General features: G+C 62.7%; 40 protein-coding genes (1 of these 40 cut by a window edge). 22 read left to right on the forward strand and 18 right to left on the reverse strand.

Going from position 1 to position 48,030, the window contains the following annotated elements; translation table 11 throughout:
• The 10 genes from NGJ21_RS23630 to NGJ21_RS23675 all read right to left on the reverse strand — a co-directional run.
• On the reverse strand, nucleotides 1–25 hold the 5' end (the start) of the coding sequence (locus NGJ21_RS23630; protein ID WP_046786344.1) for a LacI family DNA-binding transcriptional regulator. It extends 998 nt beyond the left edge of the window; only the first 25 of its 1,023 coding nucleotides appear in the window; it begins with the start codon at nucleotides 23–25; its stop codon lies off the left edge, out of view.
• A gap of 250 nt (nucleotides 26–275) precedes the next feature.
• Complete coding sequence (locus NGJ21_RS23635) at nucleotides 276–1,523, reverse strand: cytochrome c (RefSeq protein WP_204917904.1); 1,248 nt, start codon at nucleotides 1,521–1,523, stop codon at nucleotides 276–278.
• 11 nt (nucleotides 1,524–1,534) lie between these two features.
• A complete protein-coding gene (locus tag NGJ21_RS23640; protein ID WP_204917902.1) occupies nucleotides 1,535–3,319 on the reverse strand; it encodes a GMC family oxidoreductase in 1,785 nt (594 codons plus the stop codon).
• A 3-nt stretch (nucleotides 3,320–3,322) separates the two neighbouring features.
• Nucleotides 3,323–4,060, reverse strand: coding sequence for a gluconate 2-dehydrogenase subunit 3 family protein (locus tag NGJ21_RS23645; RefSeq protein ID WP_237858366.1), 738 nt, complete (start codon nucleotides 4,058–4,060; stop codon nucleotides 3,323–3,325).
• A 228-nt stretch (nucleotides 4,061–4,288) separates the two neighbouring features.
• Nucleotides 4,289–5,572: an OprD family porin gene (locus tag NGJ21_RS23650; protein WP_251962759.1), complete on the reverse strand. Its 1,284-nt coding sequence runs from the start codon at nucleotides 5,570–5,572 to the stop codon at nucleotides 4,289–4,291.
• Nucleotides 5,573–5,624: 52 nt separating this feature from the next.
• Nucleotides 5,625–6,941 (reverse strand): MFS transporter, encoded by a 1,317-nt coding sequence (locus tag NGJ21_RS23655; protein WP_251962760.1) that lies wholly within the window; start codon nucleotides 6,939–6,941, stop codon nucleotides 5,625–5,627.
• Nucleotides 6,942–7,006: 65 nt separating this feature from the next.
• Complete coding sequence (locus NGJ21_RS23660) at nucleotides 7,007–7,531, reverse strand: gamma carbonic anhydrase family protein (protein ID WP_046786350.1); 525 nt, start codon at nucleotides 7,529–7,531, stop codon at nucleotides 7,007–7,009.
• A 2-nt stretch (nucleotides 7,532–7,533) separates the two neighbouring features.
• The gene (locus NGJ21_RS23665; protein ID WP_161871606.1) at nucleotides 7,534–8,727 is read right to left on the reverse strand and encodes a CaiB/BaiF CoA transferase family protein; all 1,194 of its coding nucleotides are present in this window, start codon (nucleotides 8,725–8,727) and stop codon (nucleotides 7,534–7,536) included.
• A gap of 11 nt (nucleotides 8,728–8,738) precedes the next feature.
• A complete protein-coding gene (locus tag NGJ21_RS23670) occupies nucleotides 8,739–9,647 on the reverse strand; it encodes a hydroxymethylglutaryl-CoA lyase (protein ID WP_115274955.1) in 909 nt (302 codons plus the stop codon).
• Between the two features lie 101 nt (nucleotides 9,648–9,748).
• Nucleotides 9,749–10,660, reverse strand: a complete 912-nt coding sequence (locus tag NGJ21_RS23675; RefSeq protein ID WP_115274956.1) for a LysR family transcriptional regulator — start codon at nucleotides 10,658–10,660, stop codon at nucleotides 9,749–9,751.
• Nucleotides 10,661–10,856: 196 nt separating this feature from the next.
• Here NGJ21_RS23675 and NGJ21_RS23680 point away from each other — a divergent pair, with 196 nt between their 5' ends.
• Nucleotides 10,857–11,708 carry a LysR family transcriptional regulator gene (locus NGJ21_RS23680; protein ID WP_115274957.1) on the forward strand — a complete coding sequence of 284 codons (852 nt, stop codon included), beginning with the start codon at nucleotides 10,857–10,859 and terminating at the stop codon, nucleotides 11,706–11,708.
• A gap of 96 nt (nucleotides 11,709–11,804) precedes the next feature.
• Entirely contained in the window at nucleotides 11,805–12,800 is a 996-nt protein-coding gene (locus NGJ21_RS23685) for an aldo/keto reductase (protein ID WP_046786354.1), read from the forward strand.
• A 69-nt stretch (nucleotides 12,801–12,869) separates the two neighbouring features.
• Here the strand turns inward: NGJ21_RS23685 and NGJ21_RS23690 are convergent, their stop codons facing one another.
• The 7 genes from NGJ21_RS23690 to NGJ21_RS23720 all read right to left on the reverse strand — a co-directional run bounded on the left by NGJ21_RS23690 (nucleotide 12,870) and on the right by NGJ21_RS23720 (nucleotide 22,053).
• Nucleotides 12,870–13,928, reverse strand: a complete 1,059-nt coding sequence (locus tag NGJ21_RS23690; RefSeq protein ID WP_251962761.1) for a lipocalin-like domain-containing protein — start codon at nucleotides 13,926–13,928, stop codon at nucleotides 12,870–12,872.
• Nucleotides 13,918–16,377 (reverse strand): ABC transporter permease, encoded by a 2,460-nt coding sequence (locus tag NGJ21_RS23695; RefSeq protein ID WP_251962762.1) that lies wholly within the window; start codon nucleotides 16,375–16,377, stop codon nucleotides 13,918–13,920. Before NGJ21_RS23695 ends, NGJ21_RS23690 begins: the two co-directional genes overlap by 11 nt.
• Complete coding sequence (locus tag NGJ21_RS23700; RefSeq protein WP_251962763.1) at nucleotides 16,377–17,033, reverse strand: ABC transporter ATP-binding protein; 657 nt, start codon at nucleotides 17,031–17,033, stop codon at nucleotides 16,377–16,379. The genes NGJ21_RS23695 and NGJ21_RS23700 overlap by 1 nt, the downstream gene beginning before the upstream one ends.
• A gap of 182 nt (nucleotides 17,034–17,215) precedes the next feature.
• Nucleotides 17,216–17,989, reverse strand: coding sequence for an IclR family transcriptional regulator (locus tag NGJ21_RS23705; RefSeq protein WP_251962764.1), 774 nt, complete (start codon nucleotides 17,987–17,989; stop codon nucleotides 17,216–17,218).
• A 69-nt stretch (nucleotides 17,990–18,058) separates the two neighbouring features.
• Nucleotides 18,059–19,516: an amidase gene (locus NGJ21_RS23710; RefSeq protein ID WP_251962765.1), complete on the reverse strand. Its 1,458-nt coding sequence runs from the start codon at nucleotides 19,514–19,516 to the stop codon at nucleotides 18,059–18,061.
• Nucleotides 19,513–20,823 (reverse strand): citrate-proton symporter, encoded by a 1,311-nt coding sequence (locus NGJ21_RS23715; protein WP_119688973.1) that lies wholly within the window; start codon nucleotides 20,821–20,823, stop codon nucleotides 19,513–19,515. The genes NGJ21_RS23710 and NGJ21_RS23715 overlap by 4 nt, the downstream gene beginning before the upstream one ends.
• Before the next feature lie 60 nt (nucleotides 20,824–20,883).
• Nucleotides 20,884–22,053 carry a M20 aminoacylase family protein gene (locus NGJ21_RS23720; RefSeq protein ID WP_237858353.1) on the reverse strand — a complete coding sequence of 390 codons (1,170 nt, stop codon included), beginning with the start codon at nucleotides 22,051–22,053 and terminating at the stop codon, nucleotides 20,884–20,886.
• Nucleotides 22,054–22,534: 481 nt separating this feature from the next.
• On the opposite strand from NGJ21_RS23720, the gene NGJ21_RS23725 reads away from it, so the two are divergent.
• On the forward strand, nucleotides 22,535–22,777 hold the full coding sequence (locus NGJ21_RS23725) for a hypothetical protein (protein ID WP_115274965.1): 243 nt from the start codon (nucleotides 22,535–22,537) through the stop codon (nucleotides 22,775–22,777).
• A gap of 164 nt (nucleotides 22,778–22,941) precedes the next feature.
• The gene (locus NGJ21_RS23730; protein ID WP_237858348.1) at nucleotides 22,942–23,211 is read left to right on the forward strand and encodes a DUF3077 domain-containing protein; all 270 of its coding nucleotides are present in this window, start codon (nucleotides 22,942–22,944) and stop codon (nucleotides 23,209–23,211) included.
• A gap of 226 nt (nucleotides 23,212–23,437) precedes the next feature.
• On the opposite strand, the gene NGJ21_RS23735 is transcribed toward NGJ21_RS23730, so the two are convergent.
• Nucleotides 23,438–23,788 carry a hypothetical protein gene (locus NGJ21_RS23735; protein ID WP_204917883.1) on the reverse strand — a complete coding sequence of 117 codons (351 nt, stop codon included), beginning with the start codon at nucleotides 23,786–23,788 and terminating at the stop codon, nucleotides 23,438–23,440.
• 1,008 nt (nucleotides 23,789–24,796) lie between these two features.
• On the opposite strand from NGJ21_RS23735, the gene NGJ21_RS23740 reads away from it, so the two are divergent.
• The 18 genes from NGJ21_RS23740 (at nucleotide 24,797) to NGJ21_RS23825 (ending at nucleotide 47,932) form a co-directional block, all read left to right on the forward strand.
• A complete protein-coding gene (locus NGJ21_RS23740; protein WP_012314371.1) occupies nucleotides 24,797–25,546 on the forward strand; it encodes a hypothetical protein in 750 nt (249 codons plus the stop codon).
• A 62-nt stretch (nucleotides 25,547–25,608) separates the two neighbouring features.
• Nucleotides 25,609–26,142 carry a type VI secretion system contractile sheath small subunit gene (gene tssB, locus NGJ21_RS23745; protein WP_251962766.1) on the forward strand — a complete coding sequence of 178 codons (534 nt, stop codon included), beginning with the start codon at nucleotides 25,609–25,611 and terminating at the stop codon, nucleotides 26,140–26,142.
• Between the two features lie 14 nt (nucleotides 26,143–26,156).
• The gene (gene tssC, locus NGJ21_RS23750; RefSeq protein WP_251962767.1) at nucleotides 26,157–27,659 is read left to right on the forward strand and encodes a type VI secretion system contractile sheath large subunit; all 1,503 of its coding nucleotides are present in this window, start codon (nucleotides 26,157–26,159) and stop codon (nucleotides 27,657–27,659) included.
• 31 nt (nucleotides 27,660–27,690) lie between these two features.
• Entirely contained in the window at nucleotides 27,691–28,173 is a 483-nt protein-coding gene (tssE, locus tag NGJ21_RS23755) for a type VI secretion system baseplate subunit TssE (protein ID WP_251962768.1), read from the forward strand.
• Nucleotides 28,173–30,005, forward strand: coding sequence for a type VI secretion system baseplate subunit TssF (tssF, locus tag NGJ21_RS23760; RefSeq protein ID WP_251962769.1), 1,833 nt, complete (start codon nucleotides 28,173–28,175; stop codon nucleotides 30,003–30,005). The genes tssE and tssF overlap by 1 nt, the downstream gene beginning before the upstream one ends.
• Entirely contained in the window at nucleotides 29,969–31,039 is a 1,071-nt protein-coding gene (gene tssG, locus NGJ21_RS23765) for a type VI secretion system baseplate subunit TssG (RefSeq protein WP_251962770.1), read from the forward strand. The genes tssF and tssG overlap by 37 nt, the downstream gene beginning before the upstream one ends.
• Nucleotides 31,036–33,633, forward strand: coding sequence for a type VI secretion system ATPase TssH (tssH, locus tag NGJ21_RS23770; protein WP_251962771.1), 2,598 nt, complete (start codon nucleotides 31,036–31,038; stop codon nucleotides 33,631–33,633). The genes tssG and tssH overlap by 4 nt, the downstream gene beginning before the upstream one ends.
• An 84-nt stretch (nucleotides 33,634–33,717) precedes the next feature.
• Nucleotides 33,718–34,443 carry a type VI secretion system lipoprotein TssJ gene (gene tssJ / locus NGJ21_RS23775; RefSeq protein WP_251962772.1) on the forward strand — a complete coding sequence of 242 codons (726 nt, stop codon included), beginning with the start codon at nucleotides 33,718–33,720 and terminating at the stop codon, nucleotides 34,441–34,443.
• Nucleotides 34,436–35,779, forward strand: coding sequence for a type VI secretion system baseplate subunit TssK (gene tssK / locus NGJ21_RS23780; RefSeq protein ID WP_251962773.1), 1,344 nt, complete (start codon nucleotides 34,436–34,438; stop codon nucleotides 35,777–35,779). Before tssJ ends, tssK begins: the two co-directional genes overlap by 8 nt.
• Nucleotides 35,776–36,489 carry a type IVB secretion system protein IcmH/DotU gene (gene icmH, locus NGJ21_RS23785; RefSeq protein WP_251962774.1) on the forward strand — a complete coding sequence of 238 codons (714 nt, stop codon included), beginning with the start codon at nucleotides 35,776–35,778 and terminating at the stop codon, nucleotides 36,487–36,489. Before tssK ends, icmH begins: the two co-directional genes overlap by 4 nt.
• A 20-nt stretch (nucleotides 36,490–36,509) precedes the next feature.
• Nucleotides 36,510–40,421, forward strand: coding sequence for a type VI secretion protein IcmF/TssM N-terminal domain-containing protein (locus tag NGJ21_RS23790; RefSeq protein WP_251962775.1), 3,912 nt, complete (start codon nucleotides 36,510–36,512; stop codon nucleotides 40,419–40,421).
• Nucleotides 40,421–41,341 (forward strand): type VI secretion system-associated protein TagF, encoded by a 921-nt coding sequence (gene tagF / locus NGJ21_RS23795; protein ID WP_251962776.1) that lies wholly within the window; start codon nucleotides 40,421–40,423, stop codon nucleotides 41,339–41,341. Before NGJ21_RS23790 ends, tagF begins: the two co-directional genes overlap by 1 nt.
• Nucleotides 41,341–43,833, forward strand: a complete 2,493-nt coding sequence (tssM, locus tag NGJ21_RS23800) for a type VI secretion system membrane subunit TssM (protein WP_251962777.1) — start codon at nucleotides 41,341–41,343, stop codon at nucleotides 43,831–43,833. Before tagF ends, tssM begins: the two co-directional genes overlap by 1 nt.
• A gap of 107 nt (nucleotides 43,834–43,940) precedes the next feature.
• Nucleotides 43,941–44,459, forward strand: coding sequence for an Hcp family type VI secretion system effector (locus tag NGJ21_RS23805; protein WP_251962778.1), 519 nt, complete (start codon nucleotides 43,941–43,943; stop codon nucleotides 44,457–44,459).
• A gap of 98 nt (nucleotides 44,460–44,557) precedes the next feature.
• On the forward strand, nucleotides 44,558–45,649 hold the full coding sequence (tssA, locus tag NGJ21_RS23810; RefSeq protein WP_251962779.1) for a type VI secretion system protein TssA: 1,092 nt from the start codon (nucleotides 44,558–44,560) through the stop codon (nucleotides 45,647–45,649).
• Between the two features lie 35 nt (nucleotides 45,650–45,684).
• Nucleotides 45,685–45,939, forward strand: a complete 255-nt coding sequence (locus NGJ21_RS23815) for a PAAR domain-containing protein (RefSeq protein ID WP_251962780.1) — start codon at nucleotides 45,685–45,687, stop codon at nucleotides 45,937–45,939.
• 11 nt (nucleotides 45,940–45,950) lie between these two features.
• Nucleotides 45,951–47,072, forward strand: coding sequence for a hypothetical protein (locus tag NGJ21_RS23820; RefSeq protein WP_251962781.1), 1,122 nt, complete (start codon nucleotides 45,951–45,953; stop codon nucleotides 47,070–47,072).
• Nucleotides 47,069–47,932 (forward strand): hypothetical protein, encoded by an 864-nt coding sequence (locus NGJ21_RS23825; RefSeq protein WP_251962782.1) that lies wholly within the window; start codon nucleotides 47,069–47,071, stop codon nucleotides 47,930–47,932. Before NGJ21_RS23820 ends, NGJ21_RS23825 begins: the two co-directional genes overlap by 4 nt.
• Nucleotides 47,933–48,030 lie beyond the last annotated feature (98 nt).

Consider the following 48,030-nt stretch of genomic DNA (forward strand, 5'->3'; position numbering starts at 1 on the left):
GGGAATGGGCAGGCAAGTCGGTCATTTCGGTCCCTTGTGATTATTGTCGGTGACGGTGACTGAAACCGGTTTCAATACATCAAAACCGCGCGGTTTCGTCACCTACCGTTCGTCGGGATTCTACCTTTTCCGGCGCACTGCCCCACCGAATTTCTACAGCCGACGCCAATCCTGTAGGAGCCGGCTTGCCGGCGATCACCGGCAAAGCCGGTGCCCTAGACCGCAGCGCCTGCATCGCCGGCAAGCCCCTCAAGGTATGACGCCGGGCGCCGGCCTTAGCGGATGGCTTTCACATCACTGGCCGAAACAGCACTGCCTTGGTTACCCCAACTGGTCCGGATGAAATTCACCACCTCAGCCACTTCCTGGTCGCTCAAGCGCCAGCCGAACGCTGGCATGGTGAGGTTCGACGGCGCCGTATGCGTCGCCGGCACCGTGCCGCCATCCAGCACCACATGGATCAACGAGGTGGCATCGGCCGTCTGCACCACCGGGTTGCCGGCAAGCGCCGGGAACACGCGGGTATACCCCTGGCCGTCGGTACGATGGCAGGCAGCGCAGTTGTCGATGTACACCGCCGCACCCGGCTTGCTGTCATCACCGTTCCACAAAGCCTGTGCCACGTGCTTGTCGTACACATGCGGCTGGTCGTGCGGGTCGCTTGCCGGTAGCGTCTTGAGGTAGCGGGCAATGGCCGTCAGGTCGGTATCGCTCAAGTGCTGCATGCTGTGTTCGACCACATCGCTCATGCCGCCGAACACGGCACTGCGGTCACTGCGCCCGGTTTTCAGGAACTGCACCAGCTGCTCTTCGCTCCAGCTGCCCAGGCCGTCCTTGTGGTCACCGCGCAGGTTCTTGGCGATCCAGCCTTCCAACGGCGCACTGCCGGCCAGGAACTGCTTGCCATCCGCGGGGCTCAGGGCCTCTTCCTGCATGGTCAGGGCGCGCGGGGTATGGCACGCGCCACAATGGCCCAAACCCTCCACCAGGTAGGCGCCGCGGCTGACCACCGGGTCGGCACCGGCCGGCGCTTGCCAGGCTTTCACCTCTGGTGCGAACACGCCACGCCAGATCGCCAGCGGCCAACGCATGCTCAGGGGCCAAGGGATGTCGGTGGCCTTGTTAGGCTGCGCCACCGGTTGCACGCCTTGCATGAAGTAGGCGTACAAGGCGCGCATGTCCTCGTCCTTGACCCGCGCATAGGACGGGTACGGCATGGCCGGGTACAGCGTGCTGCCGTCCTTGGCCACACCTTTGCGCACGGCCAGGTCGAAGTCTTCGAAACTGTACTGGCCGATGCCGGTGGCATCCGGGGTGATGTTGGTGGAGTACACGGTGCCGATGGGGGTTTCCATCGGCAGCCCACCGGCAAAGGGCTTGCCGCCCTTGGCGGTATGGCAGGCCACGCAGTCACCGGCACGGGCCAGGTACTCGCCCTTCTTCACCAGCGCATCGGTAGCCTCATCAGCCTGGGCAGCCAGGCCCGTGCCCAGCAGCAGGGTCGCGATCAACAGTTTTTTCATGCCATCGCTCCTCAAGCCTGAACCAGCGGGCCGGGGTTTTTCAGGTACTGCTCCCGGATGGCCCGCGCCGACCAGTAGGTCAGCGCAGCCACCAGGCCGGTGGGGTTGTAACCCAGGCCCTGGGGGAACGCCGATGCGCCCGGGACGAACACGTTGTGCACGTCCCAGCTTTGCAGGTAGCGGTTCAAGGCACTGGTTTTGGGGTCGGAGCCCATGATCGCGCCGCCGTTGAGGTGGGTGGTCTGGTAGCTGGCGGTGTTGAAGTGCTCCTGGACCTTCTTGCCTAGCACAGCGATGGCCTTGGGGTTCATCGCCTGGGCGATCTTGCTCAGCTTGTCGACCATGAACTGGTTCATCTTGATGTCGTTTTCCTGCCAGTCGAAGGTCATGCGCAGCAGCGGCTGGCCGTAGGCATCCCGGTAGGTCGGGTCGAGGTCCAGGTAGTTGCCGCGGTACGACTGGTGCGCGCCGTGGGCGTCCATCGACAGCTGGTGGGTGTAGTAATCGGCCGTGGCCTTCTTCCAGGCACTGCCCCAGGCGGGCGTGCCGGGCGGGTTGGCAATACCGGCAATCGGCCGGCTGCCAGCCTGGTTGACCCACATCGGCGAGCCGCCGACGAAACCGTGCGGCCCATGGTCGAAGTTGTCGGCGTTGAAGTCGTCGATCGCCACCCCGTTGCCGCCGGCGCCGATGAAGTTGTTGGTGTAGGTGTCCTTGTCGAAGAACGCTTTCACCGTGCCCATGTTCTGGTAGGCGAAGTTGCGCCCCACAACCCCTTCGTTCTTGATCGGGTCATAGGGTTTGCCGATGCCCGACAGCAGCATCAGGCGCACGTTGTTGAACTGGAACGCGGCAAGGATGACGATGTCTGCCGGCTGCTCCACTTCCCGCCCCTGGGCATCGATGTAGGTCACCCCGGTAGCCTTGCGCTTGCTGTCGTCCAGGTTCACCCGCAGCACATGGGCATTGGCCCGCAGCTCGAAATGGGGTACCTGGCGCAGCGCCGGCAGGATGTTCACGTTGGGCGACGCCTTGGAGTACATGTAGCACACGTACCCGCTGCAGAAGCCACAGAAGTTGCACGGCCCCATCTGCGCCCCATAGGGGTTGGTGTAAGGCCCCGATGTGTTGGCCGAAGGCAGGTTGTAGGGCTTGTAGCCCAGGCTGGCGGTTGCCTTCTGGAACAGCTGCGCCGACACCACGTTCTTCTGCGACACCAGCGGGAAGGGGTTGGAGCGGTCCGGTGCATAAGGGTTGCCACCCTTCCCTTCGCCGACCACCTTGCCGTTCACGGTCCAGGCCTGGCCCGAGGTGCCGAAGACCTTCTCGGCGAAGTCGAAGCAGGGTTCTAGCTCCTCGTAGCTCACGCCAAAGTCCTGGATCGTCATGTGTTCAGGGATGAAGCGTTTGCCGTAGCGCTCTTCGTAGTGGCTGCGCATGCGCAGCTCCATCGGGTCTACACGAAAATGCACGCCGGACCAGTGCAGGCCTGCGCCGCCCACGCCCTTGCCGGGCAGGAAGGCACCGAGCTGGCGGTTGGGCAGCGCGACATCGTTGACGCTGTGGCGGATGGTGACGGTTTCTTTGGAGACATCCACGAACAGCTTCTTGCGCACGCTGTAGGTCAGCTCATCGATGACCTGCGGGTAGCTGCCCTCGGGGTAGGTGTCCTGCATCGGCCCGCGCTCCAGCGCGACCACCTGCAACCCGGCCTCGGTCAGCTCCTTGGCCATGATGGCGCCCGCCCAGCCGAAACCGACGATCACCGCATCGACCTTCTTCATTGCATTGGCCATGCCTTACGCCCTCTCGCCACGAATCGATACTGCCGGAAACGGGTAAGGCTCGTTGCGCTCGACCCAGTCCATGAAGTCTGCACGGGCGCCGGGGAAGCCGATTTGCGTCCAGCCGACCATACCCTTGTTGCCACCGTGAATCGGGTCGCAGAAGAACCCCTCGCGGGTGTTCTGCACCAGCAGGCTGAAAAACACCTTGGCAGGCAGCTGTTCGAAAACGATCTCACCGGCTTCGATCTTGCCGAGAACCTTGTCTCGGGTAGCGCTATCTTGCTCGGCAAAGGTTTTACCGCTGGCGTTTTTGCACCATGCATCCGCAGCGGCGATGCCCAGGCGGTAGATCTGCTGGGGGCTCAGTTGCAGCTGGTAGCCAAGCTCTGGCGCAGCGTCGGCCTTGAACGGGCCCTGCATGTACCACTGGGCACCTGTGGCATAGGGGGTGTTCATCTGGCGATCGATAAACTCGGCGGCGCCTGCTTCGAGCGCGCCGGGGCCCAGCTCGTCAGCGGGGATGATGCGCGACACCGCCGCCTGCACGAAGGCCCATTCTTCGGCGGTGAAGAAAGTCGGCTGGTAATGGCCAGCGGGCGGTGTAGCGGGCACCTTGGGTTCGCGGGCCGGCTGGGCCAGCAGCTGGCCGGCGCCAAGGCCTGTGCTGGTAGCCACGGTGACCACGGGAATAAGGGTCAACGTTTTGCGCAGGAAGTCCCGGCGCGGGTTGTCGGGGGCATGCTCAGGCATTGCAAGTCCTCATCAGCATTGGGGCGGCCTTGGGTTGCGCCGTCTGGGTTTAGATCAGGGAGAGGCCCTGAGAAAGCCGCGTAATCTAGCTGGTTCGGAAACATTTTGAAACCGGTTTCATAGAGGGCGTTAGGCCCTCCCAACGCCGTTAACTTGATGACATGCGCCCAGAACGGCCCCTTCCAACACACCCGATATCAACCTAAGAGCACATTTGTACTCCAACGCTCAAAACTCGACCGTGTACCCCACGATCACCCGATTTTCATCCGCCGCATCGGCAAAATTGGAGCGCATGGTCGCATTGCGCCAACGCAGCGACAGGTTCCTGAACACCCCCGACTGCACGACATAGCTGATGTCGGTGGTCCGCTCCCACTCCTCACCTTCGCCACCTCGCGCGGCCAGCGCCCGGCCTTTGCTGCTGGCAATCCGCTGTGGGTCGACCTGGTCACCCTTGACGTAGCGCACATTGAACGTCAGCCCCGGGATGCCCAATGCTGCAAAGTTGTAGTCGTAACGCAGCATCCATGCCCGCTCGTTGGCCAAGGCAAACGTGCTCACCTGCTGCTCGCTGAACAGGTAGGTATCGGTCCCGCCAACATACGCATAGGCGGTATTTCCACTGGCCTTCTGGTAACCACCGCTGAAGGTATGCCCGTGCAGGCCATAGCCGATGTTGGTGCTCAAGGTCCGGTTATCCACCTCGCCCAGCAACGCCCTGCCCTGGTCGTGCGCGTTGAACCAGCGCCATTCGGTGAATGCCTCCCCCGGCCCAAGGCCGGCCCTGTACTTGAACCCCGCAAATTCCCGCTGGAACAGGTCTTCAAGCTGACTGGTATGCACGCTGAGGGTCAGGCTCTTCGCCGGCTGATAATCGACACCCGCGTAGTACAGGCGGTCGCTGGTCACCGTTGCCGAATAGGCGCCCTGTTGCGCCATGGCGGTCAGGCTTTCAAAGTCGGTGGAGTCGCGCAGCTTGGTGGCATCGACCTGCAGCAAGGTAAAGGTGAAACGGTCCAAGTCCTTGCTGACCAACTGCGTACCCTTGAACCACTGCGGGAACAACCGGCTGTAGTTCGACACCAGCAATGGTAACTGGGGGCTCAAACCACCCAGCTGCAGGTGGGTCTGCGAAAGCTTCGCCTTGACGGTGGCAACTGCCTTGCCATAGCCATCCACCGCGCGCCTGTCGCTGCCGCGGGGCAACAGCCCGCTGCCGCTGCGGTCCGGGGACGAATCGAGCTTGACGCCGAGCATCCCTGCCGCGTCCAGGCCAAACCCGACGACACCTTCGGTGTAGCCCGATTGCCACTTGAGCAAAGAGCCCTGGGCCCACTCACCGCGCCTGGACTGGCTGGCAGCAGCACCGTGAAAGTCACGATCAAAGTAAAAATTGCGCAGCTCCAGGCTGCCTTTGCCGTCAGCGACAAAGGCAGCCTGGGCCGATTGCCACGCACAGCACAACACCGCGAGCATCAGTGATGCCCGCCGTGAGACGGAAGTGTTCATGGGTTATGCCTTGTTATTGTTCTTGTTGTTCAGCGTCAAGGGCGAGCCAGGTTCAGACCTTGGGGTTTCTGACGTAGCGCATCACCACCAGGCAGGCAAGCAGGATGAGCGGTGCAATCGAGAGCATGCCCATGTACGTGCTGCCTGTGATGTCGTTGATCTGCCCCACCATCACCGGTGCCACGATGCCGCTGAGCTGGCCCACGGAGTTGATTGCTGCAGTGCCGGTTGCAATCGCCAACCCGGAGAAGGTCGACTGCGGGATAGTCCAGAAGATCGGAATGGCAATGAACGTACCCGCTGTCGCCATTACCAGCGCCGCCATCATCGCCCACGACGAGCCCGAGAACAGGCACGCGAGCAAGTAACCAACGGCTGCGGCCAGCAGGCAGTACACCAGGTAGCGCTTGCGCTCGCCGGTGCGGTCCGAGCGCCGGGTGAGCAGCACCATGCCGACGCACGCCACCGCATAAGGCAGCGCAGACAACACACCGACCCACAGCATGTCCTGTACCCCTGAAGACTTGATCAGGTGCGGCATCCAGAAATTCAGGCCATAGGACGCGCTTTTGATCACGTAGTAGATGAACGCCATGATCGCCACTTCTCGGGTCAGCAGCACCCGCCACAGCGAACCCAGCACCGGTTTGTCCGCGCGTTTGTCCTGGGCAAGGTTTTCCTGCAACAGGGCTTTCTCTTCAAGGGTCAGCCACTTGGCCGACGCAATGTCGCGATCGAGCTTGCACAGCACCAGCACGCCCAGCACCACGCACGGCAGGCCCGACATCAGAAACAGCCAATGCCAGCCGGCAAGGCCCAGCACACCGTCCATGGTCCCTAGCAAAAAGCCCGCCGCAGGGCCGCCAACCGCGCCAGCCAAGGGCACGGCCAGGAACCACAGCCCGTTCATCTTCGCCAGGTGCTTGCGGGGGAACCAGCAGGCCAGATAGAACAGGATGGCCGGCCCGAAACCGGCCTCCATCACACCGATCAGAAAACGCAGGAAGTACAGGGTGTAATGGGTATAGGCAAATACCAGAGCCGCAGTGGCCAGCCCCCAGGACACCATGATCCGGCAGATCCACGCCGGCGCGCCGTAGCGCTTCAGGCCCAGGCTGCTCGGCACCTCGAACAGCACGTAGCCAATGAAGAACATGCTCGCGGCCAGCCCGTAGGCTGTGTCGCTCAGGCCAAGCTCGGCCTGCATCTGGGTCTTGGCGAAGCTGATGTTGATGCGGTCGAAATAGGAGAACAGGAAGCAGATGATGGCCAGTGGCATGATGCGCCAGGCAACCCGCCGGTACAGCAGCAGTTCATTGATGTGACGCTCATTGCGCTCACGCGCCAGAACACCGGTGAAGGCAACCATGGTGGATCTCCGTTCTTGTAATTATTGGAGAGCGGCGGCGCCCTTCAGGGCGCCACTGAAGGGGGTTAGCCGATACGCACGAGCTTTTCCTTGCAGGCTTGGCCTTTGCGCACGTAGTCGGCTGCATTGGCGTGCATGTGCGCGATGGCCTCAGGCGATAACTCACGCACCACTTTGGCAGGTGCACCGAGGATCAGTGAATTGTCGGGGAAGACCTTGCCTTCGGTGACGATGGCACCCGCCCCCACCAGGCAATTGCGGCCGATGACCGCGCCGTTGAGTACCACCGCCTGTATACCGATCAGTGCACCATCGCCAATCGTGCAGCCATGCAGCATCGCCTGGTGGCCGATGGTCACGCCACTGCCCACGGTCAGGGCGAAACCAGGGTCGGCATGCAGCACCGCGCCCTCCTGCACATTGCTGTGCTGGCCAATGTGGATCGGTTCATTGTCGCCGCGCAGCACCGCTTGCGGCCACACACTAACGCCTTGCGCCAGCGTGACATCGCCGATCACCGTAGCTTGCTCGGCAACGAAGGTTTCCGGGTGCAGGTTCGGGACAAGCGTGTCGTATCGGTAGATGGCCATTTTCAGCGCTCCTGCTCGTCAGTCTTGAGCACGCCTGCGGCGCACAGCTCGGCAATGTGCGCATCGCTGTAACCAAGCTCGCGCATGACTTTCTGGGTGTGCTCGCCAATACGCGGGATCGGCCGGCGCGGTTGCAGGCGCTGGCCATCGAGCGCCAGCGGCAGCAGTGGCATCGGCGTGCTGCTGCCGTCCTCCAGGGTGAGGTCAGCCATGCCCCCGCTTTGCATCAGGTGGGGGTCATCGAACAGCTCCTCCGGGCGACGGATCGGCGCGAACGGGATGCCATTGGCCTCAAGCTCGACCGCCAGTTGCTGCGCATCGAGTGTGGCGAACACCTCGGCCAGGTGCGCCAGCAAACGCGGCCGCTGCAACACCCGGTCGTTGTTGCTGGCCAGGGTGGGGTCGTCGCGCAATGCCGCCTGGCCAAGCACGGTGCACAGCGCCTGCCACTGGCCCTCCCCTGTGGCGGCGACAAACATCTGCTCGCCCCCGGCAAAGGTGAACACATCATAAATGGCCCAGGCACTGATACGGTTTGGCATTGGCGCTGCCGCCTCCCCCGTGACCACAAACTGCTGCATGTGCTGGGCGGCCAGCAGCACGCAGTTCTCGTACAGTGCGCTCTGTACCTCGCGGCCAACGCCGGTGCTGTTGCGCTCGTTGAGCGCGGCCAGCACACCGATGGCGCCGAACATGCCGCCCATGATGTCGTTCACCGAACTGCCCGCACGCAGCGGCCGCCCCACCGGCCCGGTCATGTAGGCCAGGCCCGCCATCATCTGCACCACTTCATCCAGAGCCAGCCGATTGTCGTAAGGGCCGCTGAGAAAGCCCTTGTGCGAGGCGTAGATCAGCCGCCGGTTGCGCTCGCGCAGAGCGGCGTAGTCAAAGCCGAGCGTATGCATGCGCCCTGGCTTGAAGTTCTCGATGAACACATCGGCCGTGTCGATCAGCGCCAGCACGGCATCCCGGCCCTGGGGCGTTTCCACATCCACGGCGATGCATTGCTTGTTGCGGTTGAAGGTGCGGAAAAACCCGGCGCCTGCGCCGAGCAAGCGCCGTGTGCCATCGCCACGGGTAGGCTCGATCTTGATCACTTCAGCGCCAAGATCACCGAGGATCATGCCGCAGGTGGGGCCCATGACCATGTGCGAAATCTCAACGACACGAATGCCGTCCAAGGGGAGTCTGGACATGCGGGTAGCCCTTAGTAGTTGAGCGGCAGGCCGGCGCGGGCGAGCGCGCCGTACAGGGGTTCATCGGGCAAGGCATCACGCAGCACCTGGCGTGAGTCGATCAATGCCTGCAGGTCGATGCCGGTGTCGTAGCCCATGCTTTGCAGCATGAACACCAGGTCTTCGGTCACGGTATTGCCGGAGGCACCTGGCGCGAACGGGCAACCGCCAAGCCCGGCCAGCGAGGCGTCCAGCTCGCGGATACCTTGCTGCACGGCGACCAGGCTGTTGGCCAGCGCCAGGCCACGGGTGTCGTGGAAGTGCGCGGCGCGCAGGCGCTCCCCGGCAATGGCCCGCACCGCCTGGATCACCTTGGCTACCTGCCCGGGGTTGGCGTAGCCGGTGGTGTCGGCCAGCGAAACCAGGTCGCAACCCGCCTCGATCACCTGGCGTGTCAATGCGCACAGGTCACCCAGCGGCACATCACCCTGACGGGTGCAGCCGAAGGCCACTGACATGCCGGCGATCATCTGCACGTCATGCCGGCCCATCTCGCTGCGCAACTGGCACATGCGCCCCAGCTCCTCAACCATTTCCTGCGGCGTGCGGCGTACGTTGGCCATGCTGTGGGCGTTGCTTACCGACACTGGGGCGACGACGCGTTGCGCACCAGACTCCAGTGCATCCTGGGCACCGCGCAGGTTAGGGGCCAGTACCGTAACCAGCAGGCCTGGGTAGGTCAGTGCGTGGGCGACCACCTGTTTGGCGTCGGCCATCTGCGGCAACAGCCTGGCCGGCACGAACGAGGCAACTTCCATGTGGCGCACGCCAGCGGCATACGCGCTGTCGATCCAGCGCAGCTTGGCGGCGGTCGGCATGACCGTCTGCAGGCTCTGCAGGCCATCACGCAGGCCGACTTCATTGATTGTTATTGTTGTCATCAGGGGGCTCTCTGTCTGAAGCGTGTGGCCAGACTAAGAGCCGCATGGCGGGCAGAAAAGACGTCTTTCACGGGCTGATCCATCGTCAGCCGCGATGGATATCAGGGCATAACCTGCCAGGCCGGCGCGCGCAGCAGCAAGTGGTCCAGCAGGCGCCGCGCCGACAGCGACAGCGCGTGCCGGTCACGCATGCAGATGACGAACTCACCCAACGCCCAGTCATCGGTCAGCGGGATCACCCGCAAGTCGAACAGTGGCGCATAACGCGCCACCGCCTCCTGCGGGAACACCGCCAGGCCCAGGCCGAACTGCAGCAGCCGGTAGGCCGCATCGAACGACGACACGTACGAGCGAAAACGCAGTTCCTTGCCAACTGCCTCGGCGCTCTTGCACATGAAACTGTTCAACGTGGCGAACGCCGACAGCCCGAGGTGCTCGTAGCCAAGCGTTTCGGCAAAGGTAATGCTGGTGCGCGCTGCCAGCGGGTGGCTGGCACCGACCACCACCGCCAGGTGGTCTTGCCGATAAGGCACGAACTCAAGGCCGCCGACTGCGGTGGGCTTCCTGCAGATACCTAGGTCGGCATTGCCCTCCGCCACGCCACGGACCACATCGGGGCTGAAGCGCTCTTCGATATCGGCCTGGATCAACGGGTTTTCCAGCATGAAGGCCGACAGTTCCTCGGGCAGAAACTCCATGATCGACGAGACATTGGCCAGCACCCGCACATGCCCCCGTGCGCCCTCGGCGTATTCGCTCAGCTCACTGTCGAGGCGCTCCATGGCCCGGGTCAGGCCGCGGGCATGGCGCAACAGGGCAAGCCCTGCCGGGGTGGGTTCGACCCCGCGCTTGCTGCGCTTGAACAGCGTGGTGCCAAAGCGCGCTTCGATGTCCGAGATACGTTTGCTGACAGCCGAAGGCGCCATGAACGCCCGCTCACCGGCGCGGGCGATGGTGCCCTCTTCGCAGACCACGATGAACAGGTGCAAGGACAGGTGGTCGAGGGGCTGCATGGCGGTATCCGGGTAAGGAGAGGCAGCCATCCTAGCATCAGTTATTTGTGTTGCCCCATCGCCGGCAAGCCGGCCCTGGCAGCGATGGCGGTGCTTTTGAAATTGACGCGAAACGTGTGTGCCGGCGTTGGGGCCGGTTCAGGTCGTGGGAATCGCCAGGAGGCTTTATCATGGCCCTCCACCACAGAGGCCCGCCATGTTCGATTGGGAAGACCTGCGCCATTTCTGCGCCTTCATCAGCACCGGCTCCCTGTCGGCCGCAGCCAAGCAGCTGGGCGTCGACCACGCCACCGTGGCCCGGCGCATCGCCGCATTGGAAGCTGCGCTCAACCTCAAGCTGGTCGACCGCCGCCCCAGGGCTTACGTGCTGACCGAGCAAGGCCGCCGGGTGGGCGATTACGCCGAGCAGATGACCCAGGCCTCCTTCGCCCTGGAACACTTCGCCAGCGCAGGCCAGCAGCAGGTTGAAGGCCAGGTGGTACTGGCCGCCCCGCCCGCCTTGCTCGGCAGCCTCATTGCGCGGCGCCTGGCCACGCTGTGCAACCGCTACCCGCAGCTGCACCTGAAACTGGTCGGCAGCAAGTCGCGCGCCTCGCTGGCACGCCGCGAGGCCGATATCAGCGTGGCCCTGGCCAGGCCCAGCGAGCCCACCCTGGTGGCCAGCCTGCTGGGTTACCTGGATTACCGCCTGTACGCCGCCCCCGGCTACCTGCGCAGCACCAGCACGCCGCGCTATATCGGCTACGACCAGTCCCAGGCCAAGTCGGCGCAGCAACAGTGGCTGCTCGCCCAGACCCACCACCAGCCCTTTGTAGTGCAAAGCAACGATTTGCGCATCCAGGCCCAGGCCGCTGCCGGCGGCATCGGCATTGCCTGCCTGCCGGCATTCATGGCCCAGGAGCATGGCCTGCAGGCCATCGGGGACGAAACACAGACCATGAGCATCGAACTATGGCTGGCCGTGCATGAAGACGTGCGCAACACACCGCGCATCAAGGCTGTAACCGATTTTTTGCAGCAACAGGTCAAGCCACTGCTGCGCTTGTGAATTTCTGCAGAGCTCGCCTGCACCGATACGGGATTTCCGCACGCCCACAGCCCCGCTAAGCTTCCCCCATCGCAAACGACCACCGAGGAGAAGCAGATGCAGTACGTCAAGTTGGGCAACACCGGCCTGGATGTTTCGAAACTGTGCCTGGGCTGCATGACCTTCGGCGAGCCGGGCGCCGGCACCCACCCCTGGACCCTCGGCGAAGCCGACAGCCGCCCGATCATCCGCCACGCCGTGGAGCAAGGCATCAACTTCTTCGACACCGCCAACAGCTACTCGGCCGGCACCTCGGAGCTGATCCTGGGCAAGCTGCTGAAGGCGTTCACCCGCCGCGAAGAAACCGTGATCGCCACCAAGGTGTTCTTCCCGGCCAACATGTGGGAAGGCAGCACCCGGCCCAACGAGCAGGGCCTGTCACGCAAGGCGATCATGGCCAACATCGACGCCAGCCTCACCCGGCTTGGGACCGACTATGTCGACCTGTACCAGATCCACCGCTGGGACTACCACACCCCGATCGAGGAGACCATGGAGGCGCTGCACGATGTGGTCAAAGCCGGCAAGGCGCGCTACATCGGCGCATCCTCGATGTATGCCTGGCAGTTCGCCAAAGCCCAGCAGGTGGCGGCCAGCAACGGCTGGAGCCGCTTCGTGTCGATGCAGAACTACCTCAACCTGATCTACCGCGAGGAAGAGCGCGAAATGATCCCGCTGTGCCTGGACCAGGGCGTGGGCCTGATGCCCTGGAGCCCGATGGCCCGCGGCCGGCTGACCCGCCCGCATGGCCAGCAGACTGAACGTACCCGTACCGACATTTCCGGCCAGTCGTTCTATGAAAAAACCGAAGTGGAAGACGGCCGGGTGATCGATGTGGTCGAACAGATAGCCCGCGAGCGTGGCGTGCCCATGGCCCAGGTGGCGCTGGCCTGGGTACTGGGCAAGCAAGGGGTTTCGGCGCCGATCGTGGGCGCGTCGAAGGTGGCGCAGCTCGATGATGCGATTGGCGCGTTGCAGTTCGAGCTCAGCGCCGAAGAAGTGGAGCGCCTGCAAGCGCCCTACGTGCCGCATGCAGTGACGGGCTTCAAGTAGGCCTGCCCGGGCCTCACCAGCGGCAAACCGATGCCCGCACAGGTACTGCACCCAGGCAGGTGCAGTACCTCAATAGCCCGTCATTTCCAGATACCCACGCCCCTCCTTACCCACACGCACCGGGCCTTCCCAGTAAGGGAAGCGCGTGCCCATCCAGGCCTTGGGCTCCAGCGCATCCACCTCTACATCCACCTGTATCGCTGGCACCTTGACCCGCCAACGGGTGGGCACCTTTTTGCCATTGTCCTGCCGCGTCCAGTCCAGCGGTGTCAGCTCGATCTGCCCGCCCTGCAGCGCACGCGCCTGCCCTTGGGCATCGACCCAGGTGCCCGCGCGGTAAGGCGGCCCCTGATCCTCGCGCACCTGGAACAGCATCAGCTTGGCGCCCGTGCCCAGGTGCAGCGAAAACCAGTCCCAGCCACTTTGCCCGGCGGCCAGCGGCTGGCTGCTCCATTCCCGGTCAAGCCAGGCCTGCCCTGTGACGGCGACCCGCTGCCCCTCTCGCTCGACCTCGCCACTGACCTTGTAGAACGGCTGGCTGTAGTAGTACGACGCCTGGCCCTTGCCGGATTTTTCGCTGTAACCCTGCACACCGTGCAGCAGCAGCGGCTGATCACTGGTGAGGGCAAGGTCATAACCAAACCCTTGGCCCCTGGCCCGCATCTGCAGGCGGTCGACTCCGGGTTTGCCCTGCAGCGACCAGTCGTTGATCCACGCCCGGAACGGTTGTGCCTCGACGCCCGCCTGGCCAACCCCACCGCGCGCGAGCGTTTCACTGACCTGGTGGCCGCCCGGGCCGGTCAGCGCGGCGTGGCCCATCCACAGGTTGGGGCTGTTCCAGTTCCAGGTCTCAGGCCCAGGCCGCAAGGCCGAGCGGAACAACGTCCATTGCACACCCCAGTCACGGCCCTGGGCATCGCGCAGGTTGGCGGTGACGTACCACCATTCGATACGAAAGCCCCCATGCGCGCCATGGTCCCGTGGGAATACCAGCGCATGCCCCGGTATCACCTGCCTGAACGCCGCCGCATCGTCGCCCAGGCCCGCATAACTCTTGGGTTCTGGTGCAGGCGGGTCGCACCCTGCCAGCAGCAGGCAGGCCATCAATAGCAAGGTTTCAGCTTTCATCGGCAAATTGCCTCAACAGCGCGCCTGGCTGGCTGCGTGCCAGTTGCCACAACGGCCAGGCACTGGCCAGCAGGCTGGTCAACAGGCCCAGCACGGCCAGTTGCACCAGTTGCCCGGTAAATACATGCCAAGGTAGACGCCAGCCGAACGCCTGCACATTCACCACCGCCACCAGGCACCAGGCCAGCAGCAGGCCCAAGGGGATCGCCAGCAGCACGGTGAAGCAGCTGAGCATCAACGTTTGCCCCAGGCTCAGCCAGGCCAGCCAGCGCCGTGGTACACCCAAGGCCCACAACGGCGCCAACTGCCCCAGGCGGCGCTGGCTCAAGGTCAGCTGGCTGATGAACAACGCCACGCCGGCAACCCCCAGGGTCAGGCTGTTCAATGCCGCCGTGACCGCAAAGGTGCGGCTGAACACCTCGCTGGACCAGGCTTTGAGGCGGGCCTGCTCCACCACCTGATTGTCATCCAGGGCATAGCGCCGTTGCAGTTCATCCTTCAGCGCAGCCACCCGTTCAGGCGGCACTAGCAGGCTGAAACCCGCGAGGCTGGCCGCTGGTGCATGGCTACCCAACCAACCGGCGTTGACCAGCACATGGCCCTTGGGGTTGCCATAGTCGGCATAAACGCCCACCACGGTCATGGCCTGGGGCGGCTCGCCAGGCAACTGCAGCGTCTGCCCTACAGCCAGGCCAAGGCGCCGGGCAAGTTGCTCGCTGAGCATTGCACCACGGCCGGCGGCCAGCGCCTGCCAGGCGCCCGGTGCCTGCTGCAGCAGTGGCCAGTGCTGGCGGTAGAACGGGTGATCATCCACCCCCTGTACCTGCACCGGCCACTGCTGCAGGCGCCAGTCCACCCGCCAGCTGGGCAGCACCGCGCTGACGGTACGGTCTGCCAGCAAGCGCGCGTAGATCTGCTGCGCCTGCGCGCTGTCGCGGGGCGTGACGTACACATCGGCGGCCAGGCGCTGGTCCAGCCAGCCGATGAAGGTGCGGCGAAAGCCTTCGGTCATGCCGCCAACCCCGACACTGGCGGCCAAGGCCAGCAACAGCGCCATCAACGCCAGGCTCAAGGCCGGTAGTTGCTGGCGGCTGTCGGCAACGAACCACTGCGCCAGCGGGCGCTGGCACACCCGCGCCAGGCCGCCGAGCAAGAGCGCCAGCAACCCCGGCAACACCAGCGCCGCCGCCAGCAGCAAAGCCGCCAGCATGCCGAATGCACTGGGCAGCCCATTGCCCAGGTAGCCGCAGCCCGCCGCCACCATCAGCAGCACGCCGCCGGCGACACCCTGGCGCCGCAACCACGGCACTTGCGCCAGGCGCCAGGCTTGCGGCTGCGCCAAGGCCAGCAATGGCAGGCGCGCGGCACGCAGCAGGCTGTCGAGCCCCGCCAGCAACGCGCCCAACAGGCTGACGGCAATGCCTGCCAGCCACCAGGTGGCCGGCAAGTGCAACTCCCCCGCCACCTGGGCGCCATAAAGCCCGCGCAGGCTGGAGGCGAAATCAGGCAGCATCAGTGCGGCCAGCAGGTAACCTGCAGCCACGCCTGCCACGCCGCCCAGCACGGCAAACAACCCCAGCTCCAGGGCAAGGGCTGCCAGCAGCACCTGCAAGCTCACGCCGCAAGCGCGCAAGGTGCGGATCAACCCGCGCCGCTGTTCCAGCGCCAGGCCAATGGCCGCATGGGCAATGAACAGCCCCACCACGAAGGCCAGCAGGCCGAGGGCGGTGAGGTTCAGGTGAAAGCTGGCGGTCAGCCGCTGCAGGTCGGCATCATCCCCGGGCGGCTGCAGCTTCAGCCTCGCCGCAATGTCGCGCGGCAGTGGCCGGTCGCTGTCGCTGAGCAGCCACGACAATTGCCCAGGGGCATTGAGCAAGGCCTGCGCCTGGCCGATGTCGACCACCACCACACCCGGTGCCAGCTGCGCATGCAGGGTAAGCGGCGGCAATACTTGCCCGTCCACCGTGGTCAGCTGCTCGCCGGGTTGGCGCCCCAGCTGGCGCAGCGTGTCCGGGCCCACCCACGCTTGCCCCGGCGTACCCACGAACGCCTGCAGGTCAAAATCCTGCACATCGGCACCGGCAACGGCCATGCCCGGCAACAGGCCAAGCGGCTCGATCCCGACCAGGCGCAGCGCAACCTGCGGCGCTGCAGCCAGGCGCAAGCGCCCTTCCAGCACCGGCGTCACTGGCCAGCCCAGCCTGCGCAATTGCACATACAGCGCCTGGTCGAAGCGCTGCCCCGAGCGTGCCACCAGTTGCGGGCGGGCAGGCCCGGCGAGCACCGCACTGGCTTGTGCGTAGTCGTTGCGCGCCTGGGTGTTGAGCGCCTGAACGCCGGTCCACAGGGCCGTGGCCAGCCACAAACCGGTGAAGATGCTGATGCACTGCAGCCGGTGACGCCACCAATGGCTGCACAGGGCCTGCACGGTGATCCGCAAGCTGTTCATCACCCCTGCACCCGGCCCATCTGCAGCACGCAGCGGCGCTGCAGCATGGCGGCCAGGCGCTGGCTGTGGGTCACCATCAGCACGCTGCTGCCCGCCTCGTGCACCAGCTGCAGCAGCAGCGCCAACACCTCGTCGCTGCTGGCCTCGTCAAGGCTGCCGGTGGGTTCGTCGGCCAGCAGCACCAAGGGCCTGCTGGCCAGCGCGCGGCCGATGGCAACGCGCTGCTGCTGCCCGCCAGACAGTTGCTCCGGGTAGCGTTGCAGCAACGGGACCAGCCCCAACCGGGTGGCCAGGTGCGTCACCCAGACCGGGTCATGGCGACCCGCCAGGCGCGCCTGGAAGGCCAGGTTGGCGGCCACGTCCAGGCTGCTGATGAGGTTGTACTGCTGGAACACCAGGCCGATGCCCTCGCGCCGCCAACGTGCCAAGGCAGCTTCGCCGCGGTTGTCCAGGGGTTGGCCATCGATCAGGATGCGCCCGCTGTCGGCGCGGTCCAGCCCCGCCAGCAGGTGCAGCAAGGTGCTCTTGCCGCTGCCGGATTCGCCCATCAGGGCCAGGCTGCTGCCGCGTGCCAGCGTCAGGTCCACCCCGCGCAGCACCTCCAGCGGGCCTTGGGCGGTGGCGAACGACTTGCACAGGTTCTCGACGACCAACATTGGGGGGGCCTTATTTGCCGGGTCAGACTGTAGGCATAGCTGCAAACGCCGCTTTGGGGCAAATGGCTTGTGCTGTTTTCACTGGCCTCATCGCCGGCAAGCCGGCTCCTACAGACCGCTATCGAGTGCAGTGGGCTCCCGGTGGGAGCCGGCTTGCCGGCGATGAGGCCGGTACAGCCGCCTCAGTTCACCAATGCGTGCTGCACCTGCCCCACCGTCGCCGCCAAGCTGTTCAGGTGCAAGCTCAGCACCCGCTCCACCGGTGCCTGGTCCAGCGGCCAGTGCAGCGCAATGCTGCCCGCCAGCCGCCCCTCCACCCGCACCGGTAAGGCAATCGCCCGGATCAGGAAAGGCAAGCGCACGGGGTATTCCCAAAACCCTTCGGTGCGCTGGCCAAAGCCTTTGTGCCCATCGGCCTCGATATCGCTCAACAGCGCTTCATCGCCCACCCGCTCATGCGTCGCCAGGCGCTGCACCTCAGCCGGCGCCAGCTCCTTCAGGCACGCCCGGCCCATGGCCGAGTGAAACAAGCTGGCATGCTGCCCGACGAGCTGGCAGTTGTGCGGGTAGCGCTTGCGCAGCACCTGCGGAATGGCGCTTTCCATCACCTCCAGCCGCTCGCCGTCGAAAGAAGAAAGGTCCGCCACCAACCCGGTGCGCTCGCAAAGCTCCAGCAGCAGCGGCGCCGCGCGTTCCACCAGTTGGCGCTTCAAGCGCAGCTGGCGGTCGCCAAACAGGCGCCGGGCACACAAGCGGTAACGGCGGTCGCTCAGGCCACGGTAGACCCAACCCTGTTCCTGCAAGGTGGCAAGCATGCGCGATACCGTGGCCTTGGGCAGTGCCGTCAGGTAGTGCAGCTCTTCGAGCCCCAGCGCCTGGTGCTCGCCAAGCAGTTCGACGATCGCCAGTGCCCGCTCCACCGAGCGCACGCCACCGCTGTCTGCGGTAATACCCATGGGTTCGACCTCCCTGTCAGTGCGTGGATGGTCATCATGCCCAGCAAGATACGGGCCTGCCCAGGGCTTTCAGCGCGCCTGCAAACACCCGGGCGGCTGCCGCGCTACCCAGCGCGTCAGTTGTTCATGGGCATAGGCCAGTTGCAGCACGGCGTGATCGGCCTGGGCCGGGCCTATGATCTGCAGGCCCATCGGCAGGCCGGCGGCGTTGAAACCCACCGGCACGCTCATGCTCGGCAGGCCGGCCAAGGTCGGGCCAATCACCACCTCCATCCAGCGGTGGTAGGTGTCCATGGCCTGCCCGCCAACCACCTTCGGCCATGGCTCGGTTGCGTCGAAAGGGAACACCTGGGCAGCCGGCAACAGCAAATAATCGTAACGCTCGAACAATTTACCCAGCGCCTGGTACCACGCGCTGCGGTCCAGCGAGGCCTGGTAAACGTCCGCCGCGGTCAGGCGCTGGCCACCCTCCACCTCCCACTGCGCCTCCGGCTTGAGCTGGGCGCGTTTGCCCGGGTCGGCATACGCCTCCCCCAGGTTGCCGTGCACCAGGAAGTGGCGATGGGTGAGCCAGCATTGCCATAAACGCCCCAGGTCGAACCCCGGCTGGCACGCCTCGACCTCGCAGCCCAGCTCGGCGAAGTCTGCCAACGCCGCCTGGCACAGGCCCATCACCCCCTCTTCCATCGGCAGGTAGCCGTCAAAGTTACCCAGCCAGCCAACCCGTACACCCTTGAAATCGCGCTGCAACCCGGCGGCAAAGTCACGTGGGCCGTCACTGAGCGACAGGGGCGCGCGCGGGTCGTGCCCGGCCTGCACCGACAGCAACCGCGCAACGTCCGTCACCGTGCGCCCCATCGGCCCCTCGGTGGCCAGCTGCTGCACGAACAGCTCCGGCGTTGGCCCGTACGGCACCCGCCCTTGCGAGGGGCGCAGGCCGAACACGTTGTTGAACGCTGCCGGGTTACGCAGCGAGCCCATCATGTCGCTGCCGTCGGCCACCGGCAGCAGGCGCATGGCCAACGCCGCTGCGGCGCCGCCACTGCTGCCGCCTGCCACACGGCTGTGGTCGTAGGCATTGATGGTGGTGCCGAACAGCGTGTTGTAGCTCTGCGAGCCCAAGCCGAATTCCGGCACATTGCTTTTGCCGACAATGATCGCCCCGCTCGCCCGCACCCGCGCCACGCTGATGGCGTCATGCGCCGGCACCTGCTCGGCAAACAGCGGCGAGCCCAGCGTCGTGCGCAGCCCCGCCGTGGCCGCCAGGTCTTTGACTGCCTGCGGCATGCCATGCATCCAGCCGCGCGACTGGCCGGCGGCCAGCTCGCGGTCGCGCAGCTCAGCCTCGGCCAGCAGCACCGCGCCCTCGCGCAGCGATACCAACGCATTGACCTGCGGGTTGAAGCGCTCGATATGGCCCAAGTAGGCCTGCATCACCTCACGGCACGACAACTGGCGCGCGTGGATCGCCTCGGACAGCACCTGGGCATCGAGGGCGACGATCGGGTCGATGGCTAACGGGTTCACGGTTTCACTCCAAGGTTGAAAGCGACAGCCTTGCCATCGCGGGGTGCTTCTTTTAGGCAATAGGTGCCCAGCAGCGTCAACAGGCAGGCGAACAGCACATAGAACGACGGCGCCACCGGGGTGCCGAGCACCTTGCTCAGCCAAGTCACAATCAACGGGGCAAAGCCGCCGAACACCATCACCGCCACGTTATAGGCCACCGACACGCCGGTGGAACGCACCTCGATCGGGAACTGCTCGGCCAGGGCGGTTGGCGCCGGGCCGAAGAAGCCGCCAATGGCGGTACACAGCAGCAGTTGCATCACCAGCAGGCGCTCGATCGACGGCGCTGCGGCCACCCACACGTACAGCGGGTACACCATCACGAAAAATGCCAGGGTAAAGGCCATCAGCACCGGCCGCCGGCCAAGCCGGTCCGACAGCGCTCCGGCCAGGGGGATGACCACGGTCATCAGCCCCACGGCCAGCATCTGCACCAGCAGCACCTGGTCCAGTGGCAGGCCAAGGTTTTTGTGGGCGAAGGTGGGCATGTTCACCAGCACTACGTAAAACGACACCGTCGCACCACAGGCCAGGCCCATCGAAACCAAAAGGCTGCGCCGATGCTCCCGCAGCACCTGCCACAGGCCGGGCGCCTGGCCCTTGGCCTGCTTGCGCGCCTCCAGGAATTCCTCGGGTTCTTCCATGTGCTTGCGAATCCACAGCCCCACCGGGCCGATCAGCAAACCGATCACGAACGGAATCCGCCAGCCCCAGCTGTCCAGCGCCTCAGGCGTGCACAGGTGGGTCACCAGCGCGACCATCCCCGCCCCGCTGAACACCGCCAGGCACTGCCCCACCAGCTGCCACGAGCCATACAGCCCCTTGCGGTGGGCCGGTGCGCTTTCCACCAGAAACGCCGTGGCACTGGCGTACTCACCGCCCGTGGCAAAGCCCTGCAGCATGCGCGCCACCACGATCAACAGCGGCGCGCCCATGCCAATGGCCAGGTAGCTGGGGGCAAAGGCGATCATGGCGATGGACACCGTCATCAGGCGGATGATCAGTTGCATCGCCGCCTTGCGCCCCTTGCGATCGGAATAGATGCCCAGCAGCACCCCGCCCACCGGCCGCATGAAAAAGCCCACGCCGAAGGTGGCCAAGGCCATCAGCAGCGAGGCGTACTCGTCGTCGGAGGGGAAGAACTGGCGGGCGATGATGCTGGCCAGAAAGCCGTACACGATAAAGTCATACCATTCCAGGGCATTACCGATGACCGCCGCGACCACTTGCCGGGTACGCGACGCGCCTGTGTGTGAAGTCTGCATGCGGAACACTCCATCAATCTGTTGGCCAGAAACGGCGGCGGGCTGCAGCTTGAAGCTTCCCTAGTTGAGCCAGCGCTCGGTCAGGGCGCCCCAGTAGGCGGCGCCGGTCAGCAGGATGTCGTCGTTGAAGTCGTAGGCAGGGTTGTGCACCATCGGCCGCTGCACGCCGTTGCCGATGAACAGGTAGGCCCCGGGGCAGCGCTGTAGCATCCAGGCGAAGTCTTCGCTGCCCATCAGCTTGCGGGTGTTGCCGTCCACCGCCTCGGCGCCGAGCAGCTCGACGCCGACCTGGTGGGCAAAGGCGTTTTCGTCGGCGTGGTTGACCAGCACCGGGTACGCCGGGCGGTGTTCGATGCTGGCGGTGCAGCCGTAGCTTTGGGCCTGGCTGACAATGATCGCCTGCACCCGCTCCAGGGTCTGCGCCCGCACCTCGGCGTTCAGCGCACGCAAGCTCAAACGCAGCAACGCCTGCTGCGGGATCACGTTGGCCGCCTCGCCTGCCTGCAGTGCGCCCACGGTTACCACGGCCGCCTCCTGGGCATCGATATTGCGCGCCACCACGGTTTGCAGGGCCATCACCACACTGGCTGCGGCCACCAACGGGTCGACCGTCAGGTGCGGCATGGAGCCATGCCCGCCGACGCCTTCGATGGTCACGGTGAGCAGGTCCTGCGAAGCCATCATCGGCCCTTCTCGAAGGCCCAGGTGCCCCGCCGGCAACCCCGGCATGTTGTGCATGCCGAACAGGGCGTCACACGGGAAGCGCTCCAGCAGCCCATCGGCCAGCATCGCCTCGGCGCCGCCCTGGCCTTCCTCGGCCGGCTGGAAGATCAGCGTCAGCGTGCCATCGAACTGGCGCGTGGCCGCCAAGTAGCGTGCCGCGCCCAGCAGCATGGTGGTGTGCCCGTCGTGGCCGCAGGCGTGCATGCAGCCCTGGTGGCGGCTGGTGTATTCAGCGCCGGTGGCTTCTACGATGGGCAGCGCGTCCATGTCGGCACGCAGGCCCAGTTTGCGTGGGCTGCTGCCATTGCGCAGCACGCCGACCACACCGGTTTTGCCGATGCCGGTGTGCACTTCGTAGCCCCAGTCTTTGAGCAGTTGCGCGACCAGGGCCGCGGTGCGGCTTTCTTCGAAACCGAGTTCGGGGTGGGCGTGGATATCGTGGCGGATGGCGTGCAGGTCGCTGGCCACGTCGTTGAGCCAGGCCAGGATGTGCTGGTGTTGCTGCATGTGGAATCTCCTCGCGCGGGTGGGTCCCGTTCTTGTTGTTCGCTTTGAGATCACGACGGTTTAGGCAGGTCGTGGTTGCGGACAGATAAGCGCGAGTGGGGCGGGAGCACAATTGAATGTGGTTTCACGTGGTGGAACATCACATGGGCGGGGATGTTTTCCTACAGAAACCGGCTGAAAAAATCAGATTAATTCCCTTTCTTGTAGTCCGTTTCCCAAAGATACTGCCGACGCCTGTTTTTCGTTGCACGCGCTAAACGTGGGCCATAGTCTCGGCCGGTCGCTGCCAATCGGCGATACGGTTTTGACAGACCGTGAGTCACTGAGAGCATGTGCAATGCCTGTTATGGCAGCTGTACGTGGGGCACCTCTGTGTGCGCCGGGATTCTCAGTGCCCTCGGTCTGTCAACCCACGAACAGCTGCCACCCTTTCCGTTTGACAGCGGATTAGCGGCAGCCCTACAGGCACTGAGAGGGTTTTATGCTGAAGATAGTCCCCGATCCACCCCACACTTCCCACTCCCTGGAAGACACACTCATGATGGCTGCGGACTACGCACTTTGCGCAGAAGCCGTTGCCCAGCAGGCGATGATGATGCAACCCAAATCGCCCTCCTCCTTGTTGATCATGACCTCCATGCACGAGCTCGAAACCTTGCGCAAATTGCTTGAGGTGGCCTTGGCGCAAGTGCAAATGCCGACAGAGCCGAGAACGCTGCACTAAGTCGCATCACGTCAGGCCTGGCCTGGCTCTTTCAAAAGTTAACCACTCGCACGGCGCCGCCCCTGAGGTTGTAGACGACCCTTAGGCGCTCGGTGAACCCGTGTGGGCCCGGTTTTCCGGCGAAAGGGCCAGCCCAGGCACCCGCATTTTCAGGGAGCCAACCAATGCCAAAAGACGACACAAGCGAATACACCACACCCGGCAAAACCATGTTCTACCAGGCAGAGGGCCAAACCCAACCCCTGTTCTGCATCGCCCCAGGCATCCCCTGCCAAGATGCCCGGGAGCAAGCCTCGGAGCTGATGGGGTGTGTGCGCGACCTGACCATCACCGGGCTGATGGAAGAAAACCCGCAACTGATCTGGGCGTCCTATTACCTGAGCGCGTTGGCCAAGGCGCTGCTGGATGATGCCGAGTTGGGGATGCAGCGGTAGGTCAGCAAGCGGCGGGCTCGCCCATCGAGGACAACTTGGCTCCGTACGAAAAGTTGTGTATCGCTGCCACCGTTGGAGCTGGCTTGTCAGCGCCTTCAGGAGTTTTCATACAAAGCCAAGTGATGGGCCAGTTCGATAAGGCGATGGGGTGATCATGGGCTCTCAAATGGCCCGATTATGGCACCAAAGGAGTACAATCCAACGTGATCTTACGTGGGGAACTTATCTACCAAACGTGATTATACAGCGCGTACCCACACGCTAGTACAGAAGCGATCAGAATGAACCCAGAAATCCTGCGCCCTTCATAAATATGGCTCCAAGGCACTACATGTACCAGCCGCTCAGGCGGCACGCTTTTCAGAAAACGGTAGCGAATGATGAAGTACGTGATGCTGATCAGGGGATAAATGAATACGGCTATCCCTGCGGCATCCAGGCCGCCAAAAAGCGCCAGGAACGCTGGGGTAAACAGGTAGGCACACTTCACCCAAAAGTCCAGTTCTACAAGGTGGTCATGGACTTCACCGCCGGGGTGCTGCGCTTTTTTCGTACGTTTGCTCGTCCTTGCAGGCATTTGAAATCTCCTTTTCACTTATTGCGGCTTGGCACGCACAGATAGCCTTGCCCGGGATCAAGCCCAATCGTGTACACGTGGACGGCAGCTAGCAACGCCGCGACCTGCCGCCGAACCACACGGTCGAGGAGCAACCAAGAGGCAGTTCTGCTACGCCTTCACCAGCACACAATACCGCTTTTCCTTGGGCACCGAGGCAAGCTCCAGCCGCCATTTTCTTTCGATACCGGTCAGCAACGGCTTGGTCGATTACGAGGAGTACTACGCGATCGCGCAGGCTCGCTTCGACACCTGGATGCGCGAGCCGGCAGCCGCCGTGCCAACGGTAAACAGGTGCCGCTGTCGGCTGATGGATGATGCCCTTATTGTGCAACCGGGTGCCAACCGGGGCACTGCTGGTTGGCCATGTATCGCGGCATGGGCTCGCTCTGCGATCAGGTTCAGTTCTGGAAAAAAGAGTTTAGCGGTCTAAGTCAAATATCCGAAGCCTACACCTGCCTCTGTGTGGGCCGGCTTGCCGGCGATCACGGGCGCAGCCCGTGCCAGTCATCCTGTCGAACACGCAGCTCAAATATGCCGGCTCTTGGATCATAAAAACCTCGCCACCGCCTGCTGCATGCGGCGTATTCCGTCGCATTGCCATCATTGGAAGGCCCGCCGTAAAGCCCCTGCATCACCGCCCGACCCAACCAGAAATGCGACCTGCTTCACCTTTTGAAAAATATTTTCCAACCTCTTTTTCAGCTGTTTTCCCACGCTTCAAACCCCTTCCCCACGGGCCCAAGCCCCGATTTTACGCACCCAAAACCCCTGGCCAATATCAATACGACATCATTGCGCCGCGTCACAAACAGGGAAAAAATCGCTGCCCCGGCGGGAACTTCTCCTACAGCAGGGTGCCCTACACGGCATTACTGGCAACACGATATTCATGTGCCAGTACCGAGTTTCCAGTCCACGCCAGCGGCGTATCAGGACGATTCAAAAAGGCTCATGGACGATGTACCGATGACACAGACGTTTGATGTCGAAGCACTGATCAAGCTGCGTAGCCAAACGCGGGCAATCTCCGATGCGCTCAAGGCGCAGGCGGCCGATTACCTCGCCACCGCGGCGCCGCTGATCCGTCCGCAAACGCTGTTCGGTGAATACCTGCAGGGGGCGCAACGCAGCAGCGGGCGCGAAACCCAGGGCCACTTCCAGTCGCTTATCGAACTCTACGAGCGCATCGGCTCGGCCGCGCCCTTCCAGCTGGTCAGCGAGCTGGAAGTGCCGCTCAACCTCATCAGCACCACCCCCGAACTGTTCCCCCTGGAATACGACAAGGCCCTGGTCCCCAGCGGCCAGGTCATCCGCATCACCAGCCCGGTGCGCTGGGTCGTGGGTTTTCAGGGCTTTGAGCTGGCGCGCTTTCGCAATGTCATCCACGACCCCAACCGCAGCAGCGCCGAGCTGTACCGCTTCGTGGTGCACTATCTGGTGCTGTTCTACTGCCTGAGCAAGTCGCCTGGCCTTGGCCGCCTGTTCGAAGGCCTGCGCTTTGGCTTGAGCTTCGAACGCCTCAAGGGCATGGGTGACCTGCCCTTCTGCGTCATCAGCTCGCCGGTGCGTTCGGAACTTCCCGACGATTCGGTCATCCGTAGCAGCACGCAAATTGCCGGCAACACCAGTTTCGAAGAGCTGGTGGGCCGCGACAACATTCTGGAAATGAACGACGAAATCCGTCAGCGCCTGCTGCTGACGATCGAAGGACTGTAACGCGCAGGCCCCCGCCGGGCCGCGCCATGATTCGCAGCGAATTGCTCGCACTGGAGAACACGATGGCGAAGAAGGAAAGTACCCAGCACAAACTCGACCGCGTTCGCGCGCCGCGGGTTCACATCACTTACGACGTGGACATCGGTGATGCGATCGAGAAAAAGGAGCTGCCCTTTGTCGTTGGCGTGCTGGGCGATTTTTCCGGCAACCCGCTGGAGCCGCTGCCCAAGCTCAAAGATCGAAAGTTCGTCTTCATCGACCGCGACAACTTCAACGGCGTACTCAAAGGCATCAAGCCGCGCCTTACCTACCGCGTCGACAACACACTCGCCAAAAACGGCACCCAGCTCGGCGTCGAACTTAATTTCAACGCCTTGGAAGACTTTGAGCCGCAGAACGTAGTGAAGCAAGTCGAGCCGCTGCGCAAGCTGCTTGAGGTGCGCAACAAGCTAGCCGACCTTCGCAACAAGATGGGCGGCAACGACAAGCTCGAAGAGCTGCTGATGGACGTGCTGCAGAACACCGAGAAGCTGAAAACCCTGGGCAAGGAATTCGGTCGCGAAGCCGCCGTACCCGCCGCCGATGGCAAAGAGTAAGCAGGAGCCAGACGATGACCGACAAGCAAACACTGCCACAACAGGACACCGACCTGGTCGAGGTGGAAACCTTCGCCCCGCAGGCCTCGCTGCTCGACAGCATCATTTCGGAAAGCCGCGTTGCCCGCTCCGAAACCGAGCGCAGCCGAACCCGGGACTTGATCGGTGAACTGGTCGGCCAGGTATTGGAAGGCGAACTGACGCCTAGCAAGGACCTGATCGCGGTGCTCGATGCGCGCATTGCTGAAATCGATGCAATGCTCTCGGAGCAGATGAACGAGATCATGCACGCCCGCGAGTTCCAACAGCTGGAAGCTTCGTGGCGTGGCCTCAAGTACCAAGTCGATCAGACCGAAACCAGTACCACGCTGAAGATCCAGCTACTCAACGCCTCGAAAAAAGACCTGGTACGCGATCTGAAAGCGGCCTCCGAATTCGATCAGAGCGCGCTGTTCAAGAAGATCTACGAAGAAGAGTACGGTACTTTTGGTGGTGCGCCGTTCGGCATGCTGGTTGGCGACTATGAGTTCACCCGCAGCCCGGAAGACATGTATCTGCTCGAAGAAATTTCCCATGTCGCCGCCGCAGCCCACGCCCCCTTCATCTCCGCAGCATCACCGGAGCTGTTCGGCTGGGACTCATTCACCGACATGTCTGGCCCGCGCGACCTGGCAAAGATTTTCGACACAGTCGAATACGCCAAATGGAAGTCATTCCGCGCGTCGGAGGACTCGCGCTATGTCGGCCTGACGCTGCCGCATGTGCTCGGGCGCCTACCCTACGGTCCGGACACCGTTCCCGTCGATGAATTCAACTTCGTAGAGAGCGTCGACGGCCGCGACCACAACAAGTACCTCTGGATGAACGCTGCTTACGCGTTGGGCACCCGCGTGACCGATGCGTTTTCCCGCTACGGCTGGTGCGTCGCCATTCGCGGCGTGGAAGGCGGCGGCCTGGTTGAAGGCCTGCCTACCCACACCTTCAAGACCGATGACGGTGAAGTCGCCCTCAAGTGCCCAACCGAAATCGCCATTACCGACCGCCGTGAGAAAGAGCTGTCGGACCTTGGCTTCATTCCCCTCGTACACTGCAAAGGCACCGATTACGCCGCTTTCTTCGGCACCCAGTCGGCGCAGAAGCAAAAGCAATACAACACCGACATCGCCAATGCCAACGCACGCCTGTCGGCGCAGTTGCAATACATCTTTGCCACCTCGCGCATTGCCCACTACATGAAGGCGATCATGCGCGACAAGATCGGCAGCTTCGCTTCGCGCAAGGATGTCGAGTCCTTCCTCAACGAATGGCTGGCCGACTATGTGCTGCTCGACGACACCGCAAGCCAGGAGGCCAAGGCCAAGTTTCCGCTGCGCGAAGCCAGTGTCGAAGTGGTTGAAGTGCCAGGCAAGCCAGGTGCCTACAAGGCTGTGGCGTTCCTGCGCCCGCACTACCAGCTCGATGAATTGACCGCCTCGCTGCGATTGGTCGCCGAACTGCCGCAGTCTACTCGTAGCTGATCGACCCAAGCCAGGAAGGCGTAGTACACCCATGAGCCGTCACTATCAATTGGTGCCAACACTGCTGGATCGCTTGCTTGATGATGCTCCTCATCACGCAAGCGAGGCGGTCTCGAAGCGCCTGTGCTCTCTGGCCGACTATAAAGCCAGCCTGATCCGCGATCTTGAGGTGCTGGTCAATACCCGCCAGTGCCTGGTCGCCGACCGGCTCGGCAGCCACCCTCAACTGGCGGGCACCATCCTTGAGTACGGCATGCCGGACTTCACCAGCAAAGGAGTGCTCAACCCCGAGGATCGGCGGTTGATCCAGGCCCAGCTGGAGCGTGCCATCAGCGTGGGTGACAAACGTTTTCGCGCAGTACGCGTGCAACTGATGAACCAGCAGGTAGGCCACCGCATGCTGACTTTCAGGGTCGATGCCGTGCTGCACCTGCAGGACGCCACACGCCAGGTGTCCTTCGACGCGGTATTGCAGGTCAATACCCAAGAATACAAAGTGCAGAACCTCAACTGATGCTCGACGACCTGCTGCCCTATTACGAAAAGGAACTCTCGCACCTGCGCTTTCTCGGGCAGGAATTTGCGCGCGAGTATCCGAAAATCGCCTCGCGCCTGCTGATCGAGGGGGACAACTGCGAAGATCCCCACACCGAGCGCCTGATCGAAGCGTTTTCCTTCCTTTCTGCACGCATCCATAAAAAGCTTGATGACGAGTTTCCAGAGATCGTTGAGGCTTTTCTCGAGGTCCTGTACCCGCACTACCTTCGCCCCACGCCGGCCCTGTCGATCGCCGAATTCTCTGCTGGCAACCGGGCGTCGCTGACGACGCGCTACGACATTGCCCGTCATACCGAAATCACCTCACGCAGCGTAGAGGGCGTCGCATGCCGGTTCCGCACCTGCTACCCGGTGCAGCTGTGGCCCATCGTCGTGCACGAGGCATCGTTTGCCGAGCTCGAGCGCTCAGTGTTCAACGGCCACAGCGCCGACCTGGTCGCCCACCTGAAAATTGGCCTGGCAGCTACTACAGACCTGCACTTCGGCCAGTTGGACATCCATTCGCTGCGGTTCTTCCTCGACGGCGAAAGCACGTTGATGCTGCAACTGTACGAACTTCTTTTCAACAATCTGGCGAAAGCCACCTTGAGTTTCACAGAAAACGGCCAGCGCCGCGAAATCGGCCTGCCAGCAGACGCTCTGCGAGCAGTCGGCTTCGAGGCTGCCGATGGTCTGGTGGACTATTCCCCCCGCTCCTTCACCGGCTACCGCTTGCTGCACGACTATTTCACCTTCCCCGACAAATTCATGTTCTTCGACCTCGGTGGGCTCAAGCGAAGCCTGGCCGGTCGTGACCTGCAAACGATCGAGATCAATTTCTACTTCGCCCAATACGAACTTGGCGAGCGCCTGGTGCGTCTGGCGCAGAACATCGGGCGCAACAACTTCAAACTAGGCTGCACGCCGATCATCAACCTGTTCAAGCAACAGGCCGAGCCGATAAAGCTGACGCACGCCCAGCACGAATATCCGGTCACCCCGGACGTGCGGCTGCAAGGCAATGCCGAAGTGGTGTCGATCGATCGCGTACAGCGGGTGCGTAAACTCGCCGGCAACGACAAGGTCAGCGAATGCAATCCATTCTTCGAGCCACGCGGCGAACTCGGGCCTGATGCCTGTTACTGGATCGGCCGTCGCCAACCGTCGCGTCGCGGCAGCCAGACCGGCACCGACATGATGATCCGCGTGGTCGATCGCGAACTGGACCTGATCGACACCAGCAGCGACACCTTGAGTATCGCCTTGACCTGCAGCAACCGAGACCTGCCGCAGCTGCTCGGCTATGGCGGCAGCCAGAGCGATTTCAGCCTGGACCAGGATGGCGTGGTCGACAGCATCCGCATGCTGCGCAAGCCTACGGCCACGGCCCGGGTACCGCTGGGCGATGGTCTGATCTGGCGGCTGGTTTCCCACCTGTCTTTGAACCACTTGTCGCTGGTTTCCCAGGGCAAAGAGGTACTACAGGAAATGCTTAGCCTCTACAACTATCGGCGCGGGCTGGCCGTACGCAAGCAGATCGGCGGCATTCTCTCGATCAAGAGTGAACCGGTAGTCGCGCGCATCGGCCATCCGCGGCCAAACTTCGTACGCGGTGTCGGCATTACCCTGGAACTCGACGAAAGCCAGTACATCGGAAGCGGCGTCTTCTTGTTCGGCAAGATCCTGGACCACTTTTTCGGCCAGTACTGCACCGTCAACAGCTTTACCCAACTTACCCTTCGTACCCGCCAGCGGGAAAAGAGAATCGTACAATGGCCAGCCAGAACCGGCGATCAACCCCTGGTCTGATCGACCAGGCACGCGCGGAGCCATACCGGTTCGAATTTTTCCAACTGGTACGGCTACTGCGCCTGCACTACAGCAGGTCGGGTCGCATAGACCCGGAAACGCGGCCGCACGACGACCCGTTGCGTTTTCGCTCGCAGTTGTCGCTGAACTTCCCGGTCAGCGAAGTCAGCGAGTTGAAGTTCGAGCGGGCCGAGCGTACCAATGTCAACGATCAACCGCTGTCCGAAGTGCAGGTTACCTTCATGGGCCTGGTCGGGCCGTCCGGCGTGCTGCCACGGCCTTACACCGAGCTGCTGATGAACCGTCATATTCAGCACCGCGACGATGCCGCGCACGCCTTCATGGACCTGTTCTCTCACCGGATGGTCGCGCTGTTTTACCAGGCTTGGCAAAAGTACAAGTTCCACATCGAGCACGAACGCAAGGGTGCTTCGGACTTCGAGCGCTATCTGCTCAACCTGATCGGGTTTGGCGAGCAAGGGCAAAAACGCAAATTCGACGAAGCAGGCCCAGGGCTGCGCCACGAGTTGTTCAGCCACTTCGCTGGCCTGTTCACCCAGCGACCGCGCAACGCGCAGAATCTGCAGGCGATGCTGTGCTTCTATTTCGGCCTGAATTTCACGCTGCGCCAGTTCGCCGGGCGCTGGCTGAAGCCGCAGCCAGAGCAATGTACGCGGCTGGGTCGGCAAAACGCCCAGCTGGGCCAAAGCACGGTCGCCGGTAACCGCGTATGGGACTACCAGTCGTGCGTGCGCATCGAAATCGGCCCGTTGGAACTGGCCGATTATCAACGCTTCCTACCCGGTACCGACAACCACCGCAAGCTGGTCGAGCTGGTGCGTTTCTACCTCGGCCCCAGCCTCGATTTCGAATTGGCACCACAACTCAAACCCGAAGCCGTACCCGTTGCCCGCCTGGGCCGCGAAGGCGGCGTGGCGCTGGGCTGGCTGGGCTGGCTGAAGCGGCCCGGCAGCCAGGCCAAGCCTGCCCGCTGTGGCATTTTTAGTATTCCTTTTGATGGGGTCTCGCTGTGAACCTTAAGTCCTTGTTTGCCAAGCTCAACGACACCTGCCGCAGTGCCACCGAGAGCGCGGCCGCGCTGTGCCTGGCCGAGCGTCACTACGAAGTGGACATCGAGCACGTAATGCTGCAACTGCTCGAAGGCGACGACAACGACTTGCGTCCCGTGCTGCGCCACTACGACGTAGTGATCGAGCGCCTGCAGTCACAGCTGGCACAGGCTCTTGAAGGGTTCAAGACCGGCAACACCCGCACCCCTGCCCTGTCGCCTCACATCACGCAGCTCATAGAGCGCGCCTGGGTCCTTGCCTCAATAGAGTACGGCACTCAACAGATTCGCAGTGCCTACCTGCTACTGGCATTACTCAACGACCCTGACCTGCGCCGCCTGTTGCTGGCCAGCGCGGGCGAGCTGGAAAAGATCAATGTCGACGACCTGCGCGCCAACCTGGCGGACCTGATCAGCGCCAGTGGCGAAGCTCAGCTCGCCGCCCCGTTGCACGCCGATGCCGGCAGTCAATCGCCTGTACGCTCTTCCGGCAAGACACCGGCACTCGACCAATACACCGTCGACCTGACCCGCAGCGCCCGCGAAGGCCGGATTGACCCGGTACTAGGGCGTGAAGCCGAGGTGCGTCAAATGGTCGACATCCTGACCCGTCGGCGTCAGAACAACCCTATCCTCACGGGCGAAGCTGGCGTCGGCAAGACCGCTGTGGTTGAGGGCCTGGCGTTACGCATTGCTCTGGGTGATGTGCCATCCCCACTCAAGGATGTCGCTATTCACACCCTCGACCTGGGCCTGCTGCAGGCAGGTGCCGGGATCAAGGGAGAGTTCGAAAACCGCCTGAAATCGGTGATCGAAGAAACCAAACGCAGTCTCCACCCGATCATCCTTTTCATCGACGAAGCCCATACGCTCATCGGCTCCGGGGGCCAGGCCGGGCAGAACGACGCTGCCAACCTGCTCAAGCCCGCGCTGGCACGCGGCGAGTTGCGCACCATCGCAGCCACGACCTGGGCCGAATACAAGAAGTACTTCGAGAAGGACGCCGCACTCGCCCGCCGCTTTCAGGTGGTCAAAGTGGAGGAGCCTGAAGAGGACCAGGCCATCTACATGCTGCGTGGCCTGCTGACCAAGATGCAGGAGCACCACCACGTAGCGGTGATGGACGATGCCCTGGTTCAAGCCGTGCGCCTATCCAGCCGCTATATCACCGGCCGGCAACTGCCAGACAAGGCCGTCAGTGTGCTCGACACCGCCTGTGCCAGGGTTGCGCTGGGCCAAAGCTCGCAACCAGGGCGCCTGGAAGACTGCCTGCGGCTGGTCGAGCACCTGCAGGCTGAAATCAACCTGTTGGAACAGGAACAGCGCAAAGGTAGCGACCACCAGCGCCGACTCGAACAGTTGCACGAACAGATCGAACAGGCCACCCAACGCCAGCAGCGTCTAAATCTGCAATGGCAGCGTGAGCTGGAGCTGGTACGCCAGATCCACACCCTCAGCGAGACCAGCGATGCCGACAACTGCGCCGAACTCGCCCAATTGCGCAACCAGCTGGCCGATGTGCAAGGCGAAGAACCGTTGGTCCACGCCCTGGTAGATGGCGCGACCATTGGCGAAGTCATCTCGGGCTGGACCGGTATCCCGCTGGGCAAGATGCTGCGCGACGAAATCGACACTGTCCAACGCCTGCCTGCGCTGATGGCGGAGCGTGTACTCGGGCAGGATCATGCCTTGCACGAGATCGGCAAGCGCATCAAGATTTCCCGGGCGCGCATGGAAGACCCGAATAAACCCATTGGTGTATTCCTGCTGCTCGGCCCCAGCGGCGTGGGCAAGACCGAAACAGCATTGGCGCTGGCCGACACCCTGTATGGTGGTGAGCGTAACGTCATCACCATCAATATGTCCGAGTATCAGGAGGCGCACACCGTCTCCAGCCTCAAAGGTTCGCCCCCTGGTTATGTCGGCTACGGCGAAGGCGGCGTGCTGACCGAAGCGGTGCGGCGCAAGCCCTACAGTGTGGTGCTGCTTGACGAGGTGGAAAAAGCCCACCCGGACGTGCTCGAGCTGTTCTTCCAAGTGTTCGACAAGGGTGTTCTGGACGATGGCGAAGGGCGTGAGATCAATTTCCGCAATACCGTGATCATCCTCACCTCCAACGTCGGCACCGATCACATCATGCGTACCTGTCTGGGTGCCGAACAGCCCCCTGCGCCGGCACAGCTGGTCGAGGACCTGCGTGAGCAACTCAATGCCGTGTTCAAGCCGGCCTTCCTGGGCCGCTTGAGCATCGTGCCCTACTACCCGGTGCAGGACGCCATTCTCGAACGCATTGTCGGCCTCAAGCTTGAGCGCATCCGTCAGCGCTTCGAACGCAACCACCAGGCGCACTTGCACTTCAGCCCGGCGCTTGTACCGGCAATTGCCGCGCGCTGCACCGAGGTCGACAGCGGCGCGCGCAACATCGACAACATTCTGTCGGGCAGCCTCATGCCGGAGCTGGCCGACCGCGTACTGGCGCGCATGGCGGATGATCAGCCGATCAACAGCCTGCGCATCGACCTGGATGAAGCCGGCGGCTTCGCCTACAGCCTGGCGTAAGAGATGCAGCCGTTGACGCAAGGACCATCAGCAGCAGCCCGCACCGTTCGGGCGCTGCCAGACCGAGATTTCAGGAGCAGTGCAATGGGCAGGTTACTGGGTGTATTGATCGTGGCGTCGGCGCTCAGCGCGTGTGGCATCACAGACCGGGTTGGCAAGCGAGTGGATGACACTTGGGCAGGCGACATGCTGTTCAGCAGCGACGAGCAGGTGACCCTGACCGTCGACGGCGGCAACCGGCTGAATCCGGACGCAACCGGCACGCCGCTGTCGGTGGTCACCCGTATCTATCAGCTCACCAGCCTGGAACGCTTCATCAGCAGTGACGCCGACACGCTGCTGGACAACCCGGAGCAAGCACTGGGCAACACCCTGCTCGATACCCGTGAGCTGGTGGTGTTGCCAGGCATCGGCGACATCCAGCGCTGGCCGCTGACCAAGCAGGCCCGCTACGTCGCCGTTGCCGCGTTCTTCCGCGACGAAAGCGGTGGGCGCTGGAAGATGGCCTTCAACGCTGACGCCTTCCGCAAGGACGGCATCCTGTTCTCTTCCAGTGGTGGTCGCATTCTGCTGGACCGCAACGAGATCACCGCCGAGCGCGGCCAGGACGTGCTGCAGATGCCCTCACAGCAGGCCATCGCCACCTTGCAACCCGCGCAGCCCCCGCAGGCACAACCGACCGTGGCTCAGGAACTGCAGGCCAAGGCGCTGGACTCTGCCCAGCAGGCTGCCGAAGAGGCCGCCGACCAATCCATCAAGAAATCAGTGAACAACCTGTTCGACTCTGCACTGGAAGGTATCCATGAGTAAGAAAAGCCGTGTGATGTGGTCGGAGGGGATGTTCCTCCTGCCCCAGCACTTCCAGTACCAGGACGAGTTCCACCAGCATCAACTCGCCCAGGCAACCTTGCGTTCGTCGCCGTTCCACTGGGGTGTTCAGGCGCTGGAAGTCGACGAACAGGCGTTGAGCAGCGGTGTACTGCAGCTCAAACGCCTGCACCTCGTGTTCCCTGATGGTTCGGTATTCGATGCGCCGCAGCACGATCCGCTGCCGGCCGCCCGCGACCTCAAGGAGGTGATGCAGGGGTCTGGCCTGAAGGTGTACGCCGCCCTCAAGCTGGCAGAACCCTACAGCGCCAATTACCTTGAGGAAGGTGCCGAGCGCAGCGGTGCCCGCCGTTACCGCAAAGCGTTCGATACGCTGCCCGACCTCAACGAAGGTGACCTGGAAAACGAAATCACTAGCCTGCGCCTGAACGTGGTGCTGTTGGTCGATGGCGATGCGCTGGACGGCTACAGCTATTGCCCGCTGCTCCAGCTGCAGCGCAACAACCTCAACACTTTCAGCATCGACAGCCAGTTCGTCCACCCGGCATTGCACCTGGGCGCCCACGAAACCTTGCTGACTATCGCCCAGCGCCTGCTGGCCCTGCTGCACAGCAAAAGCGAGACCTTGTCGGGCCGCCGGCGCGAGCGCGCTGACCAGATAGCCGAATTCGGGTCCAGCGACGTCAGCCTGTTCTGGCTGCTATACACCGTCAACCGCGCCTACCCCGGCCTTGCGCACCTGCTACAGCACCCGCAGCTGCACCCGGAACAACTGTATCGGTTCCTCGCCGAACTGGCCGGCAGCTTGCTGACCTTCTCGCTCAACGCCCGGCTGGACGATATCCCGGCCTACGACCACCAGGACCCGGCCGCCTCGATGATGAAGCTCGACCGGCTGGTGCGCGAACTGCTCAACAGCGTCGTGCCCAACCAATACATCCCGATTCCGCTGGACCAGACACGCCCCTCGTATTACGTCGGCCGCCTGAACGACCCACGCCTGGTAGAGGCCGATTTCTACTTCTCGGTCCACGCCGACATGCCTGGCGCCCAAGTGCTGGAACTGGTGCCCCGGGCGTTCAAGGTCGGCTCGCCGGAGGACATCGAAGTGGTGGTCAACACCGCAATGCCCGGTGCCACGCTCAACCATTGCGTACGTACACCGAATGCCATTCCGGTACGCCTGGACAACCAGTACTTCGCAATCGAACCCCACGGACGTGTGTATGAACGCATGATGGGCGCCAATGCCATCGCCTTCTACGTACCCAGTGCCTTCAAGAACCTCAAGCTCGAACTGATGGCGGTGCTCAAATGACTGTTGCCGTAATGCCAGGCGGCGTTGCCGCTATCGAACAGGCCTCGACCCTCAAGGACCTGGTCAAGGACTTCCTGACCATGGCCCTGATGATCCGCCGGGGCAACAAGGTCGCTGACGTAAAACGCCTGCGGGCCAGCGTCGATGAGTTCTTCCCCGCGCTGGAGCGTGATGCACGCCGTGCCAACTACAGCGTCGAACAGGTCAAGGATGCCCAGTACGCACTGTGCGCCTTCCTCGACGAAAGCGTGCTGAACGCAGGCCCGAGCGAAATCCGCAACCAGATCGAAATCAACCCGCTGCAATTCCAGTACTTCGGCGTACACCTGGCTGGCCAGGGCTTCTTCGACAAGCTCGACAGCCTGCGCACGGACGTCAAACGCAACCTGGACGTTCTCGAGGTCTACCATCTGTGCCTTGCGCTGGGTTTCGAAGGCAAATACAGCCTCGAGCAGAAGGACCAGTTGCGCTACATAGCCAACACCCTGGGCCAGGACATCGCCCGCCACCGGGCCCCCCGCAAAGCACTCGCCCCGCAGTGGGCACTGCCCGACCAGGTGTCGCAGATGCTGCGTTACGAAGTGCCACTGTGGCTTTACCTGGTGCTCATCGCGCTGGTCTGCGGGGCGGTCTACCTGACCCTGGACTGGTTACTGGGCAAGGAAGTCGCTGCACTGGCAGATCAGGTCCGACGGCTGTTCGGCGTTTAATTCAGTACGGTCAGGAAGACATGAAAGCACTATTGCGCTGTTTGAAAAATTTCTGGTTTGCCTTGGCGCTGGTCTGGGCCATTGGCTTGTTGGCCTGCTGGTTCGCCCTGCCGCGCTGGCAGGTTTCGCAAGAGCAGGTCTATGTAGCGATGACGCTGTTCAGCGCCGTATGCCTGTTGCTGGTGGTGTTGCGCCAGTACCGCCGCATCCGTGCCGAGCAGAATATCGAGAACCTGGTGCAACTGGAGGTCGACCGCTCGCTGGGCAGCGAAGGCGAGTTCCGCGACCAGCATGTGTTGCGCGAACGCCTCAAGCACGCCATCGCCATGCTGCGTTCGGCACGTTCGGCGGGCGGCGGCGGTGCGGCGGCACTGTCCGACCTGCCCTGGTACCTGGTGATCGGCATGTCGGCCTCAGGCAAAACCTCGCTGCTGACCCGCTCCGGGCTGTCCGCGTCGATTGCCGGTGCTCAGGCCAATGGTTTCGACAGTGGCACCCAACACTGCGACTGGTACTTCAGCCCCGACGCCGTCCTAATTGATACCGCCGGCCGCTACCTGCGTGACGATGCCTCAGCTAGCGAGTTCGCCTCGTTCCTCAAGCTGCTGCGCAAACAACGCAGCAAGCCTGCCGTCAACGGCCTGGTGCTGGTGGTCAGCCTGCCAGAAATCATCTGCGCGACGGTCGCCGAGCGTGAGGCCATCGCCGCACGATTGGTCAACCGCATTGACGAGTACAGCGAGTGCCTCGGCGTCAACCCGCCGCTGTACCTGATGCTCAGTAAGACCGACCTGCTGCCAGGGTTCAATCAGGCCTTCGAAAGCCTGGACAATACCCAGCGTCAGCAACCACTGGGCATGACTTTCCCGCTGGCCGACGTGCGCAGCAAGGGCTTACGTACCGTGGCCGAAGAGCGCTTCAACCAGTTGCTGGCCAGTGTACGCGAGCATGTAGACGTCCAACTGAACGGCGCTGGCAACACGGCCAATGTCGAATTGCTGCAGTTCCCCAATTATTTTGCCGAGCTGTCCACGGTGCTCGGCGGCTTCCTCGAACAGTTCGAACGCACCGCCGATGGCCGTACGCCACCGATCGTGCGCGGTGTGTATTTCACCAGTGCACTGCAAACCGATGAGCAACTACCACCGGTCTATGAAGATGCGCTGGGCGCGCACTACGCGCTGCAAGCCAGTGATCGCGCGGCTGCCGGCAAGCCCGCGCAGAAGGTTGGCGACAAGAGCTACTTCATCACCGGGACGTTCCGCAATGTGGTGTTCCCCGACCGTAACCTGAGCCTCTATTATTCGCGCCAAGGGCGTACCCGCGCCCTCACGCCGGCCCTCGCCGGGGCTGCTGCGCTTGCCGGCGTCGCCCTGCTGGCGTGGGAAGGTGTGTCGTTCCACAACAACCGTCAGGTGCTGGCCAACATCGGTGGCGACCTCAGCGAGCTGGAACAGGCACCCGACCAGGCCGAGCGCCTGGCTTCCGGCCAGGCGATGGAGCAACTGCGCCGCCACCTCGGCGAATTCGAAGGTTATGACAGCGAAGGTGTGCCCCTGGCACTGGGCGCGGGGCTTTACAGTGGCACTGACCTGCTCGGCCCGTTACGTAAGGCTTACCTGCAGCAATTGCGTACCCAGGCACTTGAACCGATTGGCAAGCAGCTGCAGGTGCAATTGCGCGTACTAAACCAATTTGCCGAAACCGTAGACCGCACCCCGCTGGCCGCAACCGACAAACGTCATACGGCCAAGGCAACCGCCGCGAATGCTGCACCTGCCAAGTCCGTCAAAGTGTTCAAGGCACCCGCCAGTGCTGCGTTGGTCACCGGCGTTGCACGCAGTGATAACCAGGCCCTCGGCCAACTTACGTCAGCGGTCAGCCAGGCCGGCCAGGAAGGCCGCCGGCGCGCGCTCGATGCACTGCAGGACAAGGCGCGCTCGGTATCAAGCGCCGACTCGTCCGAAGACACTGCACTTACCGCGGGGCTTTCGCTGTCCGAGGACAGCCTCGGGCGCCTCAGCGAGCAGCAGATTGCATCGGTAATCGAGGCCTACAGCGCGCTCAAACTGTACCTGATCCTGACCCACCCGCAGGCGCACCCGGACGCCGACTTCGTCGCCACCGAGTTGCCGCGCGCCTGGGCACAGGCAGCACAAGCGCAAGGGCTAGACATCAGCCAAGAGTTGATCGCCGCCAACAGCGCAACCTATGTGCGTTACCTGCAGCTGGGCAGCGCCCCAGCATTGCGTCGCAATGAGCAACTGGTCACCGATGCACGGCAGAGCTTGCGCTCGTTCATGATCGCCAGCTCCCTGGTCGACCGCGAATACCTGCGCCTGCAATTGGAGTCCGGCCGCCAATACCCGGCGTTGACGCTTGCCGACATGGTCCCGGCTAACAGCCGCAACCAGCTGTTCTCTGCCGAATCTGTCCCTGCCATTTATACTCGTCAGGGCTGGGAGGAATTCGTCCAGCCCGAGTTGATCAAGCTGCTCTCGGGCGAGCTGCGCAACGACAGCGACTGGGTACTCGATGGCGAAGGCGGCAACGGCCTCGTGCAAAAAGCCAACTTCATGCGTGAACTGCTGGCCCGTTACAAGTCTGACTATGCCGAAGCCTGGTTCACCTTGCTGCAAGGCGTTGGTGTACGTCATTTCACCGACATGGCCAACGCCAGCGAGCGCCTGGCGGTCCTCAGTGACGTGCAGAACTCGCCAGTGAAGAGCCTGCTGGCGGCCGTCAACCACAACACAGACTGGGACCTGCCCAAACAAGCCTCCACCTCGCAGACCAGTGTTGTCGAGGACGGTTTCTGGAGCAGCATCAAGGGCGTTTTCGCCGGCCAGGGCGCACAAGGGGCCGCCATTGTCGCCAAGTTGCCTCGCGTTGACGACGCCAGCCTGGCCAAGCGTTTCGAGCCGGTATCGCGGCTGTTTGCCACGCAGAACGCCGAAGGCGCCGACAGCACCGTGATGGACCGCTATCTGGCCGCGCTGCGCAAGCTGAAGGTACGCCTGAGCAACATCCAGCGCTCCCAGGACGTCGGCAAGAACAGCAAACTGTTGATCAGCGAAACCCTCGAGGGCCAGCCTTCGGAAGTAACCCTGGTACGCAACTACGTAGAGACCAGCGTCGACACAAGTGCCGGCAGCTTGTCCGATTCGCTGCTGCGCCTTTTCAATTCGCCCCTGCAGTACACCTGGGAAACCCTGCGCGACCCGGCCGGTCAGCAGATCGCCAAAGCCTGGGCGCAAGATATAGCCCGCCCATGGCAACAGGTCATGGCTCACCGTTACCCGATCGTCGCCAGCAGCAACAACGAAGCCTCGGTCAAAGACCTGCAACGCTTCGTCGACCCCGAAAACGGCTTGCTGCCGGCTTTCAAACGCAACGAAATCGGCAACTTGGCCGGCGGTGAAGGCCTGGGCATGGGTACCGGTAACAGCAGCAGCCCATTGGTGAACACGAAGATGGTCGACAGTATCGACAAGGCCAGCTCCGTTGGCCAGGTCATCGCTAGCCTGTCGGACCGCGAGAACGGCTTTGAAATCATGCTGGAGCCATCGGCGCGCTACACCGACATCATCTTCACCCTCGACGGCCAGGAACAACACTACCGAAACGGCCGCACCAGCTGGAACCGCTTCGCCTGGCCAGGCAGCAACAATGCACCGGGTGCACGCCTGGACGTAGTGACCCTCGAAGGCCAGCGCATCACAGTGTTCGACTACCCCGGCCGCTGGGGCCTGCTGAAAATGAACGACAGTGCCCGGGTCAACGACCTCGACACCATTCAGCAGCGCTTTACCTGGCAATCGGTGGCCGGCCCGGTGAGCCTGGTGGTGCGCAACTACGGCGGCGTGAAGATGACCGACCTGGCTCAGGTCAAGGCACTGAGCGTGCTCAACGACAGTGCGCGGGTGAACTGATGATCGGTTGTTTCGGCAAAGTCCCCGCCAGCGCCGACTTCGTCAGCCTCAACGGTGCCCTGCCCGAGGTTTGCGAGTTCGACCTATGGCTGCAGAACGGCCTGGGCCGCATGCAGTCGCAGGCCGATTGGCGCGAGCGCTTTGACGCGTTGCCGGTGTGTTTCTTCTGTTACCGCAGCCGCAGCGGGCACTGGCTGCTCGGCGGCTTCATCAGCTCGCGCGACACCAGCGGCCGGCGTTACCCGTTCATGGTGTTCCAGAGCATCCGAGTGGAGCACGACGCGCAGTTCATCAGCCCGCATATTCTCTGCGAGCTGTTTGCCGGGCAGATCAAACCGTTGCTGATGCAGGCAGCCCAAGGCACCGACATGGCCGAACTATTCGCCCGGATCAAGGCCATGCGCGGCTGGACAGTGCAAGACCTCGACCTTTACCGCCGCGTGCACGAAAAGTTCTTGCGCGATTTTAACCTGCGCGACATCGCCCGGCCGCTGCGCCACAGCTACCCAGAGTTCGACACACAAGCCGGCATGGCCAGCCTGTACCGCCTGCGCGCAGCCCTGCAGCAACAAGAACCTGCTGCGATCAGCCTACCGTTGCCAGCGCAGAGCGGCCTCAAACGACCGATGGCCGACCTCTGGTGCACGCTGCTCTCACGCCTGCGCGGCACGGGCGGGATGCCCGACGTCAGCGTGCTGGTGGACGATTTCATGCGCCCTGGCCTGCTTTGCTTCGTGTCGCGCGGCAGTGATGAGGTCTACCGCGTGCTGACTGGCGTTGCCGACAGCAGCGAGCGCTATAACCTGCTGGACCCTTTACCACAGCCAGCGGCAGGCGCCGCGTTGACGCTGCCTGCCGATGACCTGGCCCTGAACGATTTCATTGAGCGCTTTGCCAGTGCTCGGGACGAACAGTATTGATGAACAGGCTCAAGTACTACTTCTTCAAATACCAACCGTATGTACTCGGTGTGGTGTTTTTCCTGGCCATTTTCCTGGTCTGGGCAGTCGGCGTGGCGCTGGGCTTTGCCTCGCTCTATAGCTTGCTTGCCGGTATCGGGGTGTTCGTGCTTCTGTCTGCCGCCTATGTATTGCTGATGTACCGTGGCGTGTCCAATCACCACGACCTGGAAGCGCTGCTGCGCGATGACGCCGATCAGGCCGTGCTCAATGCCAACCCGCAGGACCGCGAAGAAGTGAGCCTGCTGCGTGAACGCCTGCTGCAAAGCATTGAGCGCCTACAAGGCACGGGCAAGGCTGGGGCGAACAAAGATGCTCTGTATGCCCTGCCCTGGTACCTGGTAATCGGCCAGCCTGCTTCGGGCAAGAGCACCATGCTCTACCAGTCCGGCCTCACCTTCCCGTACGCCGACCGCGAAGGCGCAAGGGTTGCGGGCTTGGGCGGTACGCGCAACTGTGACTGGTTCTTCAGCTCCGAAGCGGTACTGCTCGACACCGCCGGCCGCTACATGGACAACCAGGAAGAAGCCGGCAAATGGCGCGCCTTCCTCGGCCTGTTGCGTCAGCACCGTCAACGCCGTCCCCTCAACGGCCTGATTGTCGCAGTCAGCATCGAAGACATCCTGCATTCCACTACTGAAGGGCGTGAGCGCCTCGCCAAACGTCTGCGCGAGCGCATCCAGGAGGCGCACGAATTGCTGCAGTTGCGCTTGCCGATCTACCTGGTTTTCACCAAGTGCGATCTGCTGCCCGGTTTTACCCATTTCTACCGTCAGCTCGACTCGTCAGCGCGCGACGAAGTCATGGGCAAGACCTTCGCCCACGAAGGTTTCGAGAAATCCGACTGGGGCACGCGCTTTACCACAGGCCTGAACGACCTGGTCGAACACTGGCAGGTGCTGGCCGACCAGCAGATGCTGCAGCAGGACATCCAGTTGACCCGCCAGGACCCGGCCGCGTACCGAATGCCGCTGGAGCTGGCAGCACTCAAGCCCTTGCTCAACACCTTCGTTGCCGACCTGCTACGCGCCAACCCTTACCAGAGCGCCGAACTGCTGCGCGGGTTCTACTTCACCAGTGCTTTGGACGCCGATGATCCAGCCCAAGGGGCGTACGCCCATCAGGTGCGTGAACGCTTTGCCCTGGCTGCGCCCGGCAACACCGCTGCCGCCAACAGCCAACCCGCGCCACTGTTCATCGCCAGCCTGTTCCGCAAAGTGATCATCCCCGATCAGCACCTGGTGGCGCTGTACACCACCAACCACCATGAAACCCGTCGCAAGGCGACCTGGGTGGGTGCCGCCGGGCTTGCCGGGTTGCTGCTGTGCCTGGCCTGGGGATGGTCGTACAGCAACAACAAGGCCGCCCTCCAGGCCGTGGCCGCCAACCTGAGCGCAGCCCAGAAACAGGATGCCGCAGCCAGCCAGCAATACACCGACTGGCACACACTCGACCAGTTGCGTCACGCCGCAGCCGAACTGTATGCCCGCCATCGCGTCGACGGCGTACCGCTGGCCATGCGCATGGGCCTGTACACCGGCCATGCCATCGAACCGTTCCTGCGCGAGGCGTATTTCGCCCAACTTGAAAAGGTCATGCTCAAACCAACTGCCGACAACCTGACCCGCTCTCTGTACCTGCTGAGTAGCATCAAGATCTACCAGCGCAACGCTCCGCGCCTGGAAGCGGTGAGCGGTATCGACAGTGTCGAACCACGCGCCCTGCCAGTGGACAACCGCGCCCAATCAGTGGCGACCTTCGGCCAGACCACACTGGACACCTACCTGATGCTGTCCAAGGCCCAGCGCGAGCAAGCCCAGCCCGCCGTGCTCAAGGCACGCATCCCCGACTACTGGTACCCGGCCATCTACAAGCAGGTGCCACACGCTGACGGGCAGTCCGCGCAAGCGGTCGGCGAGGCCGACGACTATCAATTCGCGGGGCGCCAGATCGCCTTCTATGCCGACCAGATCCGCGAGCCGGACGTACCGCGCATTCTCAACAACGCGTTCCTGATTTCCAGTTCGCGCAATTACATCAACAGCCTGCTGTCACGCTCGCTGCGCGCTATCGAAACCATCACGCTCGAGTCTGACACGCTGTTCGCCTTCGGCCGCGCCGACTTCCAGAGCCTTGAGCCCGCAGGCCAACGCCAGCTCAGCAGCATTGCCAACAAGCTGCTGAACACTCCCAACGTCGGCAAGATCATCATCACCGGCCACGCCGACCAGATCGGTGACAGCCAGAGCAACCTGCAGGTCTCGCGGCAACGTGCGCAGACCATCAAGACCTACCTGGTAGGCAAAGGCCTGCCAGCAGAGCTGGTCGACGCCGTGGGCGAAGGCAGCAACAAACCCTTGGTGCGCTGCAACATGCAAGCGCCGCGCGCCCAACTGATTCAGTGCCTGGAACCTAACAGGCGCGTCGAGATCGAGGTCCGGGCACTTGATTGATGCCAGGTCTCAACACGACACCTGCGGCATGTACGCAGGGGTCAAACTCAGGGCAGGTCCAATAGTTGGATCAAGGAAGCCCTTTACACCTATGGAGAAACTTACAAATGGCATTTGACGCATACCTCAAGATTGACGGCATCCCAGGCGAAGCACTGGATGACAAGCACAAGGACTGGATCGAAGTGCTGGGCTACCAGTACGGCGCTACCCAAGCCACTTCGGCGACTGCCAGCTCTTCGGGCGGTGCGTCGTCCGAGCGTGTCAACCTGAGCGACTTCACCATTCGCAAGTACGTGGACAAAGCCTCTGCCAAGGCTTTCGAGGCGTGCTGCAAAGGCCAGCACATCAAGGAAGTCGTGCTGAACGTAAACCGCGCCGGTGGTGACAAGGTGACCTACCTGACCATCACCTTGGAAGAAGTTGTGATCTCCTCTGTCAACTTCCTCGGCAACCTGCCGCTGGACGGCGAGGCCAAGTCCGAAAGCGACCTGCCGATGGAAGAGATCAAGTTCAACTTCTCGCGCATCAAGACCACCTACACCCAGCAGAAGCGCTCCGATGGTGCCGGTGGCGGCAAGGTCACCGGCGGCTGGGACCGTTCGCTGAACAAGGTCTATGCCTGAGCCTGACCTGAGCTGCCGCCTGTAACGGGCAGCTGGATCGAGGGTCCCGTGCCACACGGCACGGCGACCTTCCTTTTACCTTTGCAATAGAGCCGTCCATGTCCGACATTCTTGACGACCTTTCACTGTCTGCCTTGCGTGCCCCGATTGATGGCGGTGCCGGCGAGGATCTGAGCTTTTCCAGCCTGTTCGATCAGATCAAGGAGGCTCGCCGTGCCGATGCCGACTACCTGACACAGGGCGACTGGCAAACCGACCTCAAGCAGGCCGACTGGGAGCAGGTAATTCAATTAGCCGCGGCTGGTCTCACCGAACAGAGCAAGGACTTGATGCTGGTGGCCTGGCTCAGCGAAGGCCTTGCGCACAGGAAACAGTTTCCTGGCATCCGTTTTTCCCTGGCAGTGGCCCAAGCCCTGCTTGAAGATTTCTGGGACACGCTCTACCCCGCCCTCGATGAGGGGGTGGAGGAGCGTGCTGCCCGCATGGCGTGGCTCACCACCACACTGACACAAGTGGTACGCACCCTGCCGATCACCCAAGGGCAGAACTACAGCCTGCACAAATATGAAGAATCGCGGCAGGTCGAGAACCTCGCCCGGCAAAACCCATCGGCAATGCAACAAGCCCTGGAAGAAGGCAAGATCAACGCCGAACTGTTCCAGCGCTCGGTGGTGCTCACTGACACCGAGCATCTGCAGCAACGGCATGCGCAGATCAGCGAATGCCTGGTCGCCTGCCAGCAGCTTCAGGCTGCCGCCACCAAGGTATTCGTACAGGATGTGCCTAGTTTCCTGGCACTGAACGACGTGCTGGTGCACGCCCGCCAGTTGGTCGAACGCTTGCTCAAGGAGCGCGGCGTCGAACTCGCTGCAGCACCGGCCACAAACGAGCCAGCGCCCGAGCAAAGGGTCGATGTCGCCGCCCCCACTGCTGTCGCGAATGAACGCCGCGCAGCCGATGCACCGCTGCGTACTGTGCCGCTGAACCGCGAAGAAGCCTTCACCCTGCTGCAGGGGGTAGCGCAGTACTTCAAGCAAGCCGAGCCCCACAGCCCGGTGCCTTACCTGGTCGAACGGGCCATCAAGTGGGGCAACATGCCGCTGGAATCCTGGCTTAACGATGTGATCAAGGACAGCAGCGTGGTCGATAACATTCGCGATGTGCTCGGCACCTTGCAACCTCGTGACTGATTTGTGGTCTTAGCCGCCAGAAAAGGAGTTTCGACATGCGTCCGATCATTCTCTTGAACGACCCCACCGACCGCGGCGGCATGGTCGTACAAGGCTCACCCTCCACCCTGGTCAACAGCCGTGCCGTAGCCCGGCTGGGCGACAAGGTGATGTGCCTGCACGGTGCGTGCATGATCGCCAGCGGCGACACCACCACCTTGGTTGACGGCAAACCGGTTGCCCGCCATGGCGACAAGACCGCCTGCGGCTCAAGCCTGATCGCAACCAACAGCGACACCGGAATACTTTAAGGACTGCCAGCATGTTGAAACCCTTTGCCCAGAGCCATCGTTCGCTGTGGGATGTGATCGGCGAACGGCGTGAGCAAGAGCAGCGCCTGGCACCCGCACCACGCCCCATTGCGCACTACGACACCGCGCGCATCGGGCTGGCCGATGCCTGGCTGTGGCTGCCCAACCTGACCCCGGCTGAGGCCAAGGCAGGAAAGGCGCTGGGCAAGGTAGACGCCGACTTCGAGCACGACCCGCGGCTGGTGAGCCCAGCTGGGCATCGGCGCAATGTGCGACGTATCCGCGCGGGCACTGACCGAGCCGAGATCAGGGCGTTGCCAAGGGCTCTGCAATTGCTGCAGGCCATGCTGAGGCAGTGGCATGACTTCGCCGCCGAGCTGGACTGGGACCAGGTTCAGGTCGTGCTGTTCGCCCCCACCGATATAGCTCCCGATCCGTGGCTCGATGCGGCGCTCGAGGTATGGCCATTCGACTATCTGCCCGGGCATGGCTTCATCGCCCCGGAGCAAACGTTCTCCACCTGGCTGCCTTGGGCGCTGCAGAATGATCTGGAAGCCCCCAATCTGTTGTGCATCGGGCTCGACTCCTGGGCGACCGTCGCCAGGGCTGGCGGCCTGACGGGTGAGCGTATGGCCGGTGAGGCCATCGCCGTGCTTAACCTGCAACGAATCGACCTGGCCAACGTCGATGACAACCCCCGCTGGCATCTCTCCCCTGCCGTGGCGCACGCCCATGAGCCCCGCGCCTTGCAGTCACGCAAAAGTACGGGTGGCCTGGAGCAGGTGGCTGCGGCGTTGTGTGAGCGATGTGGCATGGCAATCGCCGAAGTGAAGGCAGTGGTCACCGACGGCCACCACGACGACAACCGCCTTGAGCATCTGTACCAGTTCCTGAATAACTGCCTGCCCGACTGCGACCTGCAGCAGCACGTCATCGGGCATGCGCTGCTGGCGGGCGAGTACGGGCATGGCATCAGCGAGATGAGCGCGCTGGGTTTGGCCTTGCAGGCGGCCAAAAGCCTGGAGGGGGCGGTGCTGGTGTTCGACCGGCATGCCTCGACGCAGACACAGGGGTGGTTGCTTGGCCCGTCGCAGGTTGCGGTTGCCGGCCAGCAAACGAGTGTGCATGCATGATTATGAAGTTCGCCAGTTGTGCATTTTTACTGGGGATTGCCGGTTGTGAAGACGCGAGCATGAATCGCGAGAAACCAACCATAAGCTTTGAGTTGGACGCACCTGTCGAACGTGCGCTGGGCTCTTCTTCAGTTCACTTTATTAAGGACTGCATGCTAGGCCTTTGCATGTACAAGTACTCGCTAACTTTTAGCAAGCCGTTGCGTGCGAATCTGGAAATCATTTCCAGCGCCGGAAATTTGAAGTTTGATGACATGGTGAGCGCAACGCTTGTGACATTTGAAGGCGATAACATCAATAGCGCCAACATTACTTTAGGCGGAATAGATTCGGACGCCGAACACGCTAACGCGATGCGGTATCATTATCAGTTAGTCGAAAAGTTAGAAGCACAAGGCTGGCGTCGATTCATCTTTCAAAATGAAGCAAGAGTACCAGGAACCGAGGCACTTAAATTTGAAAATACTCACTACGTGCTGGATAAGCCTGTCGGCACTGGACCTTGGGATGACCCTGCTTTGAAGCGAACCCAAGAACAGTGGTTGTCAATGCGGACATTCAGTTCTTGGTATTTTCAGAAGAACGGCGTTTATCTGAAGCTTAGCGAATTACGCTGGGACAGTGAGGAGGCACCCGAGAAAAAGGGCTCTTATTTGTTCACGTTGGAGCTCGAGTCGGAAAGCGAGTTTTACAAAGGCTACTTCGAAGGCGAAAAGGACCGTAAAGATTGGAAAGCACTTGTGCCCGCCGAACTCAAACGCATGGCCCAGGAACGCGCCCAAACCGAAGCACGCCTGAAAAAGATGGGCATCGCCATCGATGAAAGCTACCAGGACCCGCCCATCAAGGCCCTGGAATAACCCACTTTTCAGCCCCCATTCAGGAGACCCCTTGTCATGGACCTGACCTTCGGCACCCCGCTCTCGCAAAGCGGCCGCCTGTTGCAGCTGACCACCCC

The sequence above is a fragment of the Pseudomonas sp. Marseille-Q5299 genome (genome assembly GCF_943737035.1).
GTDB lineage: Bacteria > Pseudomonadota > Gammaproteobacteria > Pseudomonadales > Pseudomonadaceae > Aquipseudomonas > Aquipseudomonas putida_E.

Bases quoted from the DNA above. Each gene is read 5' to 3' on its own strand.
- NGJ21_RS23635 (WP_204917904.1), bottom strand. From the start codon at position 1,523: ATGAAAAAACTGTTGATCGCGACCCTGCTGCTGGGCACGGGCCTGGCT.
- NGJ21_RS23640 (WP_204917902.1), bottom strand. From the start codon at position 3,319: ATGGCCAATGCAATGAAGAAGGTCGATGCGGTGATCGTCGGTTTCGGC.
- NGJ21_RS23645 (WP_237858366.1), bottom strand. From the start codon at position 4,060: ATGCCTGAGCATGCCCCCGACAACCCGCGCCGGGACTTCCTGCGCAAA.
- NGJ21_RS23650 (WP_251962759.1), bottom strand. From the start codon at position 5,572: ATGAACACTTCCGTCTCACGGCGGGCATCACTGATGCTCGCGGTGTTG.
- NGJ21_RS23655 (WP_251962760.1), bottom strand. From the start codon at position 6,941: ATGGTTGCCTTCACCGGTGTTCTGGCGCGTGAGCGCAATGAGCGTCAC.
- NGJ21_RS23660 (WP_046786350.1), bottom strand. From the start codon at position 7,531: ATGGCCATCTACCGATACGACACGCTTGTCCCGAACCTGCACCCGGAA.
- NGJ21_RS23665 (WP_161871606.1), bottom strand. From the start codon at position 8,727: ATGTCCAGACTCCCCTTGGACGGCATTCGTGTCGTTGAGATTTCGCAC.
- NGJ21_RS23670 (WP_115274955.1), bottom strand. From the start codon at position 9,647: ATGACAACAATAACAATCAATGAAGTCGGCCTGCGTGATGGCCTGCAG.
- NGJ21_RS23675 (WP_115274956.1), bottom strand. From the start codon at position 10,660: ATGCAGCCCCTCGACCACCTGTCCTTGCACCTGTTCATCGTGGTCTGC.
- NGJ21_RS23680 (WP_115274957.1), top strand. From the start codon at position 10,857: ATGTTCGATTGGGAAGACCTGCGCCATTTCTGCGCCTTCATCAGCACC.
- NGJ21_RS23685 (WP_046786354.1), top strand. From the start codon at position 11,805: ATGCAGTACGTCAAGTTGGGCAACACCGGCCTGGATGTTTCGAAACTG.
- NGJ21_RS23690 (WP_251962761.1), bottom strand. From the start codon at position 13,928: ATGAAAGCTGAAACCTTGCTATTGATGGCCTGCCTGCTGCTGGCAGGG.
- NGJ21_RS23695 (WP_251962762.1), bottom strand. From the start codon at position 16,377: ATGAACAGCTTGCGGATCACCGTGCAGGCCCTGTGCAGCCATTGGTGG.
- NGJ21_RS23700 (WP_251962763.1), bottom strand. From the start codon at position 17,033: ATGTTGGTCGTCGAGAACCTGTGCAAGTCGTTCGCCACCGCCCAAGGC.
- NGJ21_RS23705 (WP_251962764.1), bottom strand. From the start codon at position 17,989: ATGGGTATTACCGCAGACAGCGGTGGCGTGCGCTCGGTGGAGCGGGCA.
- NGJ21_RS23715 (WP_119688973.1), bottom strand. From the start codon at position 20,823: ATGCAGACTTCACACACAGGCGCGTCGCGTACCCGGCAAGTGGTCGCG.
- NGJ21_RS23720 (WP_237858353.1), bottom strand. From the start codon at position 22,053: ATGCAGCAACACCAGCACATCCTGGCCTGGCTCAACGACGTGGCCAGC.
- NGJ21_RS23725 (WP_115274965.1), top strand. From the start codon at position 22,535: ATGCTGAAGATAGTCCCCGATCCACCCCACACTTCCCACTCCCTGGAA.
- NGJ21_RS23730 (WP_237858348.1), top strand. From the start codon at position 22,942: ATGCCAAAAGACGACACAAGCGAATACACCACACCCGGCAAAACCATG.
- NGJ21_RS23735 (WP_204917883.1), bottom strand. From the start codon at position 23,788: ATGCCTGCAAGGACGAGCAAACGTACGAAAAAAGCGCAGCACCCCGGC.
- NGJ21_RS23740 (WP_012314371.1), top strand. From the start codon at position 24,797: ATGACACAGACGTTTGATGTCGAAGCACTGATCAAGCTGCGTAGCCAA.
- tssB (WP_251962766.1), top strand. From the start codon at position 25,609: ATGGCGAAGAAGGAAAGTACCCAGCACAAACTCGACCGCGTTCGCGCG.
- tssC (WP_251962767.1), top strand. From the start codon at position 26,157: ATGACCGACAAGCAAACACTGCCACAACAGGACACCGACCTGGTCGAG.
- tssE (WP_251962768.1), top strand. From the start codon at position 27,691: ATGAGCCGTCACTATCAATTGGTGCCAACACTGCTGGATCGCTTGCTT.
- tssF (WP_251962769.1), top strand. From the start codon at position 28,173: ATGCTCGACGACCTGCTGCCCTATTACGAAAAGGAACTCTCGCACCTG.
- tssG (WP_251962770.1), top strand. From the start codon at position 29,969: ATGGCCAGCCAGAACCGGCGATCAACCCCTGGTCTGATCGACCAGGCA.
- tssJ (WP_251962772.1), top strand. From the start codon at position 33,718: ATGGGCAGGTTACTGGGTGTATTGATCGTGGCGTCGGCGCTCAGCGCG.
- tssK (WP_251962773.1), top strand. From the start codon at position 34,436: ATGAGTAAGAAAAGCCGTGTGATGTGGTCGGAGGGGATGTTCCTCCTG.
- icmH (WP_251962774.1), top strand. From the start codon at position 35,776: ATGACTGTTGCCGTAATGCCAGGCGGCGTTGCCGCTATCGAACAGGCC.
- NGJ21_RS23790 (WP_251962775.1), top strand. From the start codon at position 36,510: ATGAAAGCACTATTGCGCTGTTTGAAAAATTTCTGGTTTGCCTTGGCG.
- tagF (WP_251962776.1), top strand. From the start codon at position 40,421: ATGATCGGTTGTTTCGGCAAAGTCCCCGCCAGCGCCGACTTCGTCAGC.
- tssM (WP_251962777.1), top strand. From the start codon at position 41,341: ATGAACAGGCTCAAGTACTACTTCTTCAAATACCAACCGTATGTACTC.
- NGJ21_RS23805 (WP_251962778.1), top strand. From the start codon at position 43,941: ATGGCATTTGACGCATACCTCAAGATTGACGGCATCCCAGGCGAAGCA.
- tssA (WP_251962779.1), top strand. From the start codon at position 44,558: ATGTCCGACATTCTTGACGACCTTTCACTGTCTGCCTTGCGTGCCCCG.
- NGJ21_RS23815 (WP_251962780.1), top strand. From the start codon at position 45,685: ATGCGTCCGATCATTCTCTTGAACGACCCCACCGACCGCGGCGGCATG.
- NGJ21_RS23820 (WP_251962781.1), top strand. From the start codon at position 45,951: ATGTTGAAACCCTTTGCCCAGAGCCATCGTTCGCTGTGGGATGTGATC.
- NGJ21_RS23825 (WP_251962782.1), top strand. From the start codon at position 47,069: ATGATTATGAAGTTCGCCAGTTGTGCATTTTTACTGGGGATTGCCGGT.